This is a genomic window from Gelidibacter sp. (genome assembly GCF_053579655.1).
On the sequence record NZ_JBMDWE010000028.1, the window covers coordinates 1 to 54,878 of the forward strand.

Genomic DNA, 54,878 nt, shown 5'->3' on the forward strand with positions numbered 1-54,878 from the left:
TCGGCTACCGTTATCAATTCTTTATCTAAAAATCCATCTTGCTGCAAATACACTTGATGCTTTTCGGAATACGGATAAAACATATTGTCGGCAACCTTTTTCCACTCGGACATTTCGCTGTCTGACAAATTGGTTTTGTCCAATACACGTGACAAATCTGAAGTATATTCCGTCTTCATTTTGGCGACGATTTCTAAAGTATAATTGATACACCATTGCGCGACATAGTTGGTGTAAAAATTATTATTGACATTATTTTCATACTCATTTGGTCCCGTCACGCCCAAAATGACATACTTGTTTCGGTGCGTCGAGAATGTGGCGCGTTGCTGCCAAAAACGAGCAATGGCAATAAGCACTTCCAATCCCTTTTCTGGAATATAACTGAAATCGCCAGTGTAGCGATGGAAGTTGAAAATGGCAAAAGCAATCGCCCCGTTACGGTGAATTTCCTCAAAGGTAATTTCCCATTCGTTATGGCATTCTTCCCCATTCATCGTAACCATCGGATAAAGTGCCGCACCGTTTTTAAATCCGAGTTTTTCGGCATTTTCAATGGCTTTCTCCAAATGATTGTAGCGATATTCTAATAAATTCCGAGCCACGTTCTGATCTTTGGTCGCCATATAAAATGGAATACAATAAGCTTCGGTGTCCCAATAGGTACTTCCACCATATTTTTCGCCGGTAAAGCCTTTCGGACCAATATTCAAACGCGCGTCCTTACCAATATAGGTGTGATTCAATTGCATGATATTAAATCGGATGCCTTGCTGTGCTTTCACATCGCCTTCAATGGTAATGTCGGCCATATCCCAAATTTTTGCCCATGCTTCTTTTTGCTGTTGAAGCATTTTCGCAAAACCAAGTGACACGGCTTTAGATAAGTTCTTTTTAGCGACCGAAACCAAGTCGTTTTTATCATGATTTCTATCGACGGTATAGCCACCGAATTTCGTCATGGTCAAAGTATCGCCTTTGTTGACATTAGAACTGTATTCAAACGAAACGGTAGAATCGGTCTTATTAACCGTCTTATTTTCATTTAGGACCTTTCCATTTAATGACAATTGGGCTTGCATTGCAGTACAGACATGAAAGTTGGTTTTCATGGTATGCGACACAATAAACGCTTGGTCATGTTCAGCATTAACGCTTAAAATGTTCCAGAATTTATCATCCCAGTTGCTGTCTTCATTAGTAATTCCTGCATCAACATAAGGTTCAAAAACAATATGAGCGTCGTTATTTAAAGGCGTCACGTTATATTCAATAGCGCCAACCTCATCCATATCCAAACTTAAAAAACGCTTGGTTTCGACCTTAACCTCGATGAAATTATGAAGTGTGGCTTCGAAACTTCTGGACAGCCAACCTTCTTTCATATTGAGTTCGCGTCTAAAGTTTTTGACTTTTTTACACGCGGCCAAATCCAAGGCTTCGCCATTGACGGTCACGTTGATGCCGATCCAATTCGGCGCGTTGAGGACTTTGGCAAAATACTCTGGATAGCCATTTTTCCACCAGCCTACTCTGGTTTTATCTGGATAATAAACGCCCGCAACATAACTGCCTTGAAAAGTCTTTCCTGAATACTGCTCTTCAAAGTTGGCACGTTGGCCCATGGCACCATTACCAATGCTAAAAATACTTTCTGAGGATTTGACACGGTCGGCATCAAAGCCTTCTTCAATGATGGACCAATTATTTGGTACGATATAATCTTGATTCATTTTTTTGAGATAAGAGAATAAAGAGGAAAGACTAAAGACGGATCGGCCTATTTTTCTTTCTTCTAAATTCTAGTTACTTAATGTTTTTTTTAACCACAATGGACGCAAGGCTTGACACAACGGTCACAATGGGTTTTTCTATTTTCACTTAATACTTTATACTTTGTACTTCTTACTTAATTCTATCTATTAATTAACTCCTTCAAAAACGCCTCACTGATTTCAGTAAAATCCTTGAACACATAGTCGGATTCATGGAGCGTTTTTTTATCTCCAATGCCAATGGACACCATTCCTGCAGTATTCGCCGCCTGAATTCCAGCTACTGCATCTTCAAAGACAATGCAGTTTTCAGGATTGGTATGTAATTGTTGTGCGGCAATCAGAAACACCTCGGGATCGGGCTTTGCTTTGGTCACGTCATTGCCGTCAACGAGGACGTCAAATTTTTCGAGAAGGTTCACTTTCTCTAAAATCATTCGCGCATTTTTACTGGCGGAACCTAATGCGATATGCTGATTGGCAGCACTGAGATAATCCAAGGTTTTTGTGACATCAGGAAGAATCTCTTGCGCCTCCATTTTTTCGATATAGATTAAATAATCGTCATTTTTTTGTGCCATGAATTTAATAAATTCATCTTCGCTCACGCTTTTATTTCCCCAAGCGAGAATTTTCTCTAAGGATTTCACTCTGCTCACCCCTTTCAATTGTTCGTTTTGTTCGTGCGTGAAATCAAAACCCATACTATTGGCCAATTTCCGCCAGGCCAAAAAATGATATTTTGCAGTATCGACGATTACGCCGTCAAGGTCAAATATGAATGCTTTTTTACTCATTGATTGTTATTGTTTCTTTGTCATTGACCATTAGTGAAAGAATGCCTGCCAAGATCATTGAGCAGCCTCCTATCAATAAGGCATAAATAGGTTCATTATTAAAAAATTTGGAGACTAAAAACCCTAAAATAGAAGCAGCCACCAATTGCGGAATCACAATAAAGAAGTTAAAAACACCCATATAGTATCCCATTTTAGAAGCTGGTAAGGATCCTGAAAGCATGGCATAAGGAACGGATAAAATACTCGCCCAAGCTACACCTACGCCAATCATTGGCAACCATTCAATCATAAAAGTGGTTGGATTTGTGATGAAATAAAGTGACATCAGTCCCAATCCACCAGCAACCAAAGCCAAGAAATGTGTAAATTTCCGACTCGTTCGTTTTGCCAATAGTGGCAATAAAAAGGCGACGGCTGCCGCAATGATATTGTAATTGGCAAACATTTCGCCCACCTGATTCGCGCCTATATTATAAGCTTCAGAAGTGGTATCGGTCGTTTTATAAATATGTTCGGTAACTGCTCCTGTGGCATAAATCCACATTGAAAATAAAGCGAACCAAGAAAAAAACTGCACCCAAGCCAATTGTTTCATGACCTTTGGCATCATCTGAAAATCGTTCACGATATTGACAAAGCCATTTTTAGAATTGTTTTTCTGCAGGAGTCCAGATACAATCAAGGCCAGTCCTCCAAAAGATATTAATCCTAAGGTCAGCACATAAAGATCTGCTTTGAGATGGTAATTATATACCAAAAAGGAAGCAAGCAAACCAATACACAAAACAATGATCCCCTTTGTCAAATGCGAAGTGCCATTTTTTTGATACCATTCCTCAGAAAATTCGCTTTCCACAGGTTTCGATTCTTTTTCCTGAGCTTCAAAAGCTCGTATTTCTTCGGGAGAATATTCCTTGGAACGCAAAACCGTCCACAATACTGCTATAAAAAAAGCGACACCGCCAATGTAAAAAGAGTACTTGACCGAATCTGGAATAACTCCTTCTGCTGCGGTATTGGCGACTCCAAAGTACGTCAACATCAACGGCAATTTTGAAGCCACATAAGCCCCAATCCCAATAAAGAAACTCTGCATGGCAAAGCCTTTAGTGCGTTGTTCGTCTGGAAGGTTGTCGCCAACAAAGGCCCGAAATGGCTCCATGGATACGTTAATGGAGGCATCCAAAATCCACAGCATCCCAGCTGCTACCCAGAGTACTGGCGAATTAGGCATGATAAACAAAGCTAAAGAGGCCAAAATAGCACCCACCAAAAAATAAGGTCGGCGACGGCCCAATCGGGAATGCCAAGTGCGATCACTCAAATAGCCAATAATAGGCTGAACAATTAACCCCGTTAAAGGTGCGGCAACCCAAAGAATGGGGATGTCATCAATCTCGGCTCCTAAAGTTTGGAAAATTCGGCTAACATTAGCATTTTGTAGGGCAAAACCCATCTGGATTCCTAAGAAACCGAAACTCATGTTCCAGATTTCCCAAAATCCAAGCGTACGCTTTTTCATTAATAGTATGTTTAAATTAATACTATTGACAAGCGATAAAACTCATCAAAACTTATTTGTAAGAAGTGAAAATAAAGTTTTGAATTGTGGCAAAGATAATAAAGTTTTTAAATGGGCAATACTTTTTTTATTTGGTGGAGTCTCTTTCTATCAGTTCTGTTTCGATTACAACGGTTTCAAAATGCTCTTCTTCATCTTCGCGTTCAAGGTTATCAATCAGCAGTTCAGCAGCCTTTTCGCCCATTTCTTGACCATGCTGACTTACGGTGGTTAAACTTGGTGTGGCATGTTTGGAAAGCACGCCATCTGTAAAGCCAATAACCTGAAGATCATCTGGAATTTTCATACCCATATTGCGCGCTACTTTCATAGCTATAATGGCGTATAATTCATTTACAGCAAAGACACCATCTATGTTTTTGTTGTTTTGAAATAAACCTTTTATTTCCGCTTCCAAAGATTCCAAATGATCTTCAGAAACCAATTCATCATTAACCTTAAGAATCAAATTTGGATCTGGGGTTATTTTGTAATCTTCTAATGCTTCCAAATAACCCTGAGTCCTTAATTTACCGACACTCACATAATCTTTCGTAGTAATTATCGCCACATTTTCACAGCCGTTGGACAGGAGTTTGGTTACGGCGTTTTTTGACCCTTTTAAATCATCAATAATAACCTTGTCACAGTTGATTTCATTGACCACACGGTCAAACATGACAATCGGCATCCCTTGATTAATCGTTTCCTTAAAATGATGGTAATCCTGTTTTTGTAAAGTTTCCTTCGAAATAGAAAGGATAAAACCGTCAATACTACCACTGGCCAACATTTGCATATTAATAATCTCTTTATCAAAAGATTCATTGGACAAACCGATGATGACATTATACCCTCTTTTATTGGCCACCAACTCAATACCTCTAATGACCTTTGAGAAAAAATGGTGTACAATTTCGGGAATAATGACGCCTATCGTTTTTGTTTTTTGATTTTGTAGGCTGAGTGCGATATTGTTAGGGCGGTAGTTATAAAACTTGGCAAAAGCCTGTACTTTTTGCCGGGTATCTTCACTAATTTCTAAACTATCTCTCAGTGCTTTTGAAACCGTAGAGATTGAAACGTCTAATTCTCTTGCAATCTGTTTTAAAGTAATTTTCTTTTTCATAGGTAAGTTTATGATCAAAACTGTTTTTTAAATATCTATAATTTAATCATAATTAACAACACTTTCTAACCCGAAAAATCAAAGGTATGGCATTGTTGTTTATTGCTCGATTTTTTGATTGTTTTCAGGCCATTCCTCACATTTATAAAGAAAGTTGTCAACACGCAAACGTTTTCGTTGCTAATCTGATAATGGCAACTCTCCAATTGATCTAAAATTTACATAGATTTAACTCAAGAAGTGAGAATATTAGTGAATTATTAACGCAATCAACTTTAAAAATAGTGTATGAAAACATTTATGAATGGCTTAATGTTACTGGTATTTATGATACCCTCAGTCCTGTGGTCTCAAACCACTGTTTCTGGGACCGTTACAGAGCAAGCTAACGCATTACCCGTACCAGGCGTAAATATTACAGTTAAAGGAACTGCCACTGGAACTACTACAGATTTTAATGGCAACTACAGCATCAGCGTGAGAAACGGTGAAGTTGTTGTGTTTTCTTATGTTGGGTTCAAACCTCAGGAAATCATCTATAATGGACAACCAAAATTAAACGTTGCACTTATGGAAGATACCGCTCAATTGGACGAAATTGTTTTGATTGGATATGGTGCTACGACTAAGCAAGATGCTACAGGTGCTGTTGAAAAAATCGGCGAAAAAGAATTTAACCAAGGAGCCATCGTTTCACCAGAACAGTTATTGTCTGGTAAGTCTGCTGGGGTTCGCATCACCTCCGGTGGTGGAGATCCAGGTGGAGGCTCTGAAATCAGAATTAGAGGTGGCGCTTCTTTATCAGCTAACAATTCGCCGTTAATTGTGATTGACGGCTTACCATTGGACCAACGTGGCGTTCAAGGGGTAAGAAATCAGCTCAACGCCATCAATCCAAATGATATTGAGGATTTTGTGGTTTTAAAAGATGCTTCTGCTACGGCCATTTATGGCTCAAGAGCTTCAAACGGTGTTATTTTGATTACCACCAAAAAAGGAAAAGCTAACGCGCCTTTTAAAGTAGAATATGACTTAAAAGCATCTGTTGCGCAAGTCAATGACTTTGTGGATGTATTATCTGCGGATGAATTTAGAGCTATTGCAATAACTGATTCTAATTTTAATGCCAGCTTGTTAGGAGATTCTGAAACTGATTGGCAAAAGAAAATTTATCAAACTGCGGCTGGCGCCATTCATAACATTACAATTTCTCAAGGATTTGAATCCTTCAACTTTCGGGCAAATATCAACCACACCTCACAACAAGGGGTTTTAATTGGCGATTTATATGAGCGAAATTCCATTAACCTTTCAGCTGTTAAACGTCTTTTGGACAATAATCTGAAACTTACCTTAACTACCAAGGGTATTTTAGACGATAATAAATTTGCTGATCACGGGGCTATTGGAGCCGCTGTAGGATTTGATCCCACTCATCAAGTGTACAATCCTGACGGATCATTTTTTCAATATGTAGGTCAAAATTTAGCTTTGGTTAATCCTGTATTTACCTTGCTTAATAATAACAACAGAGCTCGCAACAAAAGAAACATCACCAACTTTAATATCGATTATAACCTCCCGTTTTTGGAAGGCTTGAAATTTAATTTGAATGCAGGTCTCGACTATTCTGAATTATCAGGCAAGCAATATAGCAAGGCCAGTCCTTCAAAACCTGGAAGTTTTAATTATGAAAATTTTTATGATGGCATGAATAGAAACACCTTGTTAGATTTCTATTTCAATTATAAAACAAAATTGGAGTCCATTAATACAGCTATCGATTTAACTGCTGGACACTCTTACCAAGAATTTTACATCAAATCTGATCGTCGTGAAACAGAAACCTCAGGAAGCTTGGTATCACGTCCAACTATTATAAATAGAAATGCCTTAGAATCTTACTTTGCACGTGCAAGCTTTGATTTTGATAACAAGTATTTATTATCATTGACCATTAGACGTGACGGTTCTTCTCGTTTTGGACCAAACAACCGATGGAGTAATTTCCCTGGAGTTTCTGCAGGATGGAAATTGACCAATGAAGAATTTTTACAAAACTCATTCTTCTCAAATTTAAAACTGAGAGCAGGTTGGGGTAAAACAGGACAACAAGAGATTGGTCAAAACTATGGCTACTTAGGTGTTTATACGCCTGGTAGATCGGATGCGAGTGTACAATTTGGTTACTTAAACGGTGTGCCTCAATATATCAACACCCTGCGTCCTGAAGAATTTGACGAAAACCTGAAATGGGAAGAAACTTCTCAATATAACCTAGCCTTAGATTTTGGATTCTTTAATGAGCGCTTAACCGGTACTGTGGATGCTTATTACAGAGAAACCAACGATTTATTGGCAACCATTCCAACCGCTGCTGGATCGAACCTTTCCGATTTATTGACCACAAACGTGGGGTCTGTTTTAAGTAAAGGTATTGAGTTCAGCTTAAGTGGCGATATAGCACGTTCAGAAAACTTTAATTGGAACCTGGGCTTTAACGTTACCTTACAAGAAAACAAAATCACGAAACTGTCCTTAGGCGATGATCCCAACTTTTTAATTGGCCAAGGTGATATTAGTGGTGGTGTCGGTAATAATATTCAATTGTGGAAAGAAGGTTTAGATCCTTCAACATTTTATGTGTTCAGACAAGTTTATGACACGGCCGGAAAACCAATAGAAGGCGCTTATGTGGATGTTAATGGGGATAACCAAATCACAGAAGCCGACAAGCAAGCTTATAAAAAAGCGTCGCCTGATGCCTACGCCGGATTTACCAATACTTTAAGTTACAAAAACTTAGATTTCAGTTTTACATTTAGGGGAAGTTTTGGAAATTACATGTATAACAACGTGGCTTCAGATAGAGGAAACATCACTACAGTTAATGATGCACCAGGTCAGTATTATGTCAATGCGCATTCAAGTGTGTTAGACACCAAATTCAAAAAACAAAATCTATTTTCTGATTATTATATCGAAAGAGCTGATTTCGTGAAATTGGATAACGTATCTCTCGGGTATTTAATTCCTGGTGAAAAGATCAACTTGAGAATGTCGTTAACGGCAACCAATTTATTTACCATAACAAAATACGATGGTTTAGATCCTGAAATTTCTAACGGTATAGATAACAATTTCTATCCAAGACCGCAAACTTTTGTATTAGGACTAAACTTTACATTCTAATATCATGACTACTAACATTAAATACAATGCTATGTTAAGAACACTAAAAATCATCTTTATCGCCTTCACGGTGGTGCTTTTTGCACAATCCTGTGAGAGCAATTTAGATTTGCAGCCTGAAGACAATCGTCTTACAGCGGATGCTGCCTTTGAAGAACCCGGAGCCTATAAAGCTTTTTTAGCTAAACTATACGCAGGCCTCTCTTTAAGCGGCCAGGAAGGTCCAGCGGGAAACCCCGATTTATCTGGACTGGACGAAGGCTTTTCCAACTATCTACGTTTGTATTGGTCCATGCAAGAATTGACCACCGATGAAGCTATTATTGGCTGGAATGACGGCACAATCAAAGATTTACATGCGCAAACATGGACTTCAGGTAACGAGTTTATCCGTACCATGTACAGCAGATTACTTTATCAAGTGGCTTTGATCAATGAGTTTATGCGCCAAACTACCGATTCCAAACTGGATGCTCGTGGTGTAGAAGCCAGCCTTCGTACTGACATCCAAAAGTACCGATCAGAAGCACGTTTTCTGAGAGCTTTGACCTATTGGCATGCGATGGATTTATTTGGAAACGTTCCTTTTGTTACAGAAGAAGATCCAATCGGCGCCTTCTTGCCTGAGCAAATACAACGTGCAGATCTTTTTACCTATGTGGAAAAAGAATTGCTCGATATTGAAAATGACATTATAGCGGCAAGACAAAATGAATACGGAAGAGCTGATCAGGCTGCGGTTTGGATGTTGCTTTCTAAACTTTATCTGAACGCCGAAGTCTATACAGGCTCAGGGCGTTATGCTGATGTGATCACCTATACTACGAAAGTGATAGGATCAGGATACAGCATCTCGTCAAACCCTTATTCCCATTTGTTTTTAGCGGATAATGATACTAATGGATCGCAATCAGAAGTTATTTTCCCTATTACTTTTGATGGCTTGCGCACCCAATCTTTTGGTGGGATGACCTTCATCATTCACGCTGCAGTGGGTGGTAGCATGGTTCCTGCTGAATATGGCGTCAACGGCGGATGGGCTGGTCTTAGGACGACGTCAACATTGGTTGAGCAGTTCCCAGGAGAAGCGAACTCTGCCGATGGAAGAGCCTTATTTCACACCGATGGTCAAACAAAGAACATTAATAACACCTCAACATTTACCCAAGGTTACGCAGTAAAAAAGTTTAGAAATGTGGATGTCAATGGTGTTGCCGGTTCTGATCCTACTGGCGATTTTCCGGATACGGATTTCCCGATGTTCAGATTGGCTGACACCTATCTTATGTATGCAGAAGCATTTGTTAGAGGCGGCGGCGGTTCTGCAGCCGATGCGGTAACTTACATCAACCAACTCAGAGCAAGAGCTTATGGCAATGCATCTGGTAATATCAATCAGGCCAACTTGACGCTGGATTTTATTCTGTCTGAGCGTTCAAGAGAATTATTTTGGGAAGCACATCGAAGAACCGATTTGATCCGTTTTGGTCAGTTTTCCGATCAGGGCATTTGGCCATGGAAAGGAAATGTACCTCAGGGCGCAACAACCAGCGCTTTCAGAAATCTCATGCCTTTACCTGCAACCGATTTAGGCATCAACACCAACTTACAACAAAACCAAGGATATTAAAAACCACGAAGACATGAAACGAGCTTGATAAAGATTTCAACTTCTAAGCGGATCTTCAATAGCGAATAGCATGTGACCATTAAATAACAATAAATCTAAACACATGAAAAATTTTAAAATACTAAGCTTATTTCTTTTGGCCATGATCGGGCTAAATTCTTGCCAAACTGACGACGACGTAGTTTTCATAGCTCAAGAACCTGACGGATTTGTTTTAACAAATACAATATTGCCAGAATACATTTTAACATCTTCTACAGGAAGCAACCTTGGTGAGCGTTTTACATGGAACAGCGCTGATTTTGGTGTTCAAACTAATATTTCCTATGATTTGCAACGCTCCATTTTGGGTGACTTTAGTGATGCCGTATTAGTAGGAACAACCTCTAGTAATGAAATTGCCATGACTATCGGTCAAATGATGGCGGTTGCCACAGAAGCTGGCTTGGATGCAAATCCTACAACTCCAGCGCCAAATACGGGAGCATTTTCAGTTAGAATTCGTGCGTATGTTGGCGATGGCGGTAGCGCAACCCAAATATTTACGGAGGCCAAAACCATTTCAGTAGTACTCCAAGAAGCACAAACAGGTGGTAGCGGCATTACGGAATCTACATGGGGGATTGTTGGAAGTGGTTATAATGACTGGGGAGATGGCGGACCTGATGCTAAATTTTACTCCACCTCAACTTCAAATGTATTTGTTTCTTATGTGACTTTACTTACTGGCGAAATCAAATTCCGTGAAAACAGTGATTGGGGCAACAACTTTGGCGATACTGGCGTTGACGGGATTCTTGATGCTGGCGGAGATAATATTGCTGTTACGCAAGGCAACTATAAAATCACTATGAACCTCAATGAAAATACGTATACTATCGAAAAATTCTCATGGGGTGTTGTAGGTTCTGGCTATAATAACTGGGGAGATAACGGTCCGGATGCTAAATTCTATTATGACTATCTAACCGACACCTTCAAAGTAGGCGTCCGCTTGATTGCTGGAGAAATCAAATTCAGAAAAAATAACACGTGGGGAGGAGATCTTGGAGACAATGGCGCTGATGGCACTTTAGAAGAAGGGGGAGACAATATTGCCGTAACTGCAGGACACTATGCCATTACTTTAGATTTGAACTCTAACAAATATACTATCGAAGCTGCTGACATCTGGGGTATGGTTGGTTCAGGATATAACGACTGGGGAGACGGCGGTCCTGATTTCGCCTTAACTGAAGTGCATCCAAATATTTGGATGGGAGACATCGCCACTTTCATAGATGGGGAAGTTAAATTCAGACTAAATAACTCATGGGATACTAATCTTGGTGATGATGGTGCTAATGGCTCATTAGAAGCCGGCGGTGCAAACATTGCCGTGGTTGCTGGAAAGTATCGCATATTCATGGATCTTACTGACAACACCTATAAGTTTTATAAATTACAATAAATGGTGTACTATAAAAAAGGGCTGTTAGTTTATGACAGCCCTTTTTAATTTTAAGCAAAAATGAATAATATCATGACTAAGCTTTATCAATTGCAGACCGTTTTTTTGAGGTTCTGAAACACGAATTCAATCCTATAGACACATGAAGAATCTCTACCTTAAATTACTTTTTTTAATTCCGCTTTTTTCGCTCGCCCAAAAGCAAACTGTGACCTATTCAGTGTCGCCTTCTCCCTTTGAAGAAAACCAGAATATTACTGTCACTTTTAATGGCAACACTATTAATGAATCCGCATGGGGAGTAACCAATAACGAACTGTACTTATGGTCATGGTCCTATGACCTCAATCTTAGCAATCAACAGGACTGCCCTACCAATGGGAGTTGGGAGGTCTCCAGTGAAGCTAACAAACTGACCTATAACACTAACACTGACACCTATAGTATTTCCTTTACACCATCAACCTTTTATAACAGAACTGGTTTAGGACGAATCGGATTTTTACTTAAAGCGAAAGATGGTACTGGCGATAAAAAATCGCAAGACATTAATGTGGACGTTGGCACATTTCAAGTGGCTTTAAGCCAACCTGTCAACGGATCCACTACCGTGATCAACTCTGGAGGCAGCTTGAGCATTACCGCACAAAATACGGGAGGCAACGCTTCTTATGTATTGAAAGAAGTAGGTAATGCCACCGCTATCAATTCGCAAGCTAACATCTCCAACTATGCTTTTACACATTCCAATATTACAAAAAACACCAATTACTTATTAGAAGTCACTTTAGACGGAAGTACCATTACTAAAAAATTCACTGTAATAGTAGATCCAGGATCAAACACAGCGATTATGCCTACTACCTATCAAGATGGTATTACGTATTTGAGTACAACGGAAGCAGTTTTGGTACTTTATGCTACTGGCAAAGATTTTGTTTACGTCGCTGGAAGTTTTAATAATTGGCAACCAGACGCCACTTATGCTATGAAGAAAGATCCCACACGAAACAATAAATTTTGGATCAGATTATCAGGATTAACCCCCGGTAAAATAGAAACCTATCAATATTGGGTCGTGGATAAAACGCCGCTGGCAAACTCTCCATCCCTTGTAAAAACGGCCGATCCGTATTCAACCTTGGTACTATCACCTTTTGATGATCCTGGTATTCCTGCGTCGACCTACCCTAACCTCCCTCCGTATCCTGCTGGACAAGAAAGAGAAGTGACGGTTTTACAAACAGGCCAAACACCTTATAATTGGAAAGTTCCCAATTTCACTAAACCTCAAAAAGAGGATTTAGTGGTCTATGAAGTTTTGATCAGGGATTTTGATGTCAATCGTAATTTTCAGGATTTAATTGACAAGATCGATTATTTCAAAAAACTAAATATCAATGCGATCGAATTATTACCAGTCATGGAGTTTGAAGGCAATGAAAGCTGGGGCTACAACACCGCTTTTCATATGGCTTTGGACAAATTTTATGGCACCGAAAACAAGCTCAAAGAATTTATTGACCTCTGTCATCAAAACGGGATTGCCGTCATATTAGACGTGGCACTCAACCATGCTTTTGGCAGAAATCCAATGGTGCGCATGTGGATGAATGATCCCGACGGCGATGGTTGGGGCAATCCAAGTTCTGAAAACCCATACTTCAATACCACCCCAAGACATACTTATAACGTAGGTTCTGATTTTAACCATTCCAATCCAAGGACTCAAGATTACGTGAAACGTGTGGTAAAACACTGGATCGAAGAGTTTAAAATTGATGGTTTCCGTTGGGATCTGACCAAAGGCTTTACGCAAAACTGTACGGAAAACGATGAAAGTTGCACCAACGCTTATCAAGCGGACCGTGTTAAAATTTTAAAAGATTATGCCGATTATTCTTGGTCGTTGGATCCGACACATTATATTATTTTCGAGCATTTAGGTTCAGAAAACGAAGAAAAAGAATGGGCCAACTACAAGTACAATGAAGGTAAAGGCATCATGATGTGGGGCAACATGAACCATGCTTATAACCAATTGACCATGGGATACACCGCTAATATAAGCGGCATTGGTCATAAATCAAGACCTCAATTTTTAGGGCCTCGTGTTATGGGTTACGCTGAAAGCCATGATGAAGAGCGTTTGATGTATAAAATTCTTCAATATGGAAACAGTACAAACAGTGCTCATGATGTGAAAGATTTGAATACAGCATTGTCAAGGATGTCCGCTTTGGGTGCCGTGACCTTGACCGTTCCAGGCCCGAAAATGATCTGGCATTTTGGCGAATTGGGCATGCAAAACTCCATCTTTACCTGCAATAATGGAACAATAAATATACCAGACGATCCCATAGATAAAGGTGGTGATGCTGGCAACCCGACAGGCGACTGCAAATTGGACACCAAACCGCAACCCCAATGGACACAAAACTGGACGGGCGATACGCACCGAAATAAAATTTATAACGATTGGGCGCGCATGATCGCACTGAAAACCAGTGAACCAGTTTTTAAAGGTGATTATACAATGACCTCCAATAACCTGACACCATCCATCGCCATTTTTGATACGACCTTACCAGCGAGCAGCCTCAATAGAGTGATTGTTTTAGCAAATTTTGATGTCACTTCAAAAACGATGAATACGACCATTCCAACCGGACAAACCTGGTATGATTTGATGGACGCCACAGGAAACACCACTTATAACATGGCGACGGTAAACATTCCTGCAGGTCAGTTTCGAATTTTCGGAAATGCGGCTGCAACGTTAAGCACGAACACCTTTGAAGATATTTCAAGTTTCGCCATTTATCCGAATCCTGTGAACAAAACTTTTAAAATCAACAAAGAAGTGAGTGCACTTAAAATTTATGACTTAACCGGAAAACATATCAAATCGTTTAAAGGCACTTTTACGCCCTCGGATAGTTTTGACATTTCTGATTTGAACCAAAGCATCTATCTCATAAAAGTTGAAAATAAGAATGGACAGGTGTTGACTTCAAAGTTGATCAAGCTTTAGTCTAGCTGATATTTTCTAATCAAAAGGAGCTTCTCAGAAATGAGAAGCTTTTTTTAATAGTGTCAGTCATCACGAGGCACGAAGCCATCTCATCAATTAAACAGCTATTATTAATTTAGAATAAAAAACAATAATATTTACACCTGCTGTTATGGGCGCTTTGGCCAACAATTTCGATGTTGTATGGAAGAAACCACCTGTTGTTAGAAACCATATGAAACTACTTAAACTGTGTAGACATCCAAAATATATTATCCATTTTAATATTGATTTAGCAAGTCAGTCATTGTTAAAAACGTAGTTTTACGTTATTCATGAAGAACATTTACGTAAATTTAATAAAATTTAGGACATGGAAACAACAAACGATATCATTAAAGACATTCCGGCAAACATTTCAGACAGTCAAGTCATTACTTTTTTACATTCGGAAAAACTAGGCACTAAGCAGGTCAAAATTTTCAAGGCCTTAACGCATTCAACTGACAAAGTGATTTCTGAATGGTTTGAAGTTAGTGAAAAAACCTTTCAAAGTTATCGGAGTTCTAAAGCTAAATTGAACATTAATTTTAAAGAAAAACTAGTTCTACTTTTCTCCTTATACAAACAAGGAGAACGCGTTTTTGGCTCCCAAGAAGCCTTTAATGAATGGTTGGAAAAGCCAAACTTTCATTTCAATGAAACCCGACCTGTTGACTTTTTCAAAACAATTTCGGGAATTAGATATATTGAAGACCGATTAACAGGAATTGAATATGGTGATAATGCCTAAATATGGAAGTATTTCGCATTTCACATAAAAATTATTCGAAAGTATTATCAAGTTCAGGAGTAGCAAACAGATGGAATTTAGATGGAGAATTCGTTATTTACGCAGGCTGTTCGAGGTCGTTATCAACATTAGAGCTTGTTGTTCATCGCAATTCCATAAACAAAATTCCAGATTATGAAGTTATGATACTATCTATAGCTGATGAAGAGGATTTATATGAGCAAATTGCGATAAAAGAGCTACCACCAAATTGGCGTTCGTTTGAAGCTTATTACAAACTACAACTTATTGGTTCCGATTGGTATAAAGAAAAGCGCACTTTAGTCTTAAAAGTGCCTTCTGCCGTAATTTCACAAGAATATAATTACATCATTAACACCAAACACCCCCTATTTCTTGAGAAAGTCGCCTTAGTAAGAAATGAAGATTATTTTTTTGACGAGAGGTTATTTTGAATAAAACTCATCGGTTGAGCAGTGTTGATCCACTATTAGTCATTATTGGTGTTTTCCACTATCAACTCCAATTATCTTCAAAACTCATTCGGTTTTTCATCTTTAGAGCAGCCGTCATGGCGAGGCACGAAGCCATCTCATCAATTAAACAGCTATTATTACTAAATTTATTTAAATGAGTATTTTGCTATAACTACTTACATGAGTAAATAGTTATAGCAAACATCAATTCCTCAATGAAAAAACCCGTTGGGTTCTCCAATAATAATAATAATAATAATAATAATAATAAGCGCTTGGAAGTGATCACCAATCTTATAAAAACTTCCAAAACAATGTTCTACACCCGAAAAACACTTACAGAGATTTAATGTATGTTAGTAGGGAAATAATGGGATCTGTATAATTTGAAAAATGACAAAACAAAACATAAATTTTTTTATTTTAATACTACTGAGTGGAACGATTTTAAATTGCGCTTCCTTTTCCAAAAAAACTTCAGACAAGATCTTGACCATTTAAAAGATTCAAATCTTACGAACTTGAATGGCATGTATTCTTTCCATCATTTAAAAAAATACCAAAACCAAAGCAAATGAAACACCTATAATCAAACTCAGGATTCATTGCGATATAATAATGCCTACGATTTTATAATAAATCAAGATTTAAATAAAAAGCTAGCATTGACCTCTTTTCAATCCATAGAAAATCAATGTTAAGCCAATCTCTATCTTGAAAAATTTGTTTTATTTAAATAATAATTTTATAAGCTGCAACGGAATTCCATTTCTCTTTGGAGGTTGCGTAAATGATAAAAGAAGAATTGGCCTGACTAAAGATGACAAACTCCTTATCAATGCAGGTTTCAGTAATAAAGGCGCTGTTTTACTGGTAATGGGCGCTGGATATAATTATAATGAGTCTTTTGAATACACACGGAAATAAGAGCTCATTAAATAGCTAAGGAATTCCATTCAAAAAAAAGACTGTATCTGATCAACTAAGAGATTTTTTAAAACTTAAAAACTACATTAATTTCAATGCTTTATTTCTACTTCTGATCTGTTTTCTTGAAGTTGCCAAAATATATCTGCTAGGATTTTTGGAGAATGCGTTGTACTGTCTTCCTTAATCTGATCGCATATTGTAACTATTCCTACGTAGATATTTTTACTTTTCAATGTCTCATTTAATTGAAATGCCAAATTTCGCAAGGCTGCTTTTCCCAAACATACCGAACCTAATTCGGGATTTGGATTAATGGCAAGTCCGCCGCCAGTCAATAAAACGGTGCCTTGATTTTCTTTCAGGTCTTCATAAACCGTTTGTACAGCGAACAGAGCGTTTATTACGGAAACCTTTAAATCGTCAAGAAGCACCTCCGTTGTTTCGTCCATTATATTTTTCCGTTTCAAAACCGCAGCATTATAGACTAAGGTATTGACTTTCCCCATTTTCTCGCGAAGATTCTGAAGCGCTTTAGCGATCTGTTTCTTGTCACTAGCATCAGCGATTGCGCAGAAAGCGGTGATGCCCATATTTTTCAGACCGGCAACTTCGCGTTCTAATTTTTCGGAATTACGACTGATAAGGCCCGCTCTAAACCCTTCTTTTCCAAATTTTTCTGCTATTCCTTTGCTAAGTCCTGGACCTGCTCCGATTATTATTAAATTTTTTGACATTTGATAAGTATAGGCTTTGTCACCATCCGCTTAAAGCTAGTGACGCTGAAATTTATAATTGAAAGCTTTCTGAATTTAGTTTGTTTTTATGTTTCTCCAAACCCTCAAAAAACAGTCCTCAGATTTAAGACTATGACAGCAAAAAATCCGAGGGAAAATAATCGGAGGCTCAACTGTTATCCAGAAAACCGTCCAAAACCTCTTTAAGCACCACCGCCTGATTGAACTTGGTGTCCTTTGCGCCATAGAGTAAAGTCACTGTCTTGTCTTTAGTTTTTTCAAAAAGGCGTTTTAAATCGTCGGTGCTGTTTTTAAGTTCTTTTTTGTACTTCAGTGAGAAGTCTTCAAACTTATCTGGGTCGTGATCAAACCACTTCCGAAGTTCGGTGGAAGGTGCTAAATCCTTGTTCCACTCCTCTAATTTGGCTTCTTCTTTTGAAACGCCACGAGGCCAAATCCTGTCCACTAAAATCCGATAGCCATCACTTGATGAAGGATCCTCATATACCCGCTTTATTTGGATTGTTTTCATGAGATTTAAAATACTTCTTCCACAAATTGTTCTTTCTTGACATTTAAATTGGCCAACATCTTTTCTACCGCTTCCATCATCGGTGGTGGACCGCAGATATAAAATGATTTGTCATAAGCAAGTCCGCAGGTTTTTAAAAAATCTTCTGTGACACGCCCATGCGCAACACCTTCTATGGTTTCATCAGAAAGAATATTGATAAAATTACTACCTAACATCTCCCTAAATTCCTTTTCAAGAATAATATCGCCTTTGGTTTTATTGGAGAAGATGAGTTTATTGCTTCCCAATTTTCCTTGCTTTTTTAAATTTCTAAAAATCGAAATAAAAGGCGTTATACCAGCGCCACCAGCGATAAATGTGCCTTCTTCCTTATAAGCAATGGCCCCAAAAACATCATTAACAATCAGATGATCTCCAGCTTTTAAAGACAGTAGCTCATTGGTTACGCCTTTGTGCGACGGATAGGTTTTGATCATAAACTCCAGATAATGATCTTCTGGAAGACAGGTAAAAGTAAAGGGGCGCCCCTCATTTTCCCATCCTAATTTATCCAAGAAAATTTCTGTCGCCTGCCCTGGCTCAAAGTCCATTCCTTCAGGTTTCTCGACTACAATATGCAACACGTCATGCGTGGCATGTTCAATCGATTTTATGGTTACTTGATTTTTCATAGCTTCGCTATATTCTTTATTATTATTTCTATTTTTTATTGGCTTGAACTATTCTCTATTGTTATTCTTTATTTATTATTGGGATGCGCTGTTTGTAAAGCATCTACGCGATTAGAGTTTAAAGCTCTGATATAGGATACAAAATATTTGATATTTCTTATTACTATTTTTTATTGGAACGGACTCTTTGAACAATGTAGAGCAGTTCACAATTAAACATTAAAAATAATAGGTCGCTCTTCAAGTTCATTCTCGATTTCAATTTGAAGTTCAAGCTCAACTTCACTCGCTAAAACTTCATCATTCGTTATTCAACATTCGTTATTGGATATTTGCTATTTTTTATTACTATTATTTATTGGCATCGGCGATTCATACAAAGTATCGTCTTTTACATTTAAATCCAGCCTATGTTAAAGTGCCAAACGAACAGTTAAGTTTAAAATAGCCAGAACTCAACTTCGATTTCTTAACCCAATATTTCATCATTCGGTTTTCAACATTCGATATTCGTCATTCTCAGACACTTCTAAAATTCAGAAATCATCAATCTTCAACCCGCCCATACCGAAAAGCCACGTTCGGGCGGGTCAACAACCTCCAATCCTCTTCTAATCCAAAAACTGTCGCAGCACATATTGAAGAATCCCACCATTTCGATAATATTCAATATCTATAAGGGAATCCAATCGCGCAATCGCTTTGAATTTAATTTCTTTACCCTTTGCGTTTGTTGCACTCACATCTACCAATTTATGTGGTGTCAAGCCTTCAGAAATTCCTGAAATAGCAAAAATATCTGTACCGTCCAATCCTAATTTCTCCGCCGTATCGCCTTCTTGATATTGTAAGGGCAAAACCCCAAGACCTACCAAATTACTTCTGTGAATACGTTCGTAACTCTCCGCCAAAACGGCTTTTACTCCTAGCAAAAACGTGCCTTTCGCAGCCCAATCTCGTGAGGAGCCACTTCCATATTCTTTACCAGTCAGCACCACTAAAGGTGTATGATCTTGTTGATATTTAACTGCGGCGTCATAAACCGTCATTTCTTCTCCAGAAGGCAAATAGGTCGTAAAACCACCTTCTTGTTTGGCCAATTTGTTTTTGATACGCACGTTGGCAAACGTCCCACGCACCATGACCTCATCATTTCCTCGTCGACTGCCATAGGAGTTGAACTCTTCTTTCTTAACGCCTTGACTGATTAAATACTGTCCGGCTGCAGAATGCTCATTAAAAGATCCCGCTGGGGAAATATGATCGGTCGTAATACTGTCTCCCAACACTAAAAGGGCACGTGCATGTTCAATGTTTTGAAGTGGTGCCGCTTGGTCTGAAATATTTTTAAAGAAGGGTATTTCCTTGATATAAGTAGAGCTATCATCCCATTCATATAAACTGCCTTTTGGAATCTCCAAATTTCTCCAAATCTCATTCCCATCAAAAATTTCGGAATAGTTTTTATCAAAATCTTTTGGCGAAAGCACCTCTTTAAGAACCGCATTAATTTCATCATCGGTGGGCCAAATGTCCTTTAAGTATACGGGCATTTGATTTTTATCGCGACTGATGGGGTCATTAATCAAATCAATATCCACGCGACCTGCAATGGCAAAAGCCACCACTAACATGGGCGACATCAAATAATTCATTTTTACCTGCGGATGGACACGCGCTTCAAAATTACGGTTTCCAGAAAGCACCGAACAGACCACGAGTTCATGTTCATCGACCGCCTTGGCAATGGCGGGTGGCAACGGACCAGAATTTCCGATACACGAGGTGCAGCCGTAACCCACTAAATGGAACTGTAAGGCTTCCAAATCTTTGAGTAAATCCGCTTTGATCAAATAATCCGTCACAACTTTTGAGCCTGGCGCCAAAGAGGTTTTTACCCAAGGCTTGACGTCAATACCACGTTCTCTTGCTTTTTTAGCGACCAATCCGGCACCAACCATCACAAACGGATTTGAGGTATTGGTACAAGATGTAATGGCAGCAATCACAACAGAACCATCGGAGATTGAAAATTTTTGCTCGCCCTTATCAATCCAAACCGTTTTAAGTCCGTTTTGTTCCTTGGTTTCAATTTTTGTGTCTTCCGACAGTTCTTTCGGCGGCGGAGTCGGTTGATTGCCACCTTCATTCTTCCATCGGATGACGGAGTCTCGATCTTCATGTTCTATATATTCACGTTCAAAAGAAGTGCTCAGCAAATCAATGAACTTCGGCTTGAAATTCTTTAAAAGGATTTTATCCTGCGGACGTTTTGGCCCTGCAACGGTCGGTTCAATTTTGGAAACATCCAATTCCACAACTTCCGTATAATTAATGCGATCCTCATGCTCACGCCATAACATATTGGCTTTACAATAGGTTTCGACTAAGTTAATCTGCTCTTCTGAGCGATTACTTTCCCGCATGTACTTCAATGTTTTATCATCAATAGGGAAATAGGTAATCGTACATCCAAACTCAGGCGACATATTACCAATGGTCGCTCTATCTGGCACCGATAAATGATCCAGACCTGGGCCAAAAACCTCAACAAATTTGCCGACTACGCCTTGTTTTCGTAAGACATTGGCAATGGTCAACACCAAGTCGGTCGCGGTGGAACCTAAAGGCAATTTCCCGGTCAGCTTCAATCCGAGGACTTCTGGCATGATAAAATAAAGGGGTTGCCCCAAAATAGCGGCTTCGGCTTCAATCCCACCAACGCCCCAAGCGACCACTCCAATCCCGTTAACCATGGGCGTGTGACTATCCGTGCCTACCAAAGTATCTGGAAATAGCATGCCGTCGCGTGCAATCACGCCTTTTGAAAAGTATTCTAGATTGACTTGATGGCAAATCCCCATTCCTGGCGGAACCACGCTAAAATTATCAAAGGATTGTTGCGCCCATTTTAAAAATTGGTAGCGCTCTATATTACGTTTATATTCTTCTTCCATATTCCGCTGATAGGAATATTCGGTGCCAAAATAATCCACTTGAACGGAGTGATCGATGACCAAATCGACCGGCACCAATGGATTAATCGTATTTGGATCTTTCCCTTTTCGGGCCACCTCAGCCCGAAGTGCAGCAATGTCAACGACCGCTGGAACACCCGTAAAATCCTGCATCAACACCCGCGCAGGTTTAAAAGGAATATCTTTATCGACGCCTTTCGGCTTCCAATTAATTAGAGTCTCAATATTTTCTTTGGTAACGGAGAAGTCGTCAAAATTGCGCAACACATTCTCCAAAAGAATCCGGATGGAAAATGGTAGTTTATCAATTTGATAACCTTGACGAGAGAGTTCTTCGAGACTATAATAATCATAGTTTTTACCATTTACAGTGATTTGCTTTTTAGTTTTAAAAGGATCATTTGCCATGCCGATATGTTTTTATGTTAGCTATTCTATTTGTAAAATCAGTAGGTAAGTTGGGAGCTCGCTGATATTCAAAAAAATAATTGGACAACGCCAATCATAGAAAATTGAAATAAATAATGAGTTTATATTTTCAGGAAGATGAGGCCACTTCCTACCTCAATATTAAAAACACGCTATTTCAAAAGGTCAGTATTTTTATTTGAGTCCTTTAAAGTTACGGATTTTATCAAACTAAATGCGTCCTATCCCTATAAAAATGAGCGACATCGATAGCCAATAACCAATGAAATATAGAAATGACTAACCTATTTTAGGTATCGCAAAGCGATTAAAAACAAAACCTCTTTTCTCTTACACTTACATGTCCCGAGCTAAAACTCGAGGTTATTAATGGTGGAGTTTTGAATACCCCCAACTTCAGTTGGGGAACAAAAAAAAGCAAAAGTCTCTGAGAATCCAACTCAGAGATTTTGCTTCTACTAATAATCAAATAAAAAATAAAAAAATTAGGCAATAAATATTGATGAATGGACTTCCTGGGAAACTGAGCTCACTGAAATCATCATGGCAAAGATTTAATCGCCATCAGATATTTTAAACTTTGTTACGCAGTTAACCTATGACTTGTTGGGCACTTCCAATTTTGAAAAATCAATTGACGGCGGATTTCCATTTGCTGTTCTTGTAAACTCGGTATCAATTGGCGTGGTTTCATTAAAAAAGCCACAATTCTCCATAAAGAACTCATTACCAAGCGCACCGCCAGCATAATCTAATCGCGATTCTTTGCGAGCCGTGGCATCTGCCGTAAATTTGGCTTTCGTCAATTCTACCCATTGTTTATCTGTGGTATAGACCCATTGATTATTATAATTGGCTTTTCGCGAAAGATTCCCAGTTGAAGGCACAAAATTTTCCAAAAACGAATATAGTTTTTCCAAATTTCCGCTGCCTTTTGGTCTTCTGAAACTTGCGATAAGATGCCATTGATTATCTTCTGGCGTGAAAAAATAGGCGGTATAATCGGTTGAATTATTTACTACCGGCACACCTTTCAATAAGAACTTATAGGTCGTGTTGGCCTTCCAATCATACACCTTGTAGCTTTGTCCGCCGGAACCTTCATTTCCGAACTCTCCGGTTTTAACGCCCTGGCCTTTACCCTTTAAAATTATTTTATAATCGTCAGGAATTTCTTTGGGATCCTGGGTATCAAACGGACTCCAAACAGAAAACAGAATGCGACGCTCAGTCTCAGAATTGACCTGAATCCCGAAATAACCATCTTTAAAGCCATTCGCCATAAAGTACGATCCGATGACATCTTCGCCTTCTGGAACATTGATTTCGTTATAAAAATATTCGATTTCTCGTTCCTTAGGCAATTCATAAGTTAAATGCACGGATGGACCACGACGACCAAAATAAAAATCATCTTTTATAAAATAGATGTTGCCTTTTGTAGCTGGACCACCGATTAAAAAAGCATCAATATCTGCAAAAACAGCACCCTCCTTATCGAAGCCTTGCATTTCAATAGTTTGATATCCTGGTGAAACAATATTAAATTCCCCTATAAAAACCTCCTTCCCATCAGATTTTTCAATAGCAAATTCTTTGGTATCATTACCTAAAGAAACTTTAATTTTAAAAGGTTTGTCAAAGGCGCTTAATTTGAGACCTAAATTAATTTTACCGATATTTTCCGTTTTAAAATAGGTTTTAATTACGGTGGTAGGATTTGACCAATTTCTGATGCCATTTTGAGTAATTATTATATTATTGGATTCAACATTATTGGTTACCCAACTATTGCCATTAGATGGTATTTCAAAGGAAAATGATTCTGCTGACTGAATACTTACTTCCTCCAAATTTTTCTGATTCTTCCAGGCATCACAAGAACTCAACGTACTCATCATTAAGGCTGACAAAATGATTGTGGAAGGACTAAGAAGTCTGCTTTTTATTTTTTTTACTCTCATTTATTTTTAAAAAATTATATTTTTTGTGACAATTTGTACACTTATATTTCTTTATCCATCGCTCCGATTAACGTGTGATGCTCTTGGTCATGATAAATCAATCCTAAAAACAGTTTTACCACAGTCCACATGTTAGAGCGTATTCATCTGCATATTTTCTTGAATTGCCCTTTAGTCTATGCACTTAGCTTAGTGTATTATAAAAACTCTCCATTAAAACATCCCTTGATGACTGAGCAAATTTCCCCTTAATAACGAATCTCAAAATACCCGCAATTTATTAAACAAATAAATCCCGTCAACCAATCAATGTGTTAACGGGATAAATTGTTTATTCAAACTATAAAATTGACTCTTTAAGTTTGCTGCTATTTAGACAACTAGTAACCCGGGTTATTAGGGGTCAAGCTTGGGTTTTTGTCAATTGCCCCTTGTGGGATAGGCAAGAGATTGTTTTTAGGAGCTACGAATTCTCTGCTTTCAATCAAGTTAGCTGGTAGCGTTAACGACACATTATAATCGCCATTTGGCTGTGTAGTTGCTAAAACAGTTCCTCTTTTGGTTCCCATTAAGTTCCCGTTAAGTACATCAGTTGCAATGTTCCAACGGATGATGTCATCTCTACGTAAACCTTCCATGGCAAACTCCACACGACGTTCGTTTCTTAATAGCGTTCTCAAGCTCGCTTGGTCAGCATATTTAGCCTTATTAACCGCAGGCATTCCCGCTCTTAATCTTATGGCATCTAAAGCATCATAAACTTCACTATCAATTTGACCTAATTCGATTTTTGCTTCTGCAATGGTTAAAAGTACCTCAGCATATCTAAAGATATAGATGTCATTGCCCATGTTCCAGTAAGGAGAACTTGGATTAAGATCTAAAAACGTGGTGTACTTTTTAAAGTTATAACCTGTTTTTGAAGCGTTATCAGCTTTGTTATAATAATCTGGGCTTGTGTCTTCAACAGAACGGTACACTTTATTTGCATATACTTGACCAGGATAAACTACTGAAGCTCTCAATCGTGGATCTCTGTTGACGTATGGATTGTTTGGGTCATATTCTCCAGAAGCTTCCGCTTCCTGAATAGTTTTACCATCTGCCATCTCAAAAGCGTCCACTAAGGATTGTGTTGGAACTACAGAAGACCAACCACCAAGACCGTTTGGCATAAATGGTGTAAAATCGAGAGAGTAGTTATCTGCTACATGTTGTACCGATAAAATAACCTCCGCATTCTGCTCATTGGCTGGATCAAAAAGACCTTCAAAAGTACTGTTTAATGAATAGCCAGAGATGTTTTTGGCCGTTGACAAGGCCTTGTCATAATCTTTAAAGTAAAGATAATAACGCATTAAAAGTGCTTGTGCAGCGCCTTTGGTAGCTTTACCATATTCGCCACCAGAATAAGCATCTGGCAACATGCCAATCACGGCATTCAGTTCGGTTTCAATAAACGTGCGAATCACTTCTTGTGAATCTCTTGGCACTTTAGCTTCTTCAGGTGTAGCAAAGTTTTGAGTTATTAATGGCACATTACCATAACTTGTGGTAAGGATATAGTATTTATAAGCACGAATAAAACGAACTTGAGCCTTATAAATTTCTCGATCTGCTTCTGACACGGCAGTAGCGTTATCCACATTGGCTAAAAACTCGTTACATCTGTTGATGGTTCCAAAACCGTAGTAGGAAGCGCCTGCATCGGCCGCTGAAAGTTTACCATTTCCAATGTTTGTCCAGCCTTCCCAAGGGAAGTTATTGTAGGCGTTATCTGATCCAGCATCACGATACATAAGATCTCCTCCACTGGCGAAGCCGTTATAACAACCCGTCAAAGCTAAATCTAAATCTTTCTTTGATTTCCAAAAAGTGGTCGGCGAAAGCGCGTCATTGGGTGCTGTATCTAGGAAAGAATCGTCACAAGCGCTAAAGGCAACCACGATTCCTAATAAGTATATTAATTTTTTCATCTTGTACTATATATTAAAAAGTTAAATTAACTCCGATTGAATTCGTCATCACAACAGGATAGCTACTACCCCGTCCTGATGGTGCTTCTGGATCCCATCCTTTAAGATAATTACTTATCGTAAACAGGTTTTGAGCACTGTAATAAAATCTTAGTTTTTTAATGCCCCAATTGTCTAAAGTTTCACTTGGAATGGTGTAACCTAACTGCAAATTCTTCATTCTTAAATAGTCTGTGCTTCTTAACCAGTAACTTGTGGTTGAATTTTGAGGCATACTTGGGCCATTAATGCCGTCAATAAGACGAGGCACGCTAGTGTTTGGATTTTCTGGAGTCCAACGGTCTAACCAAATAGCTGATGGTTTTTGACCATCACCGTTAACGCCACCAATGGCGTCAAAATCCATATAACCTTTACCTCCTGTGGCACCTTGGAATAGGGCTTGTAAATCAAAATTCATAAACCCTACACTCATATTGATACCAAAGTTGAAGTTAGGTGTTGAATTTCCTAACAACACGCGGTCGTCAGCATCCACTTTACCATCACCGTTGGTGTCTACGTAACGTAAGTCGCCCGGTTTGATTTGGTTACCGTAAATGGTGTTCTTTGGATAAGCGTCAATGTCCGCTTGGCTTTGGTGTAAACCGTCAGTTTTATAGCCGTACCAAGAGTCAAGAGACTCTCCTAATCTACGTATTTGGCGTCCACTAATTATTTGAGTGGTACCAGCTAATTGCACCAGTTCGTTTTGGTTATAAGCCATATTTCCACCAAAGCTGAAATCTACCTCGCCAAAAGTATCTCTGTAGTTTGCACTCACCTCAATACCCTTGTTGTCTAACTTTCCTACGTTGTCAAAAAAGTTACCTAAAGCGAATTCATTTGGCGCAGGAACTTGCATGATAATGCCTTCCGTTTCTTTTTTATAAAGATCAATGGTCAAATCTATTTTACTAAATAAACGGGCGTCAATTCCAATTCCATAACTGGTTGTTTTCTCCCAGATTAATGCCGCATTTTTTGCATTTGTCACTGCCGCTCCTGGTTGGATGGTGCTGTTGAAAGGATAATTTTGTCCAAGTCCTAAAGTAGGAATGGTAGGATAGTAATCGTTTAATGCATCTTGGTTACCCAATTGTCCCCATGACGCTCTCACTTTCAAATCGTTGATTGCATTTTTAGCGCCTTCAAAGAACGCTTCTTCAGAAATTCTCCATCCTGCAGAGAATGATGGGAATACACCCACTCTGTTATCTTCAGCAAAACGAGAAGAAGCATCTGATCTTACGTTAGCTTCAAATAAATAGCGTCCCATATAATCGTAATTGATACGTCCAAAAAATGACACCATATTCAATTCACGGGTGTACCCACTATTTCTCATCCCACTAGAAGAACCAGCATCTAAATTAGGTAGTTCAGTGCTAGGGAAATTTTCGCGATAAGCTGTGGTTTGTTTAAAATCATAGGACTCAGCGTGATAGCCGGCAAGAACTGCAATATTGTGCACATCATTGAAGGATTTGAAATAGTTGGCTGTTAAATCAAATGTGTTACGGGTAGAGTTATTTATAATTTCAGTCAACTTTGTCGGCCCGTGATATTTATTAGGATTATATTGAAGTTCCTTATTCATTTCTGAATTTGCATCATTCACATTCCTGTGAGAAACTAAGGCTTTAACGTTCAGGCCTTCAATAATGTCCACTTGTACCGACCCAATCCCTACAAATGTTTTGCGTAAATAGTTGACTTGAGGACCAAGATCCATCCAGGCAATTGGGTTACCATCTGAAATGGTACTGTAAGTACCATCTTCATTTTTGTAAGGAATCCACGGTGCAATTCTGTTGGTTTGTCTGATAATTTGGTCTAATCCTCCACCTACATAAGGGTTGTTTGGTGCTTCACGATCCATTTGGGTATAAGACAAATTCATATTGGTGGTCAACCACTTTTTAGGTGTAACGGTAAGATTTAAACGCGCGTTATACTCGTTTTTACCAGTATGCTGAATAACACCTTCTTGTTTTTGATGGTTGACAGAAGCACGGTATTTCGTGTATTCTGAACCGCCAGAAACACCTAGATTATTAGTAATAAGGAAACCTGAACCTTGGTATAAAAGATCTAACCAATCGGTGTTAGGGTGGCCAAATGGATCTGTACCATTTCTGAAAAGTTCTATGTCAGCATCCGTAAATTTTGGTGCTTTGCCATTATTAACGAGAGCTTCGTTGTATAAACGGGCATAATCATACGATCCTAAATACTCAGGCAATTGTGTTGGCGATTGCCAGCCCACATCGGTAGTGTAATTTACGGTAGGTTCTCCAGATTTACCAGTTTTTGTAGTGATTAAGATCACACCATTGGCCGCTTTTGAACCGTAAATAGCCGCTGATGCCGCATCTTTAAGTACAGAAATACTAGCGATGTCATTGGCTTGCACGTCGTTTAACGAGCCTTCCACACCGTCAATCAAAACCATAGGCGACGCTTGGTTTAGAGTACCTGTACCACGAATACGGATGTTCCCACCGTCAGCGCCAGGCTGACCTGTTTGTTGATTTACGGAAACTCCTGGTAATAATCCGGCAAGTCCTGCAGAGACGTTGGTAATAGGTCTGCTTTCAAGCATTTCCCCACTTACAGTTGCCACAGACCCGGTAAGATTGACCTTTTTCTGAGTACCATATCCTACAATAACCACCTCATCCAAAGCAGAGGCGCTTTCTTCGAGTTGTACGTTGATGGTTGATTGGCTATTAACAGCAATTTCCTTAGTGGTAAAACCCATATAAGAAATCACTAGGGTTGCATTGGCATTGGCTACTGAAAGCGTAAAGTTACCGTCAAAATCGGTTTGCACACCATTGGTGGTGCCTTTTTCAACAACACTAGCTCCAGGTAATCCTGCCCCGTAGTTATCAGTAACATTTCCTTTTATTTCATGCTGTGGCTTAATGGGAGATTCCCCAATGATTACAATATCTGCACTGTTTGAGTATACATGAGTGGAAGAAAGACTGAATACTGAAGTGCAAAAGAGAAATATAAACGTTCTCAATTGATAGAGTTCTTTCCGTTTATGGAAGGAGTTTTTGGTGGTTTGTATTTTCATAAATTGATATGTTAATTAATTTTCATGGTTATTTATTTTAATAGGTATCCTTAATCCAATTGTAAGGCTTGCGTTTCACCCACATGCCTCTTGTAAAATCTGGAATTTCCTGAGGTGCTCCATTATTTTCTATAGACGCTTCCGATAGTGGCGTGATTGCACTCCATGCTGCGGCATCATAAGCATCCATTGGCGGTGCAATGTTCTCTTTAGCTGATTCTATAAACGAATTCAACACGAAAAAGTCCATTCCACCATGTCCTGCATCCGTTGCCATCTTTCCGTATTTTTTCCATAATGGATGGTCATATTTCTCAAGCCATTCCGTGGCAACATCCCAACGGTGTGGTTTTGATTGGCCTTCCACATAAATTCGGTTTCCATCATCTTCCCATAATCCATTAGCACCTTGCACTCTAAATCCTAAGGAATAAGGTCTTGGTAAATTAACATCGTGAGTAATAATGATAGTTTCGCCATTCGTGGTTTCAACGGTAGTAGTAATCACATCGCCTTGCTTGAATTTCAATTTGGCATTCGGATGGTCTTTGCCGCCGTTTTCAACAATATAATTATGTAAACCGATGCCTTTTGAGGCATTGGAAGTTAATGACATCAAGCGATTACCTCTGTTGATATCGCACATGGCCGCAATTGGACCAATTCCGTGTGTTGGATAAACGTCAGCATTTCTCAAAAGGGAATGTTGTGTGCGCCATGCCGATTCAGATATACCTTTATCTCCAAATTCAACACCTTTACCATAAGCTGTTTTACCGTCGTTGAATTTCACGCCGCGTAAATCATGCTGATAGCCACATCTAAAATGTACCAACTCACCAAAAACATCTTGTTTTACCATATTTAATACAGCAAGCACATCGCGACGGTAGTTTACGTTTTCAAGAATCATTAAGTGCGATCCTGTTTGTTCGTGAGTATTAACCAAGTCCCAGCACTCTTCCAAGGTATTCGCTGCAGAAACTTCAAGGCCCGTATATTTACCAGCTTTCATGGAATCTACTGCCATTCTTGTGTGCCATAGCCAAGGTGTAGAAATGACCACCGCATCCACATCTTTTAAATTCAAGAGGTTCAGATAATCCTTATCAGATTTACTAAAAACCTGAGGTTTTGCAAAGCCTGCATCCTTGATCATTTTTAATGCAATTGCAATCCTAGCAGGATCGGTATCACATATCGCAGTAATTTCAGTATCCTTTCTAAGTAAGGCATTATTTAAATGGTTACAACCTCTTAGACCTACGCCTATAAAAGCCATTTTTAATTTTTGCTTGGAGGAACCTAATAGCGCGCCAAACGACATATTAGGAAGCATCACTAAACCCGCACCTGCGAGCGCCGTCTTTTTTACAAAATCTCTTCTTGAACTCATGTTTTCTTATTGTTAACGATTCGTTAAATAATCTCGTTCTCAAATTTGACACATAACTCATGTTTTGGGGTCGAGATTTTAGGCGTTTTGGGAGATTTTCAATGCAATGACGAAATACTACTCCTTTTTGACGAATATTTACTTGCAGTTCATGTATTCGCTTCTATGGCAAGTATTCTACCTTCTATTTTATTAATATCTTTACCATAATTAATCAGTTTCTTTTTAGGAGTTATCTATTTACTTCAGAGAATAACTCTACAAATAATTTGTTTTATGTTTAAATTGAAGCAGTACCCTATTACCCTTTGTTTTTTTATAACCTTTATTACCGCTACGATAGCGCAACATCACGTCAACTTTACGCACCTCTCCCCGTCTTCCGACAATAGAAGCATTGCCGTAAGCAAGACCATACAAGACGTTTTCGGGAATATTTGGATGGTTCAAAAAGGAGACCTTTACCTCTACGACGGCTACAATTACAAATTCATTGACAACCAAACTATTTTCCCTAACGCTGAAGAGTATCAATCCATAAAAGATATCCTCATTGATGATCTTAAAAATATATGGGTGGTTTCTGACGGTGGTCTATTAACCCAATACAATCACGTCAAAGGAATTTTTGAGGATCTCACGCCGCTCCTAAAAAACAAAAATGTCAGCGTGATCACTTCACACCATAAAAAGGTCTGGCTGGCAACAAAAGATGGAAGTATTTACGCTTATACCAATTCTAAAATGGAACCCATTACCACACTACCAGGATGGGATGCCAAAACACAGAACATTGCAGATATCGCGGTGGGACAAAACGACGACGTTTTTATAAGTACGGGAAATGGGAATATTATAGCCTATATATCGTCTTCAAAAACAATGGAAAATCTGGTAGCTCCATTTAACAATTATCCTGAAAACTTAAAATTAACTACAGATGCCTACAATAGGCTATGGATCGGCACAGAAACCAAAGGTCTCTTTCTGTATGATATCAACAGGAAAGAATTTATTCAAGATTCGTTTTTTAAAGGAAACATCCATAACATTAAAAGTGAGCTATTTTTAAATCTTTATTGCGACAGCAACGACTTTTTGTGGGCAGGAACCGACGGCGGGGGCTTGTATAAAGTAAATTTAACTACGGGACAAGTGCGGTTGTTTACCAAACTACCTCGCAGTGAGTTTTCATTAAGCAGCAACACGATCATACACGTCAATGAAGATAATCATCAAAACATTTGGATCGTGCCCAATTACGGCAACTTGAACATTTTGCCCAATGCCGACAACAATATCGACTACCACGAAGGATCAGAGAATCAAACGCCCAATAGAATATTGAGCATTCTTAAAAGCTCTGACAATGTATTATGGGCAGGAACAGACGGATCAGGACTCACTAAAATCAGTTTTAATGCCGACGGAAGTACTCATGAAAAGCAGTTTTTCAATGACTTTAGCACCAACAAAGGTTTTTACGTTCAAACCATTGCCGAAGATAATAAAGGCAATATTTGGTTTGGCACCTATAAAAATGGCCTGTGGATTTACAACTCCAAAAAGGATGAGTTTCGCGCAGTGCCTGTAATAAGCCTCAAAAACCAAAATGCAACCGATGTCCGAACCATTTATAAAGATAAAAAAGGACGTCTTTGGGTAGGCAGCAACACCTGTTTAAATATCTACTCTGACAATCTAGAACTTTTAGCCTCTTTTGAATACAATAAAAACAGCTTAAAAGGCACCATTGTTGAAAGCATTATGGAGACCCAAAATGGCATGATCTGGTTAGGGATTTATGAGGGTGGATTATTTCAATTCAATGAAAATCACACCCACTTATCTGCCTCAACATTTGTTGATTTTTCCATTCTCAACGACAATTTAGATCGGCTAAAAGGCGTAAAATATATTTCAGAAGGCACTTATAATAGCTTATGGCTCATAGACCATAGCGGGAAATTATTAAAATACGACACAAAAAATAATATATTTTCTTCATTTGAGGATTTAAAGAGTATTTCGAATCGCAATTTAGCGGCGGTCATCAATACGGGCAATGACAATTTATGGATCAGCTCCAATAACGGGATTGTCAACTTCAATACGAGAGACTCTATCATAAAAACCTACTATATAACTGACGGACTTCAGGACAATAATTTTTTGTCACGAAGTGCCTTTAAGGATTATAAAGGCATGTTATATTTTGGAGGCGCAAAAGGCCTTAATTATTTCTACCCTAAAGATTTGTATAAAAAAGAATCACATCCCATTTTACAAATCAACATGATTAAGGTGCTGAACCAACCCGTTGAAGTTTTATTGCCCGAACAGGTAAGCTCCGGAATTGAGAATGTACAGTCCTTGAATTTAAAATACAATGAATCTTCATTTTCCATTCGCTTTGCGGCTTTGGACAACATCTTATATCCAAAACATTTTTACGCCTATCGACTCAAAGGTTTTGACAAAGATTGGATCAATAGCCATCTTGAACGCTCGGCAACCTACACCAATATCCCTGCTGGCACCTATACGTTTGAAGTTAAAGCTGGCACCAGGGATAACGTTTGGGACATCCCTACAAAAAGCATCACGATCGTTATTGAACAACCCTTTTGGAACAAACCCATTGCCTGGATACTATACCTCTGCTTTTTTTCTTTGATGGTTTATGGCGCCAGACGTTGGTACGCTTTAAAAAAGAATTTGCTCGTTGAACGTCTCAGCCGTAAAAACGAAAATGAACTGAATAAGATGAAAATGAACTTTTTCGCAAAAATGTCTCATGAAATCCAAACGCCTCTAACCTTAATTTTAGGCCCTATTGATGACATGATACGAAATGCTGAAAAGAACGGAAATTTACTTTTAAAACAACGTCTTAACATCATCGCCTACAACACCAAACGACTTTCTAAAATAGCTTATGAACTGACTTTGGTCCGTAATAAGGAGTTGGATAAATTAAGGCTGATGGTCACGAAATCCAATCTCTATAAAAATATTGAGGAAATTTCCCAATCATTTAAAGAGCTCGCCAGACGAAAAAACATAGACTTTACGGTGATCTGTCCTAAGGATTTAACGGATGCTTGGTATGACAAAGAAAAAATAGAGCACGTCATTTATAACCTGCTCTCCAACGCTTTTAAATTTACGCCCAAAGAAGGCAATATTGTACTAACCGTCACTCCGATCAATTCAAAACAAATGATCATGCTCTCAGTGGCTAACTCGGGCTCAGGAATTCCAAAAGAAGAATTAAATACGATTTTTGAACTCTTTTATCAATCCACCACTGGAAAGAAAAACAAAGGAACAGGTATCGGTTTGGCGCTTACCAAAGAACTTATAGATTTACATAAAGGAAAAATTGAAGTGGAATCCTCTCCCATGGATGGCACCACATTTACCATTACTTTCCCAATCCACGAGGAAGCTTATACCGATTCAGAAAGAGTCACGGCCGACTATGAAGAGAATTCCACTGAATTCCAATTAGAAAACCTAATTGTACCACAAGCATACCTGAACCCAAAAGTCTTGAATAAAACGATCCTTATCGTGGAAGACACGTTGGACTTACAAATCTTCTTGAAAGAACTCTTACAGGAGCATTACAATATTATTTTAGCCGAAAACGGCATTGAAGGCTATCATTACGCCAAAAGCAATATTCCAGACTTGATTTTAAGCGATATTATGATGCCCGAATTGGACGGCATCGAAATGTGCAAAAAACTGCAGGACGATCAGCTTACAAAACACATTCCCATTATTTTATTAACCGCCAAAAACTCGACCCATTCTAAAATAGAAGGTTTAAAATCGGGCGCCATCGAATACATTAACAAACCGTTCAACACGAATGAACTGCTGTTAAAAATTCAGAACATTCTGATCGCCAAAGACCATATCATCTCCAAATACCGAAAAGAAGTTATTTCAAGCCCCGAAGTCTCCTTGGAAAAATCGCAAGACGAAATTTTCCTTGAGAATTTAGTAGCCAACATCAACTTACGATTGGAAGATGCTGATTTCAAAATTGACGAACTGGCTATCCCTTTAAACATGAGCTATTCCAGCATGTATAGAAAATGCCAATTTCTTACAGGCAAAAGTTTAGTTGATTTTGTAAGGTTATTGCGATTGAAGAAAGCCGCCATTCTCATTACCAAACAAGGTTACACAATTTCAGAAGCCGCTTTTATGAGCGGATTTAATGATCCTAAGTATTTTTCAAAATGCTTTAAAAAAGAATTCCAAAAGAGTCCAGCCGACTTTAAGAAGGAAGCTCAAAAGCATGGCGTTGATGAGTATTTAGCCAAGTATGAAGTAAGTTCGTTTACATAGGATTTCGCCTGTAAAGTGGCCGTTTGAACGCCCTCAATTTCAAACCTGTCGGCATAAAATTATATCAAACACATTTCACAATCAACAAATCGAAATGAGTTAAAATTTCCACTTGTCCGATCAGACTATGGCCTAAATTTCAATTAATTTAGGCGGAAATAAAAAACAATGCCAGAACTACCAGAAGTCGAAGGTTACAAAGTTTATATAGACAATACCGCGCTCCATAAAAAAATTACCGCCTTTGAATGTCGCGAAAACCGACTGCTTAAAAAATCAAAATCAGATTTTGAAGCCAATCTTATTAACCAAGAGATCACCGCAACCGAACGGATCGGAAAGTATTTATTTATAAAGACTTCAGGCAAAAAAGTATTGGTCATGCATTTCGGCATGACCGGGAAACCTACCTATTATAGAGCCAAAGAAGACCGTCCAAAATACGGCCATATTGTGCTCACTTTTGAAAATGGTTTTCATTTCACCTTTGAAAGTAAGCGCAAATTCGGTTGGTGGGATTTGATCGACTCAATTCCCGAATATAAAGCAGCGCACAAATTAAGCGATGACGCCAGAGACTTAAGTTTGAAAGATTTTAAAGCCTCCTTAAACAGTCGCAAAACAGCTATCAAAGCAGTGCTCATGGACCAAAGTGTCGCTGCAGGAATTGGCAATTGGATGGCCGATGAAATTTTGTACCAATCTAGAATTCATCCGGAATCGAAAGTACAAAACCTCTCCGAAAATAACATTGAGACGATTTTCAAAGCCATGAAAAAAGTGATTGAAGTGGCCCTAGAAAACGATGCCCATTACGATGATTTCCCCGAAGACTTTTTAATCCATTTTAGAAAAGAAGGTGGAATTTGCTTTCATACTGGCGCTGAAATTCAAAAAATAAAAGTGGGCGGTAGATCTACTTATTTCTCTCCTAAATATCAGAAAATGATCAAGTAATTTAAATTGAAAATTTATGGAGAATTTCAAATATTGAAATCTTTATGTTTCTTAAGAATCTTGGGAATAACACTTTTGTATGTTAGAGCATTGGTTTAAACTTTCCAACCTTTTTTGCGTGAGGGATAGAAGTGGAAAGCCCACAGCATCCCCGATATTTATCGGGGATGCGAGGACTTGTAACGGATAGCCCGACCCTTTAGGGTCACGCCCAAATAAACCGAAAAAGACTTTTATAGGCTCAAACAATAATCTTTAAACTCCCGCCCTCTTGTCTTTATCTTGAAACATCAAACTAAAAATATATCCGAAAACAAAACACGAAGCAACACCGAAAAACGAGTACATTAAAAAGCTAATCTCAGTAAAGGCGCTGATGTACCAAATGACTAAGGCACTTACCACCAAGCCCATCAAGGTTCCTTTGGCATTGGCTTTTTTGGTCAGCATTCCCAAAAGGAACATCCCACCTAAACCGCCTGTAAAAAGTCCCAAGAAACGATAGAATTGATCCCAAAGTGATTTAATGTTGCTACCTGCCATCCAAAGCGCCAAAAGCACGCCAAGAATACCAGTAACCATCGTAGCGATCCTTGCAATTCGCAATAACTTTTTATCATCTACTTTAGGCTTATAGTGCAAATGGAAATCATTACAATACGCCGTGGATACAGAATTTAAACTACTACTAATGCTCGACATGGCGGCCGAGAAAATTCCCGCCACCAACAAACCTGAAACGCCTATTGGCAATTCCCGTACAATATACCACGGAAAAATAGAGTCGTTATTGGAAATGGCCGGCGATAATTTGCTAGGCATTTCAGAATAAAACATGAATAACAAGGTTCCGATACCAAAAAAGATAATCGTTGCTGGCAGAGTCAATACGGCATTGGTATATAAGGTTTTTTGAGAATCCTTAACGCTAGAACTTGTTAAATACCGTTGCACAATGGTTTGATCCGTACCTTGAGTAACCATGGCCGAGGCCAATCCGCCAATAAACACCACCCAAAACGTAGATTCGGTAAAGTTGAAATCAAAATTGGCAATATTGAATTTATCGCGATCCGAAGCATAAGATATCATATCGCCAAACGAAGCTTCCGTGTGCATCATGATCCATACCACGGCTACAATACTACCGCCCAAAAGCACGACCACTTGCATCACATCGGTCCAAACCACGGCTTCAATTCCTCCAAACGTCGTGTAGAATACACAAAGTACGCCCATGATTAAAATACTGGTCTCCACAGGAATTCCCGTGACAATGGAGATGGCCAACGAAGGCAGCAACAACACAATCCCAATGCGTCCTAATTGAAACAAGATAAAAGACAAACTTCCAAAAGCACGCGCGGTATAATTGAAGCGATCTTCCAAATATTCATAAGCTGTTTTTATTTTCAGTTTATTAAAGAAGGGAATAAAAATAAAGGCGATGACAGGGGTAATTAGAATGGCTGTAATATTGAGCATGAAAAAGGACCAATCCGTCACAAAAGATTTGGCCGGAATCGCCATAAACGTAATGGCACTGAGCAAAGTTCCAAAAACACTTAAGCCAGACGCCCACCACGGGATGCGACCGCCACCTGTAAAGTAGTCTTCAGTAGAGTTCTGTTTGCGAGCAAAATAAAGCCCAATCAATACCGATATCAATAAGTACACAACAAGAACCGTATAATTAAGAAATCCGAACGGGTGTGCGGCATCAGCAATTTTGAAGGATTCTACGGCAGCCGTACGAATGCCAGGCGACACTTCACCGGAAACGATCAGAAAATCATTGCCATCTTTAAATGAAAGTGCTGTAACTGGAATCTCAGAGTCTAAACTCGCATACACAAACCACTGTTTAGTAATAGTATTATAAGCCAAAATATCCTTTGAAAATCCAGGATGGTTGTTTAAAATAGCGTCTCTTCTGGAGGTTAATGCCGTTGCAGTAGCCTCGTCTGGCATTTTGCCCATATCTAAGGCAATCGTTTCCAATTCATCAAAAAGCACTGCATCGCTACCGCCATAAACCATGATGTGCATGGAACCCATCACTTCAGCCGAAGCCCCCATCAATACTCGAGGTTGACCCTCTATAAGCAAATCCCCTTCATCATTCCAGGTTTGTTTTTTAAAATCGTAGGTCAGATAATTGGTTAGGGTTTCTGATTTTTGTCCGGCCACTTCATGGCGTCCACCAATGACAAATAACTTTTGATTGGTCTGTGTTTCCTGAACCGCCGTGGTATGTAGCGCTCTTGGCAAGCCGGGGAAATCAGCTAATTTCTCCCAATTTTTCGCATCCTTTAAAGCCAATCTATAAAATGAATTCGTGCTGCGTTGACCATTCGAACCGCCTACCAGATACACAAATCCGTCAGCGATGACTGCCGAAGAAAAACCCAACGGTTCTGGAAGTTTCGGATATTCAGTAATCTCAACATCTTTAGTCACACTATTATATGAGATCAACCATACAACATCACTTGTGAGCGCTTCATTATTACCACCCATGCACAAGACCCCGTTTTCAGTGGAAACCGATGCCGAGTAGCCTAATGGCATTTGCAATTGTTTTGCCGAGATACGCCATTGGCCATTTTCAAAAATATAAATGGCTTTGCTCCATACTTTTTTACCACCTTCCCAAGGCAAGCCTTCTGGAAAGTTAGCACCGCCAGCAGCTATCAAAACCCCATTATGAGCGCCGCCTAACATTCCCGCATAACCAAGCGATTCGGTAGCACCCTTTTGTGCAGGCAAATTAGGAAGATTCTTTACATCGAGTTTAGAGATTTCCTGTCCAAAAGATGGCATGCAGATTAAAAATAGCACCAATAAAATGGCCGTCTTCTTAATTATTTTCATATTACAAACTTTATGTTATAAAACTGGTTGGTTTAATTTGCCTTCCGATTAAAATTCCGTCATTTTTGTGTTACCACTAAACTATTGAAAAATCAAAAAAGCGATTGAAATATAAAACTTATCTCGCTAAGTTAAGAAAATATGACTATTTGTATTATGTATAACATATTAATTTCTAAATTTGTTATACACATCTTTTTAAGTCAAGCAAAAACACATATAATGGCCTGTCCACGTTTTAAATACAATAAGATTTATGCGCTGTTCATTCTCGCAATTTTTCTTCAATCCTGTGCTTCCGTCGATGCGCCAAAACCGATAGGACCGCTTCCCACTGCCCAACAGATGGCATGGCAAGAAATGGAGCTTTACGGTTTTATCCATTTTAGCATTAACACGTTTACGGATGATGAATGGGGTTACGGCAACAAGTCTCCCGAGTTGTTCAATCCCACCGAAATGAATGTCCGTCAATGGGCCAGAATTGCCAAGGAAGCAGGCATGAAAGGTTTGATTTTAACTGATAAACATCACGACGGCTTTTGTTTATGGCCTTCAGAATACACGGATTATTCCGTAAAAAATTCTCCCTACAAAAACGGCAAAGGCGATGTTGTTAGAGAATTGGCTGACGCTTGTAAAGAATACGGACTCAAAATGGGCATCTACCTTTCGCCTTGGGACCGAAACAACGCCGATTATGGTAAACCAGAATACATTACCTATTTCAGAAATCAGTTGACCGAATTATTGACCAATTATGGCGATATATTTGAAGTCTGGTTTGATGGCGCCAACGGTGGCGACGGTTATTATGGTGGTGCTCATGAGGTGCGCACCGTCGATAAAAAAACCTATTATGATTGGGAAAACACCAACGCTTTAATTCGAAAACTCCAACCAAATGCTATTATTTGGAGTGATAATGGTCCTGATGCACGTTGGGTGGGCAACGAACATGGTTTTGCTTACGAAACCACCTGGTCGCCTTTATTAAGAGATTCCATTTATGGAGGCATGCCCGAATATGCCGAAAAATATTCCATGGGTCAAGAAAACGGAACCCATTGGGTCCCTGCAGAAGCCGATGTGTCCATCCGTCCGGGTTGGTACTATCACAAATCTGAAGATAACAAGGTCAAAACCTTGAAGGAATTATTAGACATCTACTATAAATCAGTTGGTCAGAATAGCACACTTTTATTAAACCTTCCTGTGGATAGAAGAGGTTTGGTTCATGAAAATGACGAAAAACAACTCAAAAAATTAACCGCTCAACTCAAAGAAGATTTTGCAAATAATTTAGCTTTAAAATCGAAAACTTCCGCCAATCATGTCCGTGGCAATTCTACTAAATACAACGCTAGTAATGCCGTGGATGGCGATAAAAACACCTATTGGACCACGGATGACAACGTTACGAAAGCTTCTATTACGATAGATTTTGCGAAACCAACACTATTCAACAGATTCTTGGTTCAAGAATACATTCCGCTAGGACAACGTGTGAAGCAATTTTCATTGGAAGCTGAAGTGGATGGAAAATGGGAAACGATCGACAACCAAACCACCATAGGTTACAAACGCATTTTAAGGTTGGAGGATATCACAGCAACCAAAATCAGACTCAACATTGAAGATACCAAAGGCAGTCCACTCATTTCAAACATTGGGGTTTACCATGCGCCATTAGTGGTTGATGTTCCAACAATAAGCAGAACTAAGCAAGGCGAAGTAAGCTTACTGACGCCCGAACAAGGACTCACTGTGTATTATACTTTAAATGGCGAAGAGCCCACAACGGCATCTTCAAAATATTCAGAGCCATTTCTAATTGAACAACCAACAGTTATTAAAGTGTTTTCAATCGATCCTGAAACTCAACGTCAAAGTGATATCATTACCGAAAGTTTGGACATCAACAAAAGTCTTTGGAAAATATCTAGTGCAAACGGTTCAATCATCACAGAAGAAGCTATTGACGATAATCCATTAACAAACTGGTCTGCCAACAAAAAGTTGCTTTCTGATTATAAAATCGATTTGGGCAAAACAACCACCATAAAAGGTTTTACCTACACCCCGAGTCAAGACCGATGGGTTTCCGGTGTGATTACACATTATAGTTTTTATGGCAGTATGGATGGTAAAAATTGGACAAAATTATCTGAAGGCGAGTTTTCAAACATCATCTCAAATCCGATGCAACAAAAAGTCATGCTCCCAAAAACGGCTTCAGTAAAATACATCCGATTGATGGCCGATAAAATCATGAATGATAAAGATCAAGTGCTTATCGCTGAGATTGGCGTTATCACGCAATAAACCTTTAAATAATTTAACAACTTGAATCCTATGAGAATTTCATTAGCCTTAGTGGTCTCCTTTTTGTTTTTGGCTTGTAACAATCCGAACAAATACCATCTGAATGCCACGTCAGATTATCAAATCATTCCACAGCCAGTGTCTTTAGAAATGCAATCGGGCAGATTTTTAGTAAATTCAAACACGAAGGTTTCTGCTGCATCAGATTTAGAAAATGAGGGCGAATATTTAGCGGATATGCTCAGTCATCTCAGCAAATCAACGGTCGGTTTTAAAGAAGATTCTTCGGGAAATATCCAATTAAAAATTGATGATGCTATAGAAAATGAGGAAGGCTATGACATTTCAGTAACTTACGATAAAATTGTCATTTCAGGTAAAACATCTAAAGGTGTTTTTTATGGTATTCAAACCTTGAGACAATTGATGCCTGCTTCTATCGCACCTCAAGCTGATGTCAGTATTCCAGCCGTAACCATTAAAGACAATCCTAGATTTGCCTACAGAGGAATGCATCTGGATGTAGCACGGCATATGTTTCCTGTAGAATTCATTAAAAAATACATCGATCTCATCGCCATGCATAAAATGAACACGTTTCATTGGCATTTAACCGAAGACCAAGGCTGGCGCATCGAAATTAAAAAATATCCAAAACTCACAGAAATAGGTTCCAAAAGATATGGCACCATTATAGGACACCATCCAGGCACTGGAAATGACGAAACCGAATATGGCGGCTTTTACACGCAGGAAGAAGTGAAGGATATTGTAAAATACGCTACAGAAAGACATGTTACCGTCATTCCAGAAATCGAATTGCCAGGTCATGCCAGCGCCGCAATTGCCGCATATCCCTTTTTAAGCTGTTTCCCTGAAGAACCTACAGTGGTCACTAATAATATGGGATCAAAGGCAGGGAAATCAGTACAAGCCAACGGCACACCAAAAATTGTTCAAGAAACTTGGGGCGTTTTTGACGATGTGTTTTGCGCAGGAAATGAAGAAACCTTCCAGTTTCTTGAAGATGTATTAGCCGAAGTCATTCCGTTATTTCCATCCGCATATATTCATATTGGTGGCGATGAATGTCCAAAAGCCAATTGGAAAAGATGTCCTAATTGCCAAAAAAGAATGAAAGATAATAACTTAGCCGATGAGCATGAACTGCAAAGTTATTTCATCCAACGCATTGAAAAATATTTAAATGGCAAGGGCAAAAAAATCATTGGCTGGGATGAAATCTTGGAAGGTGGCTTGGCGCCTAATGCCACTGTGATGTCTTGGAGAGGTGAAAGCGGAGGTATAGAAGCAGCCAAACAGCACCATGATGTTATTATGACTCCGGGCCATTCGTGCTATTTTGATCATTACCAAACTGAAGATAAAGAAAACGAACCCTTGGCCATTGGCGGCAAAACAACAGTTGCCGATGTTTATGCTTATGAGCCTACTCCCAAGGAGTTAACCGATGCTGAAAACAAATACATCCTTGGTGCCCAAGCAAATGTTTGGACAGAATACATGAAAACTTCGGATTATGTAGAGTATATGATTCTACCACGCATGACGGCCCTATCGGAAGTCGTATGGTCGTCAAAAGAAAATAGGGATTTTGAGGATTTTAAAACGCGTCTAAACACCATGAGAAAGCGCTATGACGCCATGGGATTGAATTACGCTAAACATATTTTTGAAGCCCCATCAGACCTTCCAAAAGAAACTAAATAATGAAGAAAACACTTCTAATTTTACTTTTAAACCTTATTTGCTTTAGTACATTTTCGCAAGCAGAAATTACTGAAAACGAGATCAAAGACCATATCGTATTCTTGGCATCAGAAAAAAATGCCGGTCGTTATCCTGGGACTAAAGCCAACCGGGACGTTGTCAAATACATTATTAAAGATTTCAAAAAACAAGGCCTTCTTCCTTTGGAAAAAAGCTATCAGCAGAAATTTAAAGCACGTTTACGCGTAGACCAAGGAGAACCTGAAAAGCGCCTCGCTAAAACTTCCAATGTGGTAGCTTATTTAGAAGGTAATGATCCTGTATTGAAAAATGAATACATCATTTTAGGTGCACATTACGATCATTTGGGAATGGGTGGCCCTTCGTCAAAATCAGATCAGAGAAACACCGTATATTACGGCGCCGATGATAATGCCAGTGGCACCGCCGCACTTATAGAAATTGCGGAGAAAGTGGCCGCCAATAAACACGACTTAAAGCGCAGCGTCATTTTTATAGCTTTTGGCGCTGAAGAACAAGGCCTATTGGGAAGTCAATATTTTGTGGATAACCCGTTAGTACCACTTTCACAGATCAAACTGATGATCAATATGGATATGGTGGGCCGTTTAAATGAAGCGAATCATGTGTATATGAACGGAGCAGGCACCTTTCCTAATGGTGTGGAATTTATGCAAAATCTGGGAGATTCCTTAAACTTAACGCCTGTGGTTCACGCGGGTTCTGTCGGAGGTTCCGACCATGTATCCTTTTACAAAGCCGGACTTTCCGTTTTAGGCATCCATACGGGCGCACATCCACAATACCATCTGCCGGAAGATATTGCCGATTTGATAAACTTTCCAGGACAGAAAAAAGTCAGCGATTATATTTATGCCGCTTTAATGGCATTTGCAACGACGGATTATAAAATGGAATTTATTCCGCAAGATTAAAAATTAAAATGTTAACTACTAAACACTAAAAATGAGACTCATTCCAATTGCTTTGATAGCACTCCTAACTTTAACGAATTGTGAAGAAAAGACCAGGTCATTTTCATCTTCTGAAATTGCACTGCTTCCAAAACCAGCTTCTTTAGATTTAAATGAAGGCTCTTTTGCCATTACTGACGGGCAACAAATTTTCGCAGATCTTGACGAACAGCAAAACGCCGCCGCGGATTTTCAAGCTTATATTACAAAAACTGCCGGATTTAAATCTTCCGTAGTTAAAAGTTATGGTCCTTCTATCAGTTTTGAGAAAAAGGAAGATCTTGGCCCAGAAGCCTACGAATTAGTGGTATCGCCAAAAAAAATAAGCATTTTAGCAAATGACGCAGCAGGCTATTATTATGGCGTTCAAACCTTGATGCAGTTAGTAACAGCGGAAACTGCCGAGGGTTCTCAAACCACCACCTATTTAGTTCCATCGGTACGCATCCAAGACAGTCCACGTTTTGCATGGCGTGCGTTCATGCTTGACGAGTCCCGCTACTTTCATGGCGAGGCCTTTGTAAAACAATTGCTTGATCAAATGTCATTGTTAAAAATGAACACGTTCCATTGGCACTTAATTGACGATGCCGGATGGCGTGTTGAAATCAAAAAATATCCTTTATTGACTGAAGTTGGTGCGTTCAGAAAAGACTCAGAAATCGGCACTTGGAAAAGTGGCAAAACTTCTGGCGAACCACATGGTGGATTCTATACTCAGGAGCAAATAAAAGACATCGTTGCTTACGCTGCAGCTCGAAATATTAATATCGTTCCTGAATTTGAAATGCCAGGACATTCCAGTGCGGCCATTGCAGCCTATTCATGGTTAGGAACTCTCGGTAAAGAAATAGAAGTTCCCGTTCAATTTGGACGTTTGTATGACAATTATGACGTTACGAAACCAGAAGTCATCACTTTTATTAAAGATGTATTAAATGAATTATTTGAAATATTTCCATCGGAAGTCATTCATATTGGTGGCGATGAAGTAGGATACGAAGTTTGGGAAAAATCAGCTTCGGTTCAAAAATACATGAAGGCACACAATATTAATTCGCCAGCCGATTTACAGATTGATTTTACCAATAAAATTTCTCAATACATTGAAGAGAATGGTCGCCGCATGATGGGATGGAATGAAATTTTAGGAAAAAACATTCATTCCGATTTTGCTGAAAAGAAAACTGACAAAGAAGCCGAAACTGAGCTGGCTAAAAATGTGATCGTTCATTTCTGGAAAGGCGATTTGGAATTATTAACCGACGCTGCTCAAAATGGCTATGCTATTGTGAACTCTTTACATAGCAGTACTTATTTGGATTATAGCTATTCCTCCATCCCTTTGGAAAAAGCCTATGCTTTTAACCCAATTCCTGAAGGTTTGGATGCGAAATTCCACAAAAATATTTATGGTTTAGGTTGCCAAATGTGGAGCGAATGGACACCAACCAATGCCGATGTGGAGCGTCAAGCATTTCCAAGAATCGCGGCTTATGCCGAAGTAGGTTGGACAACACTTGAAAATAAAGATTATGACAGCTTTAAAGTCGCTCTTAAAAAAATGGAAAAACATTGGGATACTTTAGGCATCAACTATTTTAAGGACAGTGATAAACTTGAAGCGGAATTGAAAGCACAACAAGAAACTGATTCCAAATAAGGCTATCAAAATAATGTGGTGTCCCAAACCTCACAGATTTTCCTCCAACGCTGAAGCTTCGGCGGACGAGTAAAAACCTGTGAGGTTTCTATTAAAAATAAAATCCCGAGGAAAAATGGGATGAATACAATTATAAATTCAAAACAAATGAAGCAGTACTCCATTTTATTAATGCTATTATTTATCCTTAATAGCTGCCAAACCCCATCAAAAACATTTTCGGAAGATGAGGTTTCCATCGTTCCAAAACCTTCAAAAATGACTCTTTCAGATGGCAGTTTTTCTTTTTCAAAAGACACTAAGATTTCGGTAGAAAATGAGGAACAGAAACCAGCAGCAAAATACTTGTCAGATCTGTTTGAAAATGCCGCAGGTTATGCACTTCCTATATCAGAATCCAAGAATAATGCGAGCATCGTTTTTATAAAAGATGAAACCTTAAAAGCGGAAGCCTACACTTTAGAAGTCACTCCAGAAAAAATTACGATCAAAGCCAGTGATGCTCCGGGTTATTTTTATGGCGTTCAAACTATTCGTCAATTATTGCCTCCAAGCATTGAAGTGGCCAATAGCACCTTACAAGATTGGATCATCCCAAGCATCTCCATTAATGATGAACCACGTTTTGCATGGCGCGGGATGCACATGGATTTTAGCCGTCACTTCTTCACTCTGGACGAGGTAAAAATCTTTCTAAATTATATGGCCTTATATAAGTTGAATACCTATCACATGCATTTAACGGACGATCAAGGCTGGCGTATTGAAATCAAACAATATCCGTTATTAACCGAAAAAGGCGCTTGGCGTGTGGAAAGTTCCCATGACATCAATTGCAATGAATTAGCTAAAACCGATCCTTCCTACATTATTGACGAGCAACATTATCACGATCGTGATGGTCAACGTATGTACGGCGGTTTCTTTACTCAAGAAGAAATTAAAGAAATTATTGCCTATGCCGCAGAGCGCCAAATTGAAGTGATCCCAGAAATTGATATGCCTGGTCATTTCAAATCGGCCATCGATAATTATCCATATTTATCCTGTACCAACGAAGCCGGTTGGGGCGAATTGTTTTCAAGTCCAGCCTGTTTAGGGAAAGAATCCTCATATGAATTTACCAAAAATGTGCTTTCTGAAATCATTGATTTATTTCCTTCAGAATATATTCATATTGGTGGCGATGAAGTCAATATCCAATCTTGGAAAGAATGTCCACTTTGTCAAAAAGCGATTAAGGATAATAACCTAAAGAACGAACACGAATTACAATCGTTTTTCAATCACGATATCGAGGCGTTTTTAAACTCCAAAGGAAAACGCATGATGGGTTGGGATGAAATTGTTGAAGGCGGATTATCGGATGACACGACGATGATGTGGTGGCGCAATTGGGCACCAGAAATGTTGACGAAGGCTGCCGATAATGGCAACGATATCGTCATGACACCTTGTTTCGAGTATTATTTTGACGCGCAAAACGACGTGACACCGTTTGATAAAGTGTATAACTACGAACCGATTCCTGAAGCCTTTACCGACAATCAGGCCAAACACATTTTAGGCGTTCAAGCTAACTTATGGTCGGAAATGATTCCGAATTTCAAGCGCCTACAATATATGGCGTTCCCAAGAATGCTCGCCTTGGCGGAAACGGCATGGACATCAAAAGAGACTAAAAATCATGACGATTTCCAAAAAAGAATGACCCTTCAATATGACCGTTTGGATGCTTTAAATATTATTTATCATATTCCATCGGTCACAGGATTTAAGGATAAAGTCGCATTTATAGATAAAGCCACAGTTTCATTAGAAGCCCCCTTAAAAGGCATGGATGTATATTACACCACTAACGGAACTGTCCCAACAAAAGACTCAAAAAAGTACACAACGCCCCTAGAGTTTACCGAAACTCTTACCTTAAACACGATTGCTTTTAGAGGCGATATCCCAAGTGACACAAGATCAGCAATCGTCGAAAAACAAACCTATTTGGAACCTTTAGATGTGAATCCAAAAACGGGAAGTATCAAACGTTGGGCAGGTATCAAACAGTTTTCAGTGGTTGATGATATTGTTTTACCAGACAATGCCGAGTTTACCTCAGTCAATGCTATTGATTTTCCGGATCACAAAGGTATTGAGCATGTGTCCGTAGTGTTTAAAGGCTATTTCTATGCGGAAGAAGAAGGTTTATTCGATTTTTCAACCAAATCTGACGACGGCAGTTTTTTATATATCGGCGATAAGTTTGTAGTTGATAACGGCGGCAACCATTCAGCCATAGAAAAAGACGGCATGGTGGCGCTCAAAAAAGGCTGGCATCCATTGACTGTGAAATTTCATGAGGCCACAGGTGGCGGTCAATTAACAGTTTGGTATACCGCTCCAAATGGCGAAAAGAAAGTTTTGGAAGGTACCGTGATTGGAGAATAAAAAAAAAACATACAGACACGAATTGCACAAATATTCACTAATTCTTGAAAATTTAAAGATTTTCTTTTTGTGATAATTAGTGAAATTCGTGTCTAAAAAAATCAAGTCTAACTAACAACAACGCATTCAATGAAACTATTATTTAAATCCCTTCTAGTTTTTTCAATCCTGTTGACTTTTGCCTGTCAAAATGAAAACAAAGATTTTGCAGTAGCTCAAACCTATGAAGAGCCACAAGATCCTGCGCCCAGCCCCGATCAGAACTGGTCTGCCGTTCCAAAAGGCTTGCAAGCATCAGTAACCTCAACGGATATTCGTTTTGTAAGGAGTGAAATTCCTAAAATCGAACAACAATCCACTTGGGAAGGCACGGCTTGGAAAGGCGAACGCACAGCAGCACAATTAGTGCTATGGAGCAATGACTCCTTAACAGAAGTAAACACAAGAATTTCAGATTTTAAATCAGATGCTGGCAACAGTTTGCCTGCTTCCATTGCAGAAATCAATTTTGTAAAATACGTCATTACTGATATTTTCGAACCAGGGTGTGGACACAGAAAACCAGAAGATTTCCCATCGTCACTAGCGGCTGATGCATTGGATCCAGTATCTTCTTATGCTATTAAAGCACAAGAAACCCGTCCGATTTGGATTACCATCAATGTGCCGTCTGATGCTAAAGCTGGAACATACAATAGCACGTTCACCATTGATGTCAAAGGACAGGAAAGCAAAACCATGGAATTCTCGATTCGAGTCATCGATAAAGTTTTGCCAGCTGTTGCCGATTGGAAATTCCATTTGGACATGTGGCAAAATCCTTATGCTGTTGCCCGTTTTCACAATGTCGATCCTTGGTCCAAAGAACATTGGGAGTTATTGAAACCGATCATGAAACGTCTTGCCGATGCCGGACAAAAAGTGATTACTGTCTCCTTAAATAAAAGACCTTGGGGCGGACAAACCTTTGACCAATTTGAAGCCATGATCGCATGGAAAAAGAAAACCGATGGCACTTGGACTTACGATTACACCATTTTTGACAATTGGGTACAAATGATGATGGATTTGGGTGTGAAAAATCAAATCAGTTGTTATTCGATGGTTCCATGGGGCAATGAATTCTACTATTTTGACGAAGCCGAAAACAAGGAGATAAAAATAGTAGCTGCACCAGGAACCGAAGCTTATGAAGCCTTATGGATTCCGTTTTTAGAACAATTTCAAGCACATGTAACTCAAAAAGGCTGGAATAAAATTACCCAAATCGCCATGGACGAACGTGGACCACAGGAAATGACCGCCATGTTAAAATTATTGAATGAACATGCACCAGAATTTGGAGTTTCTTTCGCTGACAATCATAAAAGTTATAAGCTTTATCCGGACGATTTAAAAGATATGTCCGTTGCTTTTGGGCACCCTGTAGATGAAGCAGATCTTAACATTCGAAAAGAAAACGGTTATATCAGCACGCATTATGTATGCTGCACGGACAAGTTCCCAAACACCTTTACCTTTTCGCCACCTGCAGAAGGTGTATTTATTGGCTGGTATAGCATCGCCGCCGATTTTGACGGCTTCTTACGTTGGTCGTATAATAGTTGGACTGAAAAACCATTGGAAGACTCACGATTTAGAGCGTGGCCAGCTGGCGACACGTATATCGTATATCCAGACAATCGCACTTCGATTCGCTTTGAAACGCTCAGAGAAGGGATTCAAGATGCTGAAAAGATCAGAGTTTTGAGAGAAGAGCTTCAAGCGAAAGGCATGCTTGACGAACTGGATCATTTGAATAAAGTGGTCGCACAGTTTAACGTGACTTCCAAGCCGGCAAACTTTGAAGGCATGCTCAAGGATGCCAAAAACCATCTTGATCTTTTGGCTGAAAAACTAAATTAATTAAAAAAAGGCTCTTTAAAAAAGAGCCTTTCTAATACACACTATTAACGAGATTAAAACAACAACACTTACAAACATTATTTTTATGAAAAGCTTACTTTCTGGACTATTATTTTTGACGACCTGTTTTGGTTTTGCTCAAAACCTAGCCATCAACCCTACACCACAAAAGGCAGTGATTTCCAATTATATTGACACGCCTACACAATTCAATCTGCACCATAAAAACGTAGATAAAGCCACCCAAAACTTACTTGCTACGTTTTTTAATGACACCAATACGTCCAACAAAGGATTTACGGTTAGTGTAGGAAACATCAATGATAAATTTCATAAAAAATTCCTGAAAAAAGTACCTCAAAATCCAGAAGGCTATTTTATTAATAGTAGTAATAAAAACATTACGGTTATCGGCAGAGATGCCCGTGGTACATATTACGGCGTCAGAACTTTATTAGCCTTATTAGCCTCAGATAAATTTCCGCAAGGAGAAATTATAGATTATCCAGATGTCACTGCACGAGGAACTGTTGAAGGTTTTTACGGAACGCCTTGGAGCTTTGAACACCGTGTGCGTCAAATAGATTTTTACGGCGAAAACAAGTTGAATACCTATATTTATGGCCCTAAAGACGATCCCTATCACAGTTCTCCAAATTGGAGAAAACCTTATCCTGAAGACGAAGCGATTCAATTAAAAAAATTGATTGACAGAGCCGAAATGAATCATGTCGATTTTGTTTGGGCGGTTCACCCAGGTAAAGACATTAAATGGAATGATGAAGACCGCAATGCCCTACTCCATAAATTTGAATTAATGTACGACTTAGGCATTCGTTCCTATGCGGTGTTTTTTGACGACATTTCCGGAGAAGGGACCAATCCGAAGCAACAAGCAGGGTTATTGAATTTCTTACACAACAAATTCGTAGCTGTTAAAAAAGACGTAAAACCATTAATTATGTGTCCTACGGAATATAACAAAGGCTGGTCTAACGTAGAAGGTGGTTATTTAGCAACCTTAGGCAAGGAATTAGATCCTTCCATCCGCATCATGTGGACAGGTAATACGGTGGTTTCTGATATTGATCAGCCAACAATGGAGTGGATTAATAATCAAATACAGCGTAAAGCTTTTATTTGGTGGAACTTTCCAGTTTCTGATTATGTAAGAAACCATCTGCTTATGGGGCCAACTTATGGCAACGGTAAAGATATTGCTGATATGATTTCTGGTTTTGTTTCAAATCCTATGGAACATGCTGAAGCTTCTAAAATCGGGATTTATGGCGTGGCAAATTATGCTTGGAACATGTCTGCTTACGATTCAGAAAACAATTGGTTGGAGGCCATGAAGGTTGTGATGCCAGAAAGTTACAATGCCTTAGAAGTGTTTGCGCGTCACAACAGTGATTTAGGCCCGAATGGCCACCGTTACAGACGTGACGAATCGGTAAAATTTGCACCTGCGACAGAAACGTTCTTAAAACAATTGGAAGCTGGACAAAAAATTGACAATTTGGAAAGCGTACGAAAGGAATTTCAAACAATGGTTGAAGCTTCTTATATTTTATTGAGCAGCACAGACAATCCAGTCCTTTTGGATGAAATTCGCCCGTGGGTAAAACAATTCCAACTCTTGGGCCAATCTGGACTTTCGATGTTAAATATGTACACAGCATTGCAAGCCAAAGCAAGGGACGATTTTGAAAGAAGCTATAATGCCGTTAAAGCCATTAAAACGCAAATGTATCATATAGATCGCACCGAAAACCAGAATCCGTATCAACCAGGAGTTGTAACAGGTAGCTTGGTTGTACAACCATTTATTGATAAGAGCTTTGCCTTCCTGACCAACACTTACAATAAAGCATTTGATAAAAACCTAGAGGTGGAAGCCGATTACAATCCACACAAATTGTACACTAACATAGCGCAGTTACAGAATCAACAAGTAACCCTTCGTGATAGAACTTTGGCCTTAAATCCGCCATTGGAAGTAATTCGTTGGGAACCTAAGGCTTATTCCGGATTTGAATTACAGGAACCAACACGCGTTGAAAGAATTTCATTCAAAGCATCGCCTGCTACAATTTATGCGAATTTAAGATTAGAAGTATCAACAAACGGTACAGATTGGAAATCGATAGACACTAAAGAAGATAAAGAAGCGCTACAAGCTTCGGCAAATCAAACGGTAAAATTTATTCGTATTTCCAACATAGCAAACGAAACTATTGAAGGTCGGATAGAGAACTTTACGATTTCAGTAAAATAAAAAAAGCAAACCTCTGGGAATTATGCAAATTAATACCCACGGGATTCAAAATAACTATATGATAAAATTTAAATTCCGAACAGTAAAAACCATTGCCAGTTACTTGTTCGTGTTTAGCACAATGGCAACTCAGAGCAATCTTCACGCCCAAAGTGTTTCTACAAGCGTCATTGAGCATACGGCCATTTCAGAACAACAACAGATCATTGGTGCCAAAAAAATCAATGCCACAACGATTGAGATTTCTTTTTCTAACAATCAAAAGATGCTTTTAGATTTTTATGGAGATCATATCTTCAGACTTTTTCAGGATAATTCGGGTAATGGTATGCGTGCTCCAGAAGCAAAGCCAGAAGCTCAAATATTAGTGGATAACCCACGAAAAGAGGTTTCAAATTTAAATGTGACTGATCAAGCAAATGAACTTTCTATTTCAACAGGAAAAATCACAATCGTTTTTAATAAACAGTCGTCATTATTTAAAATTGTGGATGCAAAAACGCAATCTGTAATTGTTGAAGAAACAGCTTTGCCAATTTTTGAAGAGAAGGAAGTTGCCATCACTTTAAAAGAAAACGCTGATGAATATTTTTACGGCGGCGGAGTTCAAAACGGACGCTTTTCCCATAAAGGTAATGTCATCTCCATCGAAAACCAAAACAGCTGGACGGACGGTGGCGTTGCCTCTCCTACGCCTTTTTATTGGTCAACCCAAGGATATGGCGTGATGTGGTACACCTTTAAAAAAGGAAAATATGACTTTGGATCTAAGGCATCTGGGGAAGTGAAACTATCACACAACACCGATTATCTGGATGTTTTCTTTATGATCAACGACACTTCTACTGCCATATTAAATGATTTTTACCAATTAACGGGCAATCCAGTGTTGATACCAAAGTTTGGTTTTTATGAAGGTCATTTAAATGCTTACAATCGCGATTATTGGGCTGAAAACGAAAAAGGCATTCTGTTCGAAGATGGTAAACGTTATAAGGAAAGTCAAAAAGACAAAACAGGCATCAAAGAATCTTTAAATGGCGAATTGAACAATTACCAATTCTCAGCACGAGGCGTTATTGACCGTTATGCCAACCATGATATGCCTTTAGGATGGATTCTTCCAAACGATGGTTATGGTGCAGGCTATGGGCAAACTGAAACCTTGGATGGCAACATTCAAAACCTAAAAGCTTTTGGGGATTATGCACGTTTTAAAGGTGTAGAAATCGGTTTGTGGACCCAATCCGATTTACATCCAATTGATAGTATCAGTGCGTTGTTACAACGTGATATCATTAAAGAAGTAAAAGACGCTGGCGTCCGCGCATTAAAAACGGATGTGGCTTGGGTAGGTCCTGGCTATTCTTTTGGACTTAATGGTGTGGCTGATGCTGCCACTATTATGACCAAATACGGCGATAATGCACGTCCATTTATTATTTCTTTAGATGGTTGGGCGGGAACCCAACGCTATGCGACCATTTGGTCGGGCGATCAAACCGGTGGTGTTTGGGAATATATCCGTTTCCACATTCCTACCTATATTGGTTCTGGATTATCTGGTCAACCTAATATTTCATCAGATATGGATGGGATTTTTGGTGGTAAAAAACCGATCATCAACATGCGAGATTTCCAATGGAAAACGTTTACGCCAATGCAATTGAATATGGATGGCTGGGGCGCAAACGAGAAATATCCACACGCCTTGGGCGAACCTACCGCTTCCATCAACCGAAATTATTTAAAGTTGAAATCTGAGCTTTTACCTTATGCATACAGTATTGCCAAAGAATCTGTAAACGGCAAGCCGATGATCAGACCAATGTTTATGGAATCAAAAAATCCATATACCGAAGGCAAGGCGACGCAATACCAGTTTATGTACGGACCAAGCTTCTTGGTGGCTCCTATTTATCAAGCTACGAAATCGGATGACTTTGGAAATGACATCCGCAACGGCATTTATTTACCAGAAGGCACATGGATCGGTTATTTTACCGGTGAAACTTACCAAGGCAATCGTATTATCAATAGTTTTGACAGCCCGATTTGGAAACTGCCTGTATTTGTAAAAAGCGGTGCCATTATTCCGATGGTCAATCCGAATAATAATGTTTCTGAAATCAATCAACATCTGCGTATTTATGAGCTTTATCCTTTTGGAAAATCGTCGTTTACCCACTATGATGACGACGGCGTTTCTGAAGCTTATAAATTAGGTGCTGGCACTTATACGTCGATAACTTCTGATGTAGATTCCAAAAACACAGCTATTATTACCGTGCATACAACTACAGGAAACTTTAAGGGTTTTGTGAAGGACAAAGTGACAAAATTTGTAATCAACGTTACCGAAAAACCTCAAGCGATTGTGGCCAAAATAGGAAAGCAAAAAGTAAAGCTTTCTGAAGCAAGGTCCATGGCAGATTTTAAATCTAAAGAAAACGTTTATTTTTATAATCCATCGCCAAACATGAACAAATTCTCAACCAAAGGCAGCCGACTTGAAAAGTTACAGGTTATTAAAAATCCGCAGGTTTTGGTAAGAGTGGCTTCTACTGACATTACCAAAAACAGTGTGAACCTAGAAATAAAAGGTTTCAAGTTTTCTCCAGCAGACACATATCGCATCACTTCAGGTGCTTTAAACGCTCCTGAAAATGCACAAGCCACTGAAGCTAATTCCGAAGCTTACACCTTGACCCCATCTTGGAACAAGGTCACTAGATTAGCCCCTTATAAGTTCGGAGTGTTATTTTAAATTTCAAATCTATACAT

General features: G+C 39.0%; 30 protein-coding genes. 17 read left to right on the plus strand and 13 right to left on the minus strand.

What is annotated here, in order from left to right; genetic code table 11:
• The 4 genes from ACOH2D_RS13655 to ACOH2D_RS13670 form a co-directional block, all read right to left on the minus strand.
• Positions 1–1,733 (minus strand): family 65 glycosyl hydrolase domain-containing protein (locus ACOH2D_RS13655; protein WP_449535545.1); only part of this gene is annotated, 1,733 nt, incomplete at its 3' end.
• A 182-nt stretch (positions 1,734–1,915) separates the two neighbouring features.
• Positions 1,916–2,572, minus strand: a complete 657-nt coding sequence (pgmB, locus tag ACOH2D_RS13660; protein WP_449535546.1) for a beta-phosphoglucomutase — start codon at positions 2,570–2,572, stop codon at positions 1,916–1,918.
• On the minus strand, positions 2,565–4,097 hold the full coding sequence (locus ACOH2D_RS13665) for an MFS transporter (protein WP_449535547.1): 1,533 nt from the start codon (positions 4,095–4,097) through the stop codon (positions 2,565–2,567). The genes pgmB and ACOH2D_RS13665 overlap by 8 nt, the downstream gene beginning before the upstream one ends.
• Before the next feature lie 127 nt (positions 4,098–4,224).
• Positions 4,225–5,265, minus strand: a complete 1,041-nt coding sequence (locus ACOH2D_RS13670; RefSeq protein WP_348035427.1) for a LacI family DNA-binding transcriptional regulator — start codon at positions 5,263–5,265, stop codon at positions 4,225–4,227.
• A gap of 288 nt (positions 5,266–5,553) precedes the next feature.
• Here ACOH2D_RS13670 and ACOH2D_RS13675 point away from each other — a divergent pair, with 288 nt between their 5' ends.
• The 7 genes from ACOH2D_RS13675 to ACOH2D_RS13705 all read left to right on the plus strand — a co-directional run bounded on the left by ACOH2D_RS13675 (position 5,554) and on the right by ACOH2D_RS13705 (position 16,746).
• The gene (locus ACOH2D_RS13675; RefSeq protein WP_449535548.1) at positions 5,554–8,457 is read left to right on the plus strand and encodes a SusC/RagA family TonB-linked outer membrane protein; all 2,904 of its coding nucleotides are present in this window, start codon (positions 5,554–5,556) and stop codon (positions 8,455–8,457) included.
• 31 nt (positions 8,458–8,488) lie between these two features.
• Positions 8,489–10,087 (plus strand): RagB/SusD family nutrient uptake outer membrane protein, encoded by a 1,599-nt coding sequence (locus ACOH2D_RS13680; protein WP_348036397.1) that lies wholly within the window; start codon positions 8,489–8,491, stop codon positions 10,085–10,087.
• 103 nt (positions 10,088–10,190) lie between these two features.
• Positions 10,191–11,537, plus strand: coding sequence for a SusF/SusE family carbohydrate-binding protein (locus ACOH2D_RS13685; RefSeq protein WP_348036396.1), 1,347 nt, complete (start codon positions 10,191–10,193; stop codon positions 11,535–11,537).
• A gap of 142 nt (positions 11,538–11,679) precedes the next feature.
• The gene (locus ACOH2D_RS13690; protein WP_348036395.1) at positions 11,680–14,571 is read left to right on the plus strand and encodes an alpha-amylase family glycosyl hydrolase; all 2,892 of its coding nucleotides are present in this window, start codon (positions 11,680–11,682) and stop codon (positions 14,569–14,571) included.
• A 352-nt stretch (positions 14,572–14,923) separates the two neighbouring features.
• The gene (locus tag ACOH2D_RS13695; protein WP_348036394.1) at positions 14,924–15,343 is read left to right on the plus strand and encodes an Xre family toxin-antitoxin system antitoxin; all 420 of its coding nucleotides are present in this window, start codon (positions 14,924–14,926) and stop codon (positions 15,341–15,343) included.
• Positions 15,344–15,345: 2 nt separating this feature from the next.
• Positions 15,346–15,798, plus strand: coding sequence for an RES family NAD+ phosphorylase (locus ACOH2D_RS13700; RefSeq protein WP_348036393.1), 453 nt, complete (start codon positions 15,346–15,348; stop codon positions 15,796–15,798).
• 735 nt (positions 15,799–16,533) lie between these two features.
• Positions 16,534–16,746 carry a hypothetical protein gene (locus ACOH2D_RS13705; protein ID WP_449535549.1) on the plus strand — a complete coding sequence of 71 codons (213 nt, stop codon included), beginning with the start codon at positions 16,534–16,536 and terminating at the stop codon, positions 16,744–16,746.
• Between the two features lie 92 nt (positions 16,747–16,838).
• Here the strand turns inward: ACOH2D_RS13705 and ACOH2D_RS13710 are convergent, their stop codons facing one another.
• The 8 genes from ACOH2D_RS13710 to ACOH2D_RS13745 form a co-directional block, all read right to left on the minus strand.
• Positions 16,839–17,483 (minus strand): SDR family NAD(P)-dependent oxidoreductase, encoded by a 645-nt coding sequence (locus tag ACOH2D_RS13710; protein ID WP_449535550.1) that lies wholly within the window; start codon positions 17,481–17,483, stop codon positions 16,839–16,841.
• A gap of 169 nt (positions 17,484–17,652) precedes the next feature.
• A complete protein-coding gene (locus ACOH2D_RS13715; RefSeq protein ID WP_348036389.1) occupies positions 17,653–18,015 on the minus strand; it encodes a DUF488 domain-containing protein in 363 nt (120 codons plus the stop codon).
• A 5-nt stretch (positions 18,016–18,020) separates the two neighbouring features.
• Positions 18,021–18,689, minus strand: a complete 669-nt coding sequence (locus ACOH2D_RS13720; RefSeq protein ID WP_348036388.1) for a ferredoxin reductase domain-containing protein — start codon at positions 18,687–18,689, stop codon at positions 18,021–18,023.
• Positions 18,690–19,300: 611 nt separating this feature from the next.
• Positions 19,301–22,075 carry an aconitate hydratase AcnA gene (acnA, locus tag ACOH2D_RS13725; RefSeq protein WP_449535551.1) on the minus strand — a complete coding sequence of 925 codons (2,775 nt, stop codon included), beginning with the start codon at positions 22,073–22,075 and terminating at the stop codon, positions 19,301–19,303.
• Between the two features lie 617 nt (positions 22,076–22,692).
• Positions 22,693–24,060: a DUF3472 domain-containing protein gene (locus tag ACOH2D_RS13730; protein WP_449535552.1), complete on the minus strand. Its 1,368-nt coding sequence runs from the start codon at positions 24,058–24,060 to the stop codon at positions 22,693–22,695.
• A 380-nt stretch (positions 24,061–24,440) separates the two neighbouring features.
• Positions 24,441–26,036 (minus strand): RagB/SusD family nutrient uptake outer membrane protein, encoded by a 1,596-nt coding sequence (locus ACOH2D_RS13735; protein WP_348036385.1) that lies wholly within the window; start codon positions 26,034–26,036, stop codon positions 24,441–24,443.
• A 13-nt stretch (positions 26,037–26,049) separates the two neighbouring features.
• Entirely contained in the window at positions 26,050–29,163 is a 3,114-nt protein-coding gene (locus ACOH2D_RS13740) for a SusC/RagA family TonB-linked outer membrane protein (protein WP_348036384.1), read from the minus strand.
• Between the two features lie 37 nt (positions 29,164–29,200).
• Positions 29,201–30,559 (minus strand): Gfo/Idh/MocA family oxidoreductase, encoded by a 1,359-nt coding sequence (locus ACOH2D_RS13745; protein ID WP_449535553.1) that lies wholly within the window; start codon positions 30,557–30,559, stop codon positions 29,201–29,203.
• Positions 30,560–30,835: 276 nt separating this feature from the next.
• Here ACOH2D_RS13745 and ACOH2D_RS13750 point away from each other — a divergent pair, with 276 nt between their 5' ends.
• Both ACOH2D_RS13750 and ACOH2D_RS13755 read left to right on the plus strand, forming a co-directional pair.
• Positions 30,836–34,924 (plus strand): hybrid sensor histidine kinase/response regulator transcription factor, encoded by a 4,089-nt coding sequence (locus tag ACOH2D_RS13750; protein WP_449535554.1) that lies wholly within the window; start codon positions 30,836–30,838, stop codon positions 34,922–34,924.
• Positions 34,925–35,092: 168 nt separating this feature from the next.
• The gene (locus ACOH2D_RS13755; protein WP_449535555.1) at positions 35,093–35,881 is read left to right on the plus strand and encodes an Fpg/Nei family DNA glycosylase; all 789 of its coding nucleotides are present in this window, start codon (positions 35,093–35,095) and stop codon (positions 35,879–35,881) included.
• Between the two features lie 255 nt (positions 35,882–36,136).
• Here the strand turns inward: ACOH2D_RS13755 and ACOH2D_RS13760 are convergent, their stop codons facing one another.
• On the minus strand, positions 36,137–38,755 hold the full coding sequence (locus ACOH2D_RS13760; protein WP_348038294.1) for a sodium:solute symporter family protein: 2,619 nt from the start codon (positions 38,753–38,755) through the stop codon (positions 36,137–36,139).
• A gap of 222 nt (positions 38,756–38,977) precedes the next feature.
• Here ACOH2D_RS13760 and ACOH2D_RS13765 point away from each other — a divergent pair, with 222 nt between their 5' ends.
• The 8 genes from ACOH2D_RS13765 (at position 38,978) to ACOH2D_RS13800 (ending at position 54,861) form a co-directional block, all read left to right on the plus strand.
• Positions 38,978–41,080, plus strand: a complete 2,103-nt coding sequence (locus tag ACOH2D_RS13765; protein ID WP_449535556.1) for an alpha-L-fucosidase — start codon at positions 38,978–38,980, stop codon at positions 41,078–41,080.
• Between the two features lie 30 nt (positions 41,081–41,110).
• On the plus strand, positions 41,111–42,811 hold the full coding sequence (locus tag ACOH2D_RS13770) for a beta-N-acetylhexosaminidase (protein ID WP_449535557.1): 1,701 nt from the start codon (positions 41,111–41,113) through the stop codon (positions 42,809–42,811).
• Entirely contained in the window at positions 42,811–43,767 is a 957-nt protein-coding gene (locus ACOH2D_RS13775) for a M28 family metallopeptidase (protein ID WP_449535558.1), read from the plus strand. Before ACOH2D_RS13770 ends, ACOH2D_RS13775 begins: the two co-directional genes overlap by 1 nt.
• A 31-nt stretch (positions 43,768–43,798) precedes the next feature.
• Positions 43,799–45,469 (plus strand): beta-N-acetylhexosaminidase, encoded by a 1,671-nt coding sequence (locus tag ACOH2D_RS13780; protein ID WP_449535559.1) that lies wholly within the window; start codon positions 43,799–43,801, stop codon positions 45,467–45,469.
• Between the two features lie 120 nt (positions 45,470–45,589).
• On the plus strand, positions 45,590–47,911 hold the full coding sequence (locus ACOH2D_RS13785; protein WP_449535560.1) for a family 20 glycosylhydrolase: 2,322 nt from the start codon (positions 45,590–45,592) through the stop codon (positions 47,909–47,911).
• Positions 47,912–48,040: 129 nt separating this feature from the next.
• Positions 48,041–49,816, plus strand: coding sequence for a DUF4091 domain-containing protein (locus ACOH2D_RS13790; RefSeq protein WP_449535561.1), 1,776 nt, complete (start codon positions 48,041–48,043; stop codon positions 49,814–49,816).
• Positions 49,817–49,901: 85 nt separating this feature from the next.
• Complete coding sequence (locus ACOH2D_RS13795) at positions 49,902–52,094, plus strand: beta-N-acetylglucosaminidase (RefSeq protein ID WP_449535562.1); 2,193 nt, start codon at positions 49,902–49,904, stop codon at positions 52,092–52,094.
• Between the two features lie 58 nt (positions 52,095–52,152).
• Positions 52,153–54,861, plus strand: coding sequence for a glycoside hydrolase family 31 protein (locus tag ACOH2D_RS13800; protein WP_449535563.1), 2,709 nt, complete (start codon positions 52,153–52,155; stop codon positions 54,859–54,861).
• The last annotated feature ends 17 nt before the right edge of the window (positions 54,862–54,878 follow it).

Excerpts from the sequence above, each read along its gene's own strand:
- pgmB (WP_449535546.1), bottom strand. The coding sequence starts at position 2,572 with ATGAGTAAAAAAGCATTCATATTTGACCTTGACGGCGTAATCGTCGAT.
- ACOH2D_RS13665 (WP_449535547.1), bottom strand. The coding sequence starts at position 4,097 with ATGAAAAAGCGTACGCTTGGATTTTGGGAAATCTGGAACATGAGTTTC.
- ACOH2D_RS13670 (WP_348035427.1), bottom strand. The coding sequence starts at position 5,265 with ATGAAAAAGAAAATTACTTTAAAACAGATTGCAAGAGAATTAGACGTT.
- ACOH2D_RS13675 (WP_449535548.1), top strand. The coding sequence starts at position 5,554 with ATGAAAACATTTATGAATGGCTTAATGTTACTGGTATTTATGATACCC.
- ACOH2D_RS13680 (WP_348036397.1), top strand. The coding sequence starts at position 8,489 with ATGTTAAGAACACTAAAAATCATCTTTATCGCCTTCACGGTGGTGCTT.
- ACOH2D_RS13685 (WP_348036396.1), top strand. The coding sequence starts at position 10,191 with ATGAAAAATTTTAAAATACTAAGCTTATTTCTTTTGGCCATGATCGGG.
- ACOH2D_RS13690 (WP_348036395.1), top strand. The coding sequence starts at position 11,680 with ATGAAGAATCTCTACCTTAAATTACTTTTTTTAATTCCGCTTTTTTCG.
- ACOH2D_RS13695 (WP_348036394.1), top strand. The coding sequence starts at position 14,924 with ATGGAAACAACAAACGATATCATTAAAGACATTCCGGCAAACATTTCA.
- ACOH2D_RS13700 (WP_348036393.1), top strand. The coding sequence starts at position 15,346 with ATGGAAGTATTTCGCATTTCACATAAAAATTATTCGAAAGTATTATCA.
- ACOH2D_RS13710 (WP_449535550.1), bottom strand. The coding sequence starts at position 17,483 with ATGTCAAAAAATTTAATAATAATCGGAGCAGGTCCAGGACTTAGCAAA.
- ACOH2D_RS13715 (WP_348036389.1), bottom strand. The coding sequence starts at position 18,015 with ATGAAAACAATCCAAATAAAGCGGGTATATGAGGATCCTTCATCAAGT.
- ACOH2D_RS13720 (WP_348036388.1), bottom strand. The coding sequence starts at position 18,689 with ATGAAAAATCAAGTAACCATAAAATCGATTGAACATGCCACGCATGAC.
- acnA (WP_449535551.1), bottom strand. The coding sequence starts at position 22,075 with ATGGCAAATGATCCTTTTAAAACTAAAAAGCAAATCACTGTAAATGGT.
- ACOH2D_RS13730 (WP_449535552.1), bottom strand. The coding sequence starts at position 24,060 with ATGAGAGTAAAAAAAATAAAAAGCAGACTTCTTAGTCCTTCCACAATC.
- ACOH2D_RS13735 (WP_348036385.1), bottom strand. The coding sequence starts at position 26,036 with ATGAAAAAATTAATATACTTATTAGGAATCGTGGTTGCCTTTAGCGCT.
- ACOH2D_RS13740 (WP_348036384.1), bottom strand. The coding sequence starts at position 29,163 with ATGAAAATACAAACCACCAAAAACTCCTTCCATAAACGGAAAGAACTC.
- ACOH2D_RS13745 (WP_449535553.1), bottom strand. The coding sequence starts at position 30,559 with ATGAGTTCAAGAAGAGATTTTGTAAAAAAGACGGCGCTCGCAGGTGCG.
- ACOH2D_RS13750 (WP_449535554.1), top strand. The coding sequence starts at position 30,836 with ATGTTTAAATTGAAGCAGTACCCTATTACCCTTTGTTTTTTTATAACC.
- ACOH2D_RS13755 (WP_449535555.1), top strand. The coding sequence starts at position 35,093 with ATGCCAGAACTACCAGAAGTCGAAGGTTACAAAGTTTATATAGACAAT.
- ACOH2D_RS13760 (WP_348038294.1), bottom strand. The coding sequence starts at position 38,755 with ATGAAAATAATTAAGAAGACGGCCATTTTATTGGTGCTATTTTTAATC.
- ACOH2D_RS13765 (WP_449535556.1), top strand. The coding sequence starts at position 38,978 with ATGGCCTGTCCACGTTTTAAATACAATAAGATTTATGCGCTGTTCATT.
- ACOH2D_RS13770 (WP_449535557.1), top strand. The coding sequence starts at position 41,111 with ATGAGAATTTCATTAGCCTTAGTGGTCTCCTTTTTGTTTTTGGCTTGT.
- ACOH2D_RS13775 (WP_449535558.1), top strand. The coding sequence starts at position 42,811 with ATGAAGAAAACACTTCTAATTTTACTTTTAAACCTTATTTGCTTTAGT.
- ACOH2D_RS13780 (WP_449535559.1), top strand. The coding sequence starts at position 43,799 with ATGAGACTCATTCCAATTGCTTTGATAGCACTCCTAACTTTAACGAAT.
- ACOH2D_RS13785 (WP_449535560.1), top strand. The coding sequence starts at position 45,590 with ATGAATACAATTATAAATTCAAAACAAATGAAGCAGTACTCCATTTTA.
- ACOH2D_RS13790 (WP_449535561.1), top strand. The coding sequence starts at position 48,041 with ATGAAACTATTATTTAAATCCCTTCTAGTTTTTTCAATCCTGTTGACT.
- ACOH2D_RS13795 (WP_449535562.1), top strand. The coding sequence starts at position 49,902 with ATGAAAAGCTTACTTTCTGGACTATTATTTTTGACGACCTGTTTTGGT.
- ACOH2D_RS13800 (WP_449535563.1), top strand. The coding sequence starts at position 52,153 with ATGATAAAATTTAAATTCCGAACAGTAAAAACCATTGCCAGTTACTTG.